Here is a 55873-nt window from a genome sequence, read left to right on the forward strand (position 1 = left end):
CAGGATTACTTTTTTTCCGGTGGTTACTGGTACCGCCCGCAAGGCCCGCGCTATGTGGTGGTGCGCCCGCCCTATGGCATTCGCGTGACGTACCTGCCCGACTATGCGCGGGAAGTCTGGATCGGCAGCGCGCTGTTCTTTCTGGCGGCAGGGGCCTACTACACCTACGAAGCCAACACCCAGCAGTACGTGGTGGTCGAGCCACCTGCCGGCGTGCCGGTTGCGGACCCGCAGCAGAGCGGCAATGGCTATGACGTGCTGGCCTACCCGGTCAACGGCCAGTCGCCGCAGCAGATCGACCAGGACCGTTACGACTGCTATCGCTGGGCGGTGCAGCAGAGCGGCTTCGATCCTGCGAGCGTGACCTATCAGCCGGCCCCGCAAGTGGTCCAGGCCTACCGCCAGGCCCAGGGCAACTGCTTGAGCTCACGGGGCTATCAGGTGACCTACTGAGCCCTGGCTGCCTTCACCACTTCCTGCGGGTCGGCGTGCACCAGCACTTCGGCCCGTGGATAGGCCTTCTGGATGGCATCGGCGGCCTGGTCGCTGATGCCATGGGCCACCGAAAGGGTCAGTTCCCCGGGTAATTCCAGGTGCAGTTGGACAAACCAGTGGCTGCCGGAAATCCGTGTGCGCAGGTCATGGGCTCCCAGTACTCCCGGCACACTACACGCCAGCTCCAGCATGTGCTGGCTGACGTCCGGTGGCAGCTCCTGGTCCATCAGCACCGAGAAGCTCTCCCGGGCGATCTGGATCGCGCTCCAGAGAATGTAGACGGCAATCCCCAGGCCGAACCAGGCGTCCACCTGATGCAGGCCGAACGCCGCCAGCACCAGGGCCAGCAGGATGCTGCCGTTGAGCATCAGGTCGGAGCGGTAGTGCAGGGAGTCGGCGCGCACTGCATTGGAGCCGGTCGCCCGGATCACCCGGTGCTGCAGGAGCAGCAGGGCAATGGTCAGCGCCAGCGACAGGACGATCACCCCGATGCTCAGCCAGGGCGCGCCTACCGGTTCCGGATGTTGCAGGCGTTGCGCCGCCTGGAAGGCAATCAGAACCGCGCTGCCGGCGATGAACAATGCCTGGGCCATGCCCGCCAGGGACTCGGCCTTGCCGTGGCCATAGCGGTGGTCGTCGTCTGCCGGGCGCAGGGCGTAATGCACTGCCAGCAGGTTGAGCAGCGAGGTGAAACCGTCCAGTACCGAGTCGGTGAGCCCGGCGAGCATGCTCACCGAGCCGCTGAGCCACCAGGCGACAGCCTTGGTCACGATCAGTATGCCCGCCACGGTGACCGAGGCGCGGGTGGCCAGGCGCAGGAGGCGGGCGTGTTCCGAGTTGGCGGTCATTGATGGCGGGTTCCTGGGTAAAAGTGATCAGGCAGCAGGTTGCAGGCCGTACAGCGCCAGTTGCTGCACGCTGCCCTTGTGCTGGATCAGGCGTGGGTCATCCAGGGGGAAACTGCCCCCCAGTTCGCTTTCCAGGATGGCCTGCAGCTTGCGGTTGTCGACTTTACCGTCGGCGCCGATGGCCTGTTGCAGTTTTTCCGGCGCGATCTGCGCGGTCTTGCCCGGCTCCAGGTAGATGGCCCCGGTGGCGAAGTCGACGCCGAAGGCGATCAGCCCTGGGATCACGTAGAACAGCAGGCCAACGGCATCCAGCACAGCCACCAGGGGATCGATCTTGCCGTCGATCTGGCCGCGCCGGTCGGGGAAGAAGATCGAGCCGCAGGCGGTGAGTTGGGTCAGCAGGGTGGCCACCAGAACGCCGCCGATGACACGGTGGGAAATACGCATGGAAATCTCCTAGCAAGCACGAAAGCAACGAGGGATGAAGCGGGGTGTTGAGTCTTGTCGATCAGCACTCAGACCATGATTAACCCCAGGCAGTTCGCCGTTATACTCGCGCCTCTGTTTTGGAGCCAGCATGAATTCTTTGCCAATTGATGAAGTTTTGCCTGCACTGCGTACCGCCCTGGCGACACGCCATGAAGCGGTGCTCGAAGCCCCGCCCGGTGCCGGCAAGACGACCCGCGTGCCCCTGGCGCTCCTGGACCAGGATTGGCTGGCCGGACAGACCATCCTCATGCTCGAACCCCGGCGCCTGGCCGCCCGGGCCGCCGCCGAGCGCCTGGCCAGCGAGCTGGGAGAGAAAGTCGGCGAGACCGTGGGTTATCGCATCCGCCTGGACAGCAAGGTCGGCCCGCGTACCCGCATCGAGGTGGTCACCGAAGGCATCCTCACCCGGCGCCTGCAGGATGACCCGGCCCTGGAAGGCGTCGGCCTGCTGATCTTCGATGAATTCCACGAACGCAGCCTGGACGCCGATCTGGCGCTGGCCCTGAGCCTCAGTGGCCGCGAGCTGTTTCGTGACGAGCAGCCACTGAAGATCCTGCTGATGTCGGCGACGCTGGAAGGCGAGCGCCTGTCGACCCTGCTCGGCGATGCGCCGATCCTGCGCAGTGAAGGGCGCATGTACCCGGTGACCCAGCGCTGGGGCCGACCCTTCCAGCCCGGTGAATTCATCGAGCCAAGGGTGGTGCAGACCGTGCTCGAGGCCCTCAACGATGAAAGCGGCAGCCTGCTGGTGTTCCTCCCCGGCCAGGCGGAGATCCGCCGGGTGCACCAGCAGTTGGCCGAAGCCCTGGGCGAGCGCAGTGAGATCCTGCTCTGCCCGTTGCATGGCGAGCTGGACCTGGCAGCCCAGCGCGCAGCTATCGACCCGGCGCCGTCGGGCAAGCGCAAAGTGGTGCTGGCCACCAATATTGCCGAAACCAGCCTGACCATCGATGGCGTGCGGGTGGTGGTGGATGCCGGGCTGGCGCGGGTGCCGCGTTTCGATCCCGGCAGCGGCATGACCCGCCTCGATACCCAGCGTATCTCCCGGGCCAGCGCCACCCAGCGCGCCGGGCGTGCCGGGCGTCTGGAGCCCGGCGTGTGCTACCGCTTGTGGTCGGCCGATCAACAGGAGCAACTGGCCGCCTATGCCAGTGCGGAAATCCTCCAGGCGGACCTGGCCGGATTGGCCCTGCAACTGGCGCGCTGGGGCGTGACGCCAAATCAACTGGTATGGCTGGACGCTCCCCCCAGTGCCGCTTATGCCCAGGCCCAGGACTTGCTGGTGCGCCTGGGGGCGTTGAATGACGATGGCAGCCTGACCCGCCACGGCCAGGCGATGGCCGAGTTGCCGGCTCACCCGCGCATCGCCCATCTGCTGCTACGCGGCCAGTCCCTGGGGTTGGCGCCGATGGCTTGCGATGTCGCGGCGCTGCTGGGGGAGCGGGATATCCTGCGCGGCGCCGGCGCCGACCTGCACAGCCGCCTGGTGCTGCTTGGCGGAGAAGAACGTGCCGCTCGCGGAGCCCAGGGCGGGGTGCAGCGTGCCCGACAACTGGCGCGCCAGTATCGGGGCTATCTGCGCGGGCAGCCCGAGGCTGCGGTGGCCGACCCCGAGCACCCGCGCTGGCTCGGCGCCCTGTTGGCCCTGGCCTATCCCGACCGGGTGGCCCAGCAGCGGCGCCCCGGCGGCGCCGAATACCGCCTGGCCAACGGCCGCGCGGCGCTGTTCAGCGAAACTGACAGCCTGATGAAGCAACCCTGGCTGGTGATCGCCGACCTGGGCAGCCGCCAGGGGCAGCGCGAGGAACGCATCTACCTGGCGGCGGATTTCGATCCGATGTTGTTCGATTCGGTACTGGCGGAGCAGGTGCGGCAAGTCGATCAGCTGGATTGGGACGAGCGCGAAGGCGTGCTGCGGGCCGAACGCCAGCGCAAGGTCGGCGAACTGGTGCTCAGTCGCGAACCGCTGAGCGGGCTGGATGAGTCCGCCCGCACCCTGGCCCTGGTCAATCTGGTCCGGCGCAAAGGCCTGGAGCTGTTGCCCTGGACTCCGGAGCTGCGCCAGTGGCAGGCCCGGGTAGCGTTGTTGCGTCAGCTGGACCTGGAGGCCACGGGCACCAGCCAATGGCCGGATGTCAGTGACGGGGCCTTGCTCAAGGGGCTGGAGCAGTGGTTGCAGCCCTACCTGGGCAAGGTCTCGCGGCTCAGCCACTTCGCCAACCTGGAACTGGCCGGAATTATCCACAACCTGCTGCCCTGGCCACTGCCTCAGCGCCTGGATGAGCTGGCCCCCCATCACCTGACGGTGCCTTCCGGGTCGTCGATTTGCCTGGACTACAGCGAGCATCCACCCATCCTGGCGGTACGCCTGCAGGAGCTGTTCGGCCTGACGCAAACACCGCGCATTGCCGGTGGCCGCCAGGTGGTCAAGTTGCACCTGTTGTCTCCGGCGCGACGTCCGGTACAGGTCACCCAGGATCTGGCGAACTTCTGGCGCAGCACCTACGCCGAGGTGAAAAAGGACCTCAAGGGCCGTTATCCCAAGCACTACTGGCCGGATGACCCGCTGATCGCCGAAGCCACGGCGCGGGTCAAACCGCGCAAATAACCCGAACTCCCGTACTGCCCTGTAGCCGCTCTGGGGTTTATTGCGCCGGCAAGAGGAACCGGGCCAGCACCGGCAGGTGGTCGGAGATGCGCAAGGTGTCGTCCTGGCGCACCCGGGATTCGACTCGCTTGAGCCGCGGGCTGTAGAACAGGTAGTCCACCGTGCGATCCGGGCCGTCGAGGCTCGGGTCGTTGGGGTAGTGGGTCAGCCAATGCGCGCGGTCGACGCCGCTGGCCTGGGTGTTGCTGGGAATCATCGGGTATTTGTCCCACAGCAGGTGCAGCGGGCTGTCGGCACTGTAGGGCGCCCGTTGCACGTCGCTCAGTCGCTGGTACTGGCCCAGGGGCAACAGGTTGAAATCCCCGCCAATCAGCCAGGGCGTGCCGCGGCCTTCGAGTTTATCCAGGACTTTACCAATGGCTGCGACCTGCCTTGATTGCGTCTGGCCAGGCGTGCGAGCACGTTCCAGATGGGTATTGAGCACCGCCACCTGGCCGCCGTCGTTCAGGGGCAGGTAGCTCAGCAGCAGGGCCTCCCTGGGCTGGAACTGCCGGCCGATGAAGCCGTGTTCGGCTGTGGGCAGTTGCAGGCGTTCGGCGTGATCGATGCGATAGCGGCTGAGGGTGGCCAGTTGTCGGCCGACGCTGCCGAAGATATGCGGCGATGGTACGAAATCGGCTTTCCAGTCGTACGCCTGGGTGCTGCAGGGGTAGAGATCGGTGAGGCGTTCCTGCAGGAGTTTGAGCTGGTCCTGGTAGGCGCTGGCCTTGGCGCCGTTGTCCACTTCCTGCAGTAGCACCAGGTCCGGTTGTTCGTCGCGGATCACGCGAGCCACTTCGTCGAGGCTGAAGGCCATGTCCTCCAGGGTCGGCTGCTCGTCCTCGCCCTGTGCCTGGTCGTTCCAGAACACATAGCGCTTGCCCGCCAGGTACTGCAGGTTCCAGGTCATCACTTTCAGGGCCTGGCCCGGCACCAGCGGCGCGGCCTGGGCACTGCAACTGACAGCGAGGCTTTCCTTGGCCTCCGGGCGCCAGGTCAGGCTGTAGACCAGCCCGGCCAGCACCAGACCGATCAACAACAGGCTCAACAGGGTGATGCGAAGTAGACGGATCATCGGCTCGGCTTATGGCGTTGCAGGATGGCCCCGGAGCATAACCGAGAGCACGGCCGTCACCCAAGGGGCAGAGCGGCCGGGGGGAGGATTCAGCGCTTGTCCGGCTGCTCGCTGATCAGCATGAACAGGCGGAACAGCACCACGCTGGTGAACAGCTGCAGAAAGCTGTAGGCGCTATCGATGGCCAGGGACAGCAGCGGGTTCAGCGGTTCGGAATAGGCTGCTTCACTGGCACCCTTGAGCAGCCACAGCGGGGTCATTACCGCCAGGATGCACACCAGGATCCGCAGGAAGTGCCCACGGCTGAGGCGGAAACTTTCACTGATGGCCGCCAGCGGCGCCATGCCCTTGAGCACCAGCAGGTACTCGGCGAAAGCCAGTACCACCATCAGCCACAGCCCCGGCAGGAAATACAGCGACAACCCCAGCAGGATCAGCAGGGTGCTGACCGCCGTCAGCAGGGCAAAACGCGGCCACAGGGCCAGGGCCATGGCCAGCAGGTCCCGGGTACGTGGCGACTCGCCCCGGGTGCGGGCGTCGAGAAACAGGATCAGCGCACCGGTGTACAACGGATACACCAGAAGGCCCACCACCACGCTGTAGCCCGGGAAGGTGTCGGGGCCCAGGGCGCTGTTGACCCCTTGTTGCAGCAAGGCTTCGAGAATCACCAGCGGCAGGCACAGCTGGGCGATCTGCCCGAGGTTGCGCTGGAAGAAATACAGAGAGTCACGCAGTACATCTAACGGATTCATTCGATGAGATCGCAGTTGAAGAAGCGGTTGCACACTTTAACCGATGCAGGCCCCGCCCGAGCAAACGTAAACCTTGGGTAAAGACCATTGAAAGTCGTCGCACCAGCCCCATAACTGGTGCGTACCACCGCTCTGTCCGAGCGGCGGACCAGATTTCTACCGGCAATCTAAAGAGGTCGCCATGAACAACCAAGAGCAAACCCTGATCGATGGACTGTTTTCACGGTTGCAGCAAGCCGAAACGGATTCAGCCCCGCGCGACGCCCAGGCAGAGGCGCGGATCAAGGAGCATCTGACCCGCCAGCCTGCGGCCGGGTATTTCATGACCCAGGCGATCCTGGTGCAGGAGGCCGCACTCAAGAGCCTCAACGAGCAGAACCAGCAGCTGACCCAGCAAGTCCAGCAATTGCAGGCTGACCTGCAACAGGCCCGGGCCCAGGCCAGTGCTCCGGCACCGGCGGCCGGTGGCGGTTTCCTGTCGAGCATCTTCGGCGGTTCCCGCGAGCCACAGCCGGCACCGAGCCAGAGTGCACCGCCACCGTCGTCCGGTGGTGGCTGGCGTGAACCGGCGCGTTCTTCCTTTGGCGCCCCCGCGCAACAGAACTTCGGCGCGCCGCAGCAGAATTACGCCGCACCGCCACAGAACTATGCACCGCAGCAGGCACCGGCGGCGGGTAGCAGTTTCCTGGGCGGCGCCTTGAAAACTGCCGCCGGCGTTGCGGGCGGGGTCATGCTGGCCCAGGGCATCAGCAGCCTGTTCCACAACAACCAGCAGCCCCAGGAAATCGTCGAAGTCATCAAGGAAGAACCGGCGCCGGCCAGCGACAACAGCGGCTGGGGCAATGACGACCAGCGCCTGGCCAACAACGACTCCTGGGGCAACAACGACCAGGGTGGCTTCAGCAACGCCGACTACGACAACGACGACAGCTCGTTCTTCTCCGACGACGACTCCTTCGTCTGACCTGCGTCGGTCCGGGGCAGACACCTGCCCCGGACCGATTATTCGCGGAACAATCCCTGCGACTGGCATACTGGGCGACTTTTCGGGGCCTGAGGCCCGATCCAGCCCTTGCGCTGCTGCGCCATGAGGATTAGCGGTGAAGAAAATCGCTGTGTTCGCCGATGTCCAGAACCTCTACTACACCGTTCGTCAGGCCTATGGTTGCCACTTCAACTATGCGGCGCTGTGGGCGGATATCAGCAAGCAAGGGCAGATAGTCGAAGCCTATGCCTATGCCATCGACCGTGGTGACAGCAAGCAACAGCAGTTCCAGCAGATCCTGCGCAACCTGGGCTTCACGGTAAAACTCAAGCCCTATATCCAGCGCAGCGACGGCTCGGCCAAGGGCGACTGGGACGTGGGCATCACCATCGACATCATGGACGCTGCGGCCCATGTCGACGAAGTGGTGCTGGCTTCCGGCGACGGTGATTTCGACCTGCTGCTGGAGCGCATCATCCACAAGCACGGGGTCAGCGCGGTGGCCTATGGCGTGCCGGGGCTGACCGCCAATTCGCTGATTCGCGCGGCTACGCGCTATGTGCCGATCGAAGGCGCCTTGCTGCTTAAAAGCTGATCAATTTTCATACGGAGCAGGACAGGTTTGGAACGCATTGCCGTCATCGACTTTGAAACCACCGGGATCTCCCCGAGCAGCAGTTGCCGGGCCACGGAAATAGCCGTGGTGATCCTTGAGCAGGGGCGCATCGTCGAGCGTTACCAGAGCCTGATGAACGCCGGCGTGCGGGTGCCGGCGTTTATTGAGCAACTGACCGGCATCAGCAATGCCATGTTGCGCAGCGCACCCCCGGCAGAGCAGGTGATGAACGAGGTCAACGAGTTCGTCGGCATCACGCCGTTGCTGGCGCACAACGCGGCCTTCGACCAGAAGTTCTGGGATTTCGAGCTGGGCCGGATCAAGCGCACCCGCCTGCAGAACTTCGCCTGTTCGCTGCTGCTGGCCCGGCGCCTGATGCCGGCGGCTCCTAATCACAAGCTGGGCACCCTGACTTCATTCGCCGGCCTGCCGCACACCGGCCAGGCTCACCGGGCCATGGCCGATGCGGAAATGGCAGCCAACCTGGTGGCCCACCTGGCCGGCGAACTGAGGCACAAGCATGGCCTGCGCGAGCTGTCCCATGACTTCCTGTGCAAACTGCAGAAGGTTCCCGCGGCCAAAGTCCCCGAACACCTCAAGCGCCACCGCGGGTTCTGAGTCCCGAGGTTCATTTGCTTTCCAGTTGCCCCAGGGGCACGCGCCGTTCAATGGCACTGGAGAGCACGATGGAGGTCTTGCTGAAACCGAACTGGGCCACGCGGTTGATCAACTCCTCCAGCTCCGGCATCGATCCCACTGCGGCCTGCATGATCACGCAAGGGTCGCCGGTGACCCGGTGGCACTCGGTGAGCTGGGGAATCTTGATCAGTTCGTCATAGGCCTTCTGGTTGCCGTGCTGGGCCAGGCGCAGTTCGATCACGCACTGGATCGGCAAGCCGACCTTGGCCATGTCGACTTTGGCCTGGTAGCCGGTGATCACTCCGCTGGCCTCCAGCTTGGCCACGCGTTCGGCCACCGCCGGTGCCGAGAGATTCACCTTGCGTGCCAGCTCGGCGTAACTCGCCCGGCCATTTTCCAGCAGGCTGGCCAGGAGCATGCGGTCGTACTTGTCCATGGAAGGCTCTCGATCTATCCAGCTTTCGAAAGCACGGTATATAGCCCTTATCTCCATCTTTTGGAAAGTGTACGGGCGTTATAAACAGGTTTTGTAACTTAAGTTCCCTGGGCCGAGTTTCTAGAATAGACCTCCCCCTGCCTGCCTCAGAGCCGCCTCCCATGCCTGGCCAAAGCCGTTTTCCGCTGCCGTTGATAGCCGCCTTTTTTGCCCTCTATGTAATCTGGGGCTCGACGTACCTGGTGATTCGCATCGGTGTCGAATACTGGCCGCCACTGATGCTCGGCGGCATTCGCTTCATCATCGCCGGTAGCCTGATGTACGCCTTTCTGCGCTGGCGCGGGGTGCCGGCGCCGACCTGGGCGCAATGGAAGGCCGCAGGGATCATCGGTGTGCTGCTGTTGAGCTGTGGCAATGGCGCGGTAACGCTGGCCGAACACTCCGGGGTGACCTCCGGCGTCGCGGCGCTGGCGGTGGCCACGGTGCCTTTGTTCACCTTGCTCTGCGGGTATTTCTGGGGTGCACGCAACACGCGCCTGGAGTGGGCCGGGATCGTCCTCGGGATGATTGGCATCGGCATGCTCAACCTGGGGTCCAACCTGCAGTCGAGCCCGATGGGCGCCGCCTTGCTGCTGTTCGCTGCGGCGGCCTGGGCTTTCGGCTCGGTGTGGAGCAAGCATTTGCCGCTGCCCCAGGGCGCCATGGCCAGTGCCGCGGAAATGCTCGTCGGTGGCGTGGTACTGATGATCGGCAGTGCCCTGAGCGGTGAGCATCTGGACACCCTGCCTCCGATGGAAGGCTGGCTGGCCCTGGCCTACCTGGCCGGTTTCGGTTCGATCATCGCCTTCAACGCCTACATGTACCTGCTCAAGCACGTGCGCCCAGCCGCGGCCACCAGCTACGCCTATGTCAACCCGGCGGTGGCGGTGCTGCTGGGCATCGTCTTCGTCGGCGAAACCATTGGCATCGAGGAGGCCATGGCCATGCTGGTGATCATCAGTGCCGTAGTGCTGATCGGCCTGCCCCAATGGCGCAAGCCCAAGGCCGCGGCCCAGGAAGAGGCGGCCTGATCACTGTCCCGGTGGCAGGCCGGCCAGGCTCCGTTGGAGAAAGTCGCCGATGACCTGGCTCGCTTGCTGGTGAATCGCTTCGCGGCTGCGCTGGCTGCCGTCCCGGCAGATGATTTCATCCTCGGGGTTCTCTTCCCGGAGCAGGGCCGTGGCGCCTGGCTTGCAGATTTGCATGAAGCTGAAATGGCTGGCATCGGCGATCACCAGCAGGCTGGAGGTGGCCGACGGCAGGTGGGTTTCCAGGTAGCCCGACTCCTGCTCCACCGGCATGCTGGCAATATCGACTCCTGCTCCCAGGATCAGGGTTGGCGTCTGCACCGCTGACAAGCTTTGCGGGGTGAACCCACGGACCAGCCCCGGGTCCAGGGAGACGACCGCCTTGACTCGCGGGTCCCGCAGGTCGGTGCCCAGAGAGCCCTGGTTTTGCGGTGCAATCCCCAGCTCCGGAGCCAGCCCGCACAGACGCGGGTTGGGATGCAGCCGACATTCCTCAAGGAAGCGTTGCGGGCTATAGCGGGCGCCGGCCAATGCGGTGACCGTCCAGCCGCCCAGCGAATGGCCGATGGCGGCGATGCGCTGCGGGTCGACCGCGCCTGCCAGGGACTGGTCAGCGCTCAGTGCGTCTATGACCCGGCTCAGATCCCGGGGACGCTGCCAAAGCTTCGCCGCTTCTTCCGGACGCTGGTCGAAACTCGTGGTGCCCGGGTGGTCAGGGGCGGCGACCACATAACCCTGGCCGACCAGCGAAGTGACCAGCCAGCTGAGGTTGCGCCAGTTGCCGCGATAGCCGTGTGACAGGACCACCAAGGGATGGGCCGCAGGGGCAGGAGAGGCATCCTTGATGGTGGGCAGGCCCTGGAAGACCGGGTTCTCTGCCGATACCAGGAGCGGGCTGGCGGTTTCGGTGGGGTACCAGAGGGCGACATGCAGGGGGCGCTGTTTGCTTGCATCGGGCAGGGTTATTTCACGAAAACCGACGAGCTCGGCGGCGCAGGCCAGGGGAAGGAGCAGGGAGAGTGAAAGGCCCGCTAGCATCCGTGCGGACAGGGCAATCTTGGGCATTGAAGAACTCCATGGGCAAAACGTCAGTGGCCTGCCAATGGGCGCGCTGGGTGGAATCGAGCGGCGATCGACGGCAGTGGGTGGGCGACGACCGGGGCAGTCGCCGCCCACCCTTTTTAACCCACATTGCCGGGAAAGGGTGACCCAATTGTGCAGCTGGCGGTTACCCACTTTGCATCAGTTACAGGTACCGGCGTCGAGCCAGACCTTACCGGAACCATCTGGCCCGGTGAACGCCGGGTTGCCCGGCTCATTGCCCTTGACCCACCAGCGAGCGATGTAAAAGCGCCCGTTATGGCTGACTCGGTCCTTCGCCACATAGGTGCCCTGGGCCGACCATGGGCCCTGGCAAGCGGTACTTTCTGCCTTGACCGTCACGCTGTGCTCGCGAGTCACGCTGTGATGGCCGTTGCCCAGGCTCAGGGTGATGCGGTAGGTGACGTCTTGTGCTGTTTTGGGGGCGACGAACTTCATCGAGGTCCCGGCCGCCTGGAAGTCCACGCTCGGGTTCACATTCCAGCGGTAATTCAGCGGCAGGCCAGCAGGGTCGCTGGAACCTTTGGCGTCGAGCACCACCGTTGCTCCGGCTTTGGCCTGGCCCGGGCCGTCGATGCTGGCCAGTGGCGGCTTGACCGCCGGCTGTTCGCCTTCGCTGGCGCACGGACCCAGGTCACGCCAGACCTTGCCGGAGCCATCGGGCCCGGTGAAGGCCGGGGTGCCCGGTTCACTGCCCTGGGTCCACCAGCGCGCTTCGTATTGACGGCCTTTCCACTGCACCTGGTCCTTGGCTACATAGGTACCGCGAACCTGCCACTGGGGCTTGCAGCTGCCGCTGCCGGCCTTGCCCTTGATCAGCATTTCGTGGGTCTTGAGGGTGCTCTGCTTGCCGTTGCTCAGGCTCAGGGTGAAACGGTAGCGGGTGTCTTCAGCCAATTCTGGTGCGGTGAAGGCAATACGCGGACCGTCGTAGGTAAAGTCCAGCTTGGGCGAGGCTTCCCAGGCAAAGCTCAGGGCCGCGCCTTGTGGGTCGCTGGAGGCGGACGCATCCAGCACGATCTGTTCACCTGCATTGGCTTCAGTCTTGCCGCGGATCACGGCCACTGGCGGGGTGCCGGCATCCACAGGTTTGAGCGAGGTCACCTTGACCTGGTTGTCGGCGCTGAACTCACCGTCTGCCAGCAAGCTCCAGGGGCCATTGAAGCTGTGGCTGGAGTACACCTGGTAGCCCTTGATATTACCCGCCTGGCCCTGGTCCTGGCGTGGCAGGTAGCGCAACTGAGAGAAACTGTTATTGCTGCCCATGTCGATCACGATCTGGTGGGGATAACGGGCGTCGGCGGCCGAACTCCAGTAGGAGTTGGGGTTGTCATCGAGCACGTTCGAGCCCGAGGTGGTGCCGGATGCCACGCTGCTGGTTGAGTGGACACGCCAGCTGTTTCGAGGAAGGGGCTCGCCTTTGGCGCTGGCCAGCATCAGTTCGGCGATGCTGGCGTTGTTCTTGCCGTCCACCGAAGTGGTCGCCACGAGCTTCAGGTAGGTGCCTTGGGCCGTTTCCCGGGTGTGGCCGTAAGCGTTGCCTTGCAGGATCAGGTCTTCAGCCGCCATACCTTCGGTCCTGATAGCCAGGTACCAGCGGCCCGGCTTTGGATCCTTGGCCCCGAGACCGACTATCTGGCTGAGGGCCGAGCGGTAGTCGTAGCTGGTGGTGGTTGGTTGAGCGCCATACTTGAGCGACAACTGGACCTGGCCGCCCTTGTTGGTACTGGTGCCGGGCACCACGGTGAAGGCCAGGCGCTGGGTGCCTGCCGGTACATCCAGTGGGAAGTAGCGGGTCTGGCCTTTGGCCTGGTTGATCCGTTCTTCGAGAATCGTGATCAGGTTTTCACTGTCCAGCGGCACGACTGAGGGGGCGTAGGCGGAAATCTTCGCAGCGTTCTCGCGCCAGACCCGGGCCATGTTCGCCGTTCGAGCATCGCCCAGGGGCACGCCGAGGTGGTCCTTGAGGTCCGGGTTGGAGAAGTAGCCGACGTGGTTGCCGCAGAGGATGGTGCCGACCCGACCGTTGTTGTGGCCGAAGCGGTAGTTGTCGTTGCCGTCGTTGCAGTGGCTGCCGCCGATGTTGTGCGCCAGTTCGTGGCGGAAGGCGGCCGAGGCGCTGATGGCGTTGACCGAGTAGCGGCCGTTCACGTAGGCCCAGCCGGCGGCGGTGTCCACCCCGGGTGTGCCAACGGTGAATGCGGCGACCAGGTCCGGGCTGTATTTGCGCATGCCATCGGCGAACAGGTTTTTGACATCGGCCAGCACCGGGGTGGTGATCGGGTAGTCGTTGGCTATCACCTGGGTGCCGGCCAGGCGCACACGCACATTCTTGATCTGCGAGTTTTCCACGGCACGGTTGACCGAGGCGACCTGGGCCAGGGCGTAGGCCTCATGGTCACCGATGTAGTTTGCGGCTTTCTGGGTGAAGCCTGCCAGCAGATCGATGACGATCTCGCCCTGGGCGTTGCGGTGGGTCAGGTAGTTGCGCTGACCGCTCTGGGTCTCGATCAGGTTGGGTACGTCGTCGCCTTCGTTGGGCACGGAGTCGATATTGCGCGGGTCGAAGGAGTGCTGGTTGTTGAGGCGAATCAGCGACTGTTCGCCACTGGCGTTGCCGCGAATCATCAGGTTACTGTCAGGCATCAGGGCGATGAAGCTGCCGTCGCCACGGGCGGCGACAAACATTTCCTGTGCGGCGCTCTGGGAGCGGTTGTTGCTTTGCAGCGTGCCGACCATGACCTTGAGGCCCTTGAAACTGTCGTTCCGGTCCGGAATGAGGCTGCGCAGGCGCATGCCGATTTCCTGCTGCAGACGTTCGGTTCCCGCGTCGGCGATGTTGCGCTGGGCCGGATTGGCCATCAGCGCCTGGATATTGATGAAGGGGCCGTCGGCCGCGCTTTCGGCGCGTGGCAGGGCCGCATCGGCAGGTTCATCGGCGGCCTGTACCAGGCCCGTCATGGGTAGCAATACGACAGTTCCCAGGCTGGCCACACAAAGGCGGGTGGCACGGGACAGGGTGTTCAATCTGAAGGTCGGCATAACCATTCCTGGATATACACAGCGCGGCGCAAACCTGGCGAACAGGATCGTGAAAGCGTCCGCGCTGATGATGTGGATGAGGAGTTGTGCCGGCGGCGGGCATCATAGGCAGCGGCGCTGGTGCCGTATATTCGAAGCCTGGCTTTTAGTACCTGTCCTAGGGAACTTGCCCGTACGAAGGGCAAGAGCACTGTTGTGCCAGGGGCGTTTGCCGTGTGTCGGGTGCTGCCGGCGGAGGGTGCAGAAGGGCCGGCGAGTTGGCCAGAACGGCCGGGGAGACAGCGTGGTTGCAATAAAAAACGCCGGGCAATGCCCGGCGCGGTGGCTTCAGCCTGAACGGGTCACTCGAACCCGCTCAGCAGGACGAGGGCGAATAACACTGCCGCCAGGGCCAGGGAAAACAGCAGGCTGATTCCCGCCACTCGCCATAGTGAGAAGAAGCGCCCGTTGCCGGCCTTGTGCTCTATCACCTGGGGGCCGAACAGTTGGCGTGCGTAGGCGTTCATCCCGTAGATCGGCGGCAGGATGAACACCACCGCAGGGATACTTTCCGGAAGAAAAAAGCCTGCCACGCTCATGGCAATGAAAAGGCCGATGCCCATGGCCCAGACTTTGTTCACTTCGCTCTCGCGGCCCATGGCCTTGAGGTTCTGGCTGATGAAATAGGCGCCGGCCACGGAGGTGCCGATGAAGGTGCTCAGGCCAATGGCCGCCACGCTGTAGAGGTACAGGCTCTGATCGGTTGGCTTGCTGGCCAGGAGTTTGGCGGCAGGGGCCTGGAAGGGGTTTTGGTTGTCCATGCGCGGTGAGGCTCCTTGGGAAGGGCAAAGGGGCGGTTGAGTGCCAGCTCGGGTGTTGCGCCGCCCTTGTGCGCGACCCGTGGCAAACAGTGGGGCGAGCATACACTCACCGGGGCGGGCTTGGCAGGCCTGGGGCGGCCCGGGAGCGAGCCCCTGAATTAGGGTAAACTGCCGCCCATTGCGTCCCTGTGCTGACTTTTTCCTACGGTACCCCCATGACATTCGCCACTCTTGGCCTGATCGAACCCCTGCTGCGCGCCCTCGAAACCCTCGGCTACCAGACCCCGACCCCGGTGCAGGCGCAAGCCATTCCGGCAGTGCTGGGCGGGCGTGACCTGATGGCCGCGGCCCAGACCGGCACCGGCAAGACCGCCGGTTTCGCTCTGCCGCTGTTGCAGTTGCTGACCCTGGAAGGGCCGAAAGTCGATAGCAACTCGGTACGCGCGCTGATCCTGGTGCCGACCCGGGAACTGGCCGAGCAGGTCCACGAAAGCGTGCGCCAGTACGCCGAACACCTGCCGCTGCGCACCTATGCGGTGTACGGCGGGGTCAGCATCAACCCGCAAATGATGAAGCTGCGCAAAGGCGTGGACCTGCTGGTGGCGACTCCGGGGCGTCTGCTGGACCTGTTCCGTCAGAATGCGGTGAAGTTCAGCCAGTTGCAGACCCTGGTGCTGGATGAGGCCGATCGCATGCTCGACCTGGGATTCTCCGAAGAGCTCAAGAGCATCTACGCGGCCCTGCCGAAGAAACGCCAGACCCTGTTGTTCTCCGCCACCTTCTCCGACGCCATCCGCCAGCTGGCCGGGCAGATGCTCAACGATCCGCTGAGCATCGAGGTCAGCCCGCGCAACGTGGCTGCCAACACGGTCAAGCAATGGGTGGTGCCGGTGGACAAGAAGCGCAAGCCGGAGCTGTTCAGCCACCTGCTGCGCAAGAATCGCTGGAAGCAGGTGCTGGTGTTCGCCAAGACCCGCAACGGTGTGGATGCGCTGGTGGAGAAACTCCAGGGCCAGGGCGTGAATGCCGACGGCATCCATGGCGACAAGCCACAGGCCACGCGTCAGCGCGCCCTGGACCGGTTCAAGGCCAGTGAGATCCAGATCCTGGTGGCCACCGATGTGGCGGCCCGCGGCCTGGACATCGAAGACCTGCCCCTGGTGGTCAACTTCGACCTGCCGATCGTGGCCGAGGATTACATCCACCGCATCGGGCGTACCGGCCGTGCCGGTTCCACCGGCGAGGCGATTTCCCTGGTGTGCGCCGACGAGGTGAACCTGCTCTCGGCGATCGAGATGCTCACCCGCCAGACCCTCAAGCGCCATGAGGAACAGGATTTCGAACCCGAGCACCGGGTGCCGGAAACCGATGCCAGTGGCCAGGTGGTGAAAAAGCCGAAGAAGCCCAAGAAGCCGAAAACCTCCGGCGGTGGCGGCAAGCGCAACCTGGGCAAGTGGGTGGACAGTGGCGAAGTGGCTGAAGCTCCGGCGGTGAAACCGGTGCGCAAGGTGCCGGCTTTCAACACCGGGCCGCGCAAGCGCAAGCCTTGATCTGACATCGCGCCGGGCCCTTCGCCGGCAAGCCGGCTCCTACCCTTTCGTAGGCGCCGACTTGCCGGCGAAGCTGTTTATGGCTGGCGCCGCAACCACTTCAGCATCCCCAGCCCCGCCTGGCGCCCGCTGGCAAAGCAGGCGGTCAGCAGGTAGCCGCCGGTCGGCGCTTCCCAGTCGAGCATTTCCCCTGCGCAAAACACTCCAGGCAACTGCCGAAGCATCAGGTCGTCGTCCAGGGCTTCAAACATTACGCCGCCGGCGCTGCTGATGGCTTCGTCCAGTGGGCGAGGCTTGATCAGCGTCAGGGGCAGGGCCTTGATGGCTGCCGCCAGGAGCGCCGGGTCATTGAAGGCCGGGGCGGGTGTCAGTTCTCGCAGCAACGCCGCCTTTACCCCCTCGATCCCCAACTGGCTCTGCAAGTGCTTGGCCATGGACCGCGAGCCGCGTGGCTTGGAAAGGGCGGCCTGGACCTTGTCCAGGGGCTTGTTCGGTAGCAGGTCGATATGGATCGTCGCCTGCCCGTGCCGGTTGATGGATTCGCGAATCGGCGCCGACAAGGCATAGATCAGGCTGCCCTCGATGCCGCTGGCGGTGATCACGCATTCACCCAGCCGAGGCACATCGTCATTCAGGCCGATGGCCACGTTCTTCAGCGGCGCGCCGGCGAATTTGCTGCGCAGCAGCTCGCTCCAGGCGCTGACCTCAAAACCGCAATTGCTTGGTTGCAAGGGCGCAAGCTGCACACCGCGCTGTTCCAGCAGTGGCAGCCAAGCCCCGTCGGAACCCAGTCGTGCCCAACTGCCGCCGCCCAATGCCAGCAGGACCCCATCCGCCCGTACCGCACTTTCACCCTCGGCATGCCGGATGCGCAGGCTGCCGTCGGCATTCCAGCCCAGCCAGCGGTGCCGGGTGTGGATAACGACTCCGGCATCGCGCAGGCGCTTGAGCCAGGCGCGCAGCAGCGGCGCAGCCTTCATGTCGGTAGGAAACACCCGGCCGGAGCTGCCGACAAACGTCTGGATACCCAGCTCATGAATCCACTGGCACAGCGCCTCGGCGCCAAATTCCCGCAGCAACGGGGCGATGTGCGGTGCACGCTCGGCGTAGCGCGAGAGGAAGGCCGGATAGGCTTCGGAGTGGGTGATGTTCATGCCACCGACCCCAGCCAGGAGGAATTTTCGGCCCACCGATGGCATGCCGTCGTACAAGTCGACCTGAACCCCGGCCTGGCTCAGTACCTCGGCGGCCATCAGGCCGGCGGGGCCGCCGCCGATAATCGCGACGTGGTGGGGCGTGGAAGAGTGCGATGCAGTCATGGCAGAGGCGGGGCTGAGGAAATAGGCCGGGCATTCTACCCGAGGTGCAGGGGGCTTGCTGGGTCGATGATGCCTGGTCAAAAACTAGACAGCGGGCTGCGGGCCTTGTGTCCCGTGGGCTGGCTCGACTTTCGCGCAGGTTGTCCACAGGCGGCTCCACAGCGATTGGGGGTAAGCGCTACGGCGTCGCCGGAGGCCTGCTGCGCCCTGATCAAAAAACAGGCACCGCTCTGCAGGCCTTGCAGAGCAAGGGGCCTAGCGTCTTTCGCGCAGGTTATCCACAGGCGGCTCCACAGGGATTGGGGGTAAGACACTCACAACTGTATGACCATCTGATGTCACTGATCAAAAAACAGGCGATGGCCTTGAGGCCCCGTGGGACAAGGGCTGCAGAGGCTTTCTCCCAGCTTATCCACAAGCGGTTCCACAGTGGATGTGGGTAAGGCCTGCGGATGTCAGTAGCACCCTGACGATTCCCAGACCTTCTGGGCACTGTGGTGAAGAATGCCGTGGCGCCGGGCCAGGGCCTGGCGGTCCTTGCTGTAGCCACCGCCGATCACGCCGACCACCGGGATGTCGCGGCCCAGGCAATGGCGCATGACCCGTTCGTCGCGTTCGGCCACGCCGGCATCGGTGAGTTTGAGGTAGCCCAGGGCGTCGTCCTGATGCACGTCGACCCCGGCGTCGTACAACACCAGGTCCGGCTGGTACAGGGGCAGCAGGTAGTTGAGGGTGTCGTCCACCACGTTCAGGTAGTCGGCGTCGCCCATGCCCATGGGCAGCGGGATATCCCAGTCGCTCTGGGCCTTGCGCGCGGGGAAGTTCTTTTCACAGTGCAACGAGACGGTCACCGCGTCGGCGGTATGTTGCAGGATCCGCGCGGTGCCATCGCCCTGGTGCACATCGCAGTCGAATATCAGCACCCGGCCCACGCGTCCGCTTTCCAGCAGGTAATGGCTGATCACCGCCAGGTCGTTGAAAATGCAGAACCCCGCCGGGTAGTCATAGTGGGCGTGGTGGGTGCCGCCGGCCAAGTGGCAGGCCAGGCCGTGTTCCAGTGCCTGTTCGGCGGCCAGCAAGGAGCCGCCGACGGCACGCACCGTGCGCCGGGCCAAGGCTTCGCTCCAGGGCAGGCCAAGGCGCCGCTGGTCCTCCCGGGACAACTCGCCGCTCATGTAGCGTTCGATATAGGCCGGGTCGTGGGCCAGGGCGAGGATTTCTGCCGGGCACAGCTCGGGGCGCAGCAGGTCGGCGTCGCGGGTCAGGCCGCTGGCCACCAGGTGATCGCGCAGCAGGCGGAACTTGTCCATGGGAAAGCGGTGCTCCGGCGGGAACTCGGGGCTGTAGTCGTCGTGATAGATCAATGGCAATGGCATGGCATTTTCTTAGAGGAACCCGTGAAGGATCCTACCAGCGATGTAGACTTGCACCCACGTAAACGGAGGGCACTGATGGAGCCGATACTGCAACTCGAAAGCGCGCGCCTGCTGCTGCGTCAATGGCGCGACGATGATTTGCCGGCATTTGCGGCAATGTGTGCCGATCCACAGGTCATGCGCTACTTTCCGGCGCCCTTGAGCCGTCTGGAAAGCGCGGCGCTGATCGGCCGGGTGCGTGGGCATTTCGCCGAACATGGCTTCGGACTCTGGGCCCTGGAGCGTAAGGATAGCGGTGAGTTCATCGGTTTTACCGGTCTGGGCGTCGTGGGTTTCGAAGCGCCCTTCACGCCGGCGGTGGAGATCGGCTGGCGCCTGGCCCGGGAGCACTGGGGCCTGGGGTATGCCAGCGAAGCGGTCTGGACCGCCTTGCGTTGCGCTTTCGATCGCCTGGCCCTGGAAGAAGTCGTGGCCTTTACCACCCGCAACAACCTGCCGTCGCAGAAGGTGATGCAGGCCATTGGTATGCATCACGCTGCCGAGGATGACTTCGAACACCCGAACCTCGCTGGCGATCACCCGCTGCGCGAGCATGTGCTGTACCGCATTACCCGCGAACAATGGTTGGAAACCTTGCATGGATAGCAAGCGCGCACGTTTAGAATGTGCCGATGAGGTGCGACCCCAATTGATTTGACCGCCGCAGCCGAGATTGCGCGGTTTTGCTCTGTGTGAGGAGAGTCTGAATGAGTCATGTGCTGGATGATCTGGTCGATCTGTTGACCCTGGAAGCCATCGAAGAAAACCTGTTTCGCGGCCGCAGCCAGGACCTCGGTTTTCGCCAGCTGTTTGGCGGCCAGGTGCTCGGCCAGTCGTTGTCCGCGGCCAGTCAGACGGTGGAGGAGGCGCGCCATGTGCATTCCATGCACGGCTACTTCCTGCGCCCCGGGGATGCCGCGCTGCCGGTGGTCTACCAGGTGGACCGGGTGCGTGACGGCGGCAGCTTCAGCACCCGGCGAGTGACGGCGATCCAGAAGGGCAATCCGATCTTCACCTGCAGCGCCTCGTTCCAGTACGACGAACAGGGTTTCGAGCACCAGAACAGCATGCCCCAGGTGGTCGGGCCGGAAAACCTGCCATCGGAGCTGGAGATCACCACCCAGCGCGCCCACCTGATTCCCGAGCACATGCGCGAGAAGCTGCTGTGCCCCAAGCCGATCGAAGTGCGCCCGGTGACCGAGAAGGACCCCTATAACCCGCAGCCCATGGATCCGGTGAAGTACGTCTGGTTCCGCGCCGACGGCGCCCTGGCCGACAGCCCGGCGCTGCACAAGTACCTGCTGGCCTACGCTTCGGATTTCGGCCTGCTGACCACCTCGATGCTGCCCCACGGCAAGTCGGTGTGGCAGAAGGACATGCAGGTCGCCAGCCTCGACCACGCTCTGTGGTTTCACGCCGACCTGCGCGCTGACGACTGGCTGCTGTATGCCATGGACAGCCCCTGGGCCGGAAACTCCCGGGGCTTCTCCCGGGGCAGCGTGTTCAACCGTGCCGGGCAGTTGGTGGCCTCGGTGACTCAGGAAGGGTTGATCCGCCATCGCAAGGATTGGGCATGAGTCTTTCAGAGATAAAACATTGGGTGTTCGACATGGACGGCACCCTGACCATCGCTGTGCATGATTTCGCGGCGATCCGCGAGGCGCTGTCGATTCCTGCCGAGGATGACATCCTCACACACCTGGCGGCCTTGCCGGCGGACGAATCCGCGGCCAAGCATGCCTGGCTGCTGGAACACGAGCGCGACCTGGCCCAGGGTTCGCGCCCGGCGCCGGGTGCGGTGGAACTGGTGCGGGAACTGGCCGGGCGCGGTTATCGCCTGGGCATCCTCACCCGCAATGCGCGAGAGCTGGCCCATGTGACCCTGGAGGCCATCGGCCTGGCGGACTGCTTTGCCGAGGCCGACGTGCTGGGCCGCGACGAAGCACCGCCCAAGCCCCATCCGGGCGGTTTGCTGAAGCTGGCCGAAGCCTGGGATATCTCGCCGTCACGGATGGTCATGGTGGGGGACTACCGCTTCGACCTGGACTGCGGGCGGGCCGCCGGGACCCATACGGTGCTGGTCAACCTGCCGGACAACCCCTGGCCGGAGCTGACCGACTGGCATGCCCGGGATTGTGCGCAGTTGCGCGACCTGCTGTCGGCCTGAGGGCCCTGTTCGCCGGCAAGGCTCCCGTCGGAGCCTTGCCGGCGAAAGCGTCATTCCAGGCAGCGCCTTTCTTTACTTGAACACTGCCGCCTGCCCCTCGGGCGAGGTGAACATCCGGTCACCGTCATGCCCGACCCCGGGCACTTCCACCAGCCGTTGCAGCAAGCCTTGCGGATGACGCCGTACCAGGTAGTCGAAGTAGTTGTGCCCGCGAATCAACCGGTACGCGCCCTGGGTCTCGGCGGCGCAGCTCTTGTCCAGGGCGGGATGGTTGGGATCGGTGTCCTGCTGGCCCAGCAGGTAGGTGATGTCGCGCGTCACGTAGCCCTGTTCGAGCTGCGCCGGGGAATGGCCGCCGGCATAGGCCGGCAGCCGGTTCAGGCCGTACTTCCAGTCGTTGAAGCCCGGGCAACTGGCCGGTTCGAATGCCACCGGGCGCCATGCGTCGAAGTAGGCGTAGGACGACGGATTGGCGATCACGTAGCGCAGGCCGATCCCGGCCTTTTCCAGCTCGGGGTGGCTGCCGGTGCTCAGCGCATAGCGCTGCACCACCTGGGCGCCGCCGGAGTGACCGGCGATCACCACTTCCTTGAGTGCCGGAAAACGTTTGCGGTCTTCCAGGCGCTGGAGGATGGCATCGAGCACCGCATAGGAGCTGACGGCCTGCGGGCCCACTGAAGGCTCGCCGGCCATCCAGCCATTGCCCTTCCAGCGCAGTAGCGCGTCTGGCAATTGATGGCGGGCGATGTCGCTCTGGTTGAGAAACTGCGGGGCGATCACCAGGGTTGTTGTGCTTTGCCCGGCCTGCCCGGCAGCGCTTTGCCCACTGTGCAGATACGTCTGGGCGTTGCGCAGCCGGCCGTGAACGATGATCAGGGCCCGCTCTACGCCCGGCAGCGGCTGGCGCCAATCCTGGCTCAGGCCCAGCGCCAGTTGCCCGCCCTCCAGGGGCAGGCGTTGCGGGCTGATGACCTTGACCCCCTGTTCCGCCGCCTGGACGCCGCAGCCACCCAGGCACAGCAGCAGGACCAGCAAGCGGCGCATCTACAGGCTCCTGGCGCTGAAGGTATCGCACTGGCTGACCTGGCCCTGGCTGAAGCCGGTCTTGAACCAGCGCACTCGCTGCGCCGAGGTGCCGTGGGTGAAGGAGTCCGGCACCACCCGGCCCTGGCCTTGCTGCTGCAGGCGGTCGTCACCGATGGCATTGGCGGCGTTCAGGGCTTCTTCCACATCCCCGGGTTCCAGCCAGTTCAGGCGCTTCTGTGCGTGATAGGCCCAGACCCCGGCAAAGCAGTCGGCCTGCAGCTCCTGGCGTACCAGCAGGCCGCCATCGCCTTGCATCTGCTGGCCTTGCTGGCGCGCGGCCTGGATTTTTGCCGAGACCCCGAGCAGGGTCTGCACGTGGTGCCCGACTTCATGGGCAATCACGTAGGCCTGGGCGAAGTCGCCGGCGGCGGAAAAGCGCTGGGCCATCTCCCGGAAGAAGTCCATGTCCAGGTACACCTGGCGGTCGGCGGGGCAGTAGAAGGGCCCGCTGGCGGAAGTGGCCGCGCCACAGGCGGAATTGACCCGGCCCCGGAACAGGATCAGCTTGGGCGGCTGATACTGGCGGCCGGCTTGCTGGAAGATCTGGCCCCAGGTGTCTTCGGTGTCACCGAGGATGGCGCGGACAAACTCTGCCTGTTCGTCATTGGCCGGTGGTGCCTTGCGTGCCTGGGTGGTGGCCGGCGCTGAAGTCTGCCCGCTCTGCTGGCCCAGCAGTTGCCCGAGGATCTGCAGCGGATCCTGGCCGGTGGCCCAGCCGATGCCGACGATCAGTACGATCGCCGTCAGGCTCAAGCCCTTGCCTCCACCGAACCGCATGCCACCGCCACCGCCGGCGCTGCTGTCATCTCGCGCGTCCACGACGTTGTCGCTGCGCCGGCCTTTTTTCCAAAGCATGGGGGTGTCCTCGTTTTTTCTGCTGGTCAGTGTTGCTGGTGGCTCGAACCGGCGCCAGTCCGGTCGTCAGGGATTTTTCTGCACGCTACCATGGCCCGGTTACGGATCGATCCGATCCAGGTGCATTCGGGGCTCCCTATTGAACATCGATACCCGCATCAAATTCCGTCACTTGGTGTGTTTTCTTGAAATGGCCCGCCAGGGCAGCCTGGCCCGGGCGGCCGATGTCCTGGCGGTGAGCCAGCCGGCGATGTCGAAAACCCTCAAGGAACTGGAAGCGTTGCTGGAGACCCGGCTGTTTGCCAGGAGCAAGGCCGGCCTCAGCCTGACCGAGGCCGGGCGGGCCTTCCTGCGTTATGCCGGGCCTTCGGTGCAGGCCCTGCGGGAAGGTGTCAGCAGCCTGCGCGGCGGTGAGTACGCCGCCGGGCTGGTGCGCATCGGTGTGCTTTCCACGGTGGAAAGCCTGCTGCTGCCGGAGGTGATACGGCGCCTGCATCAGCGCCATTCTGCGCTGACCGTGAGTGTGCTGACCGGCCCCAGTGCTTACCTGCTGTCGCAATTGCGGGTCGGCGACCTGGACCTGGTGGTGGGGCGCATGACCGAGAGCCCGGAGATCCACGGCCTGAGCTTCGAGCACCTTTACAGCGAATCCATGACCCTGGTGGCCCGCCCGCAGCATCCACTGGCAACCGGCCCTCTGGACCGCGACGCGGTGAGCGCCTATCCCCTGGTGCTGCCCCTGGCCGGCACCAGCATTCGCAAGCACGCCGACAGCCTGTTCATCCAGTGCGGCATTGCTCCGTCGCAGCAGCGTCTGGAAACCCTCTCGGTGGCCCTGAGCCGACGCTACACCTTGTCCAGCGACGCGCTGTGGATCGCGCCGCTGGACGCCGTGCGCCTGGACCTGGCCAATGGTGAACTGCGGGAGCTGGACCTGGGCCTGCGCGAACCCGGTGGCTCGGTGGGGATTTCCAGCAATGCCAGCCTGCCCTTGTCCCTGGCGGCGCAATGGGCGGTGGAGGTGCTCCGGGAAGTGGGGCTGGCCTATCGCGAGGGCAGTTATCCATAACCATTTGGTTATTGATTGAGGGCGGCATTTCAATTTTCCCCGCTCCTGGTTTGTTTGAAACTGCGCCGGCTGCGCTCCATAAATCAAACAACAGGAGATCGACATGTCTGATGCAGACAGCAGTCGCTTCGTGATTCGCGACCGTAATTGGCACCCCAAGGCCCTGACCCCCGACTACAAGACCTCCGTCACTCGTTCCCCGCGCCAGGCGCTGGTGAGTATTCCACAATCGGTCAGTGAAACCACAGGCCCGGACTTTTCCCACCTGCGCACCGGGCGTTTCGACAACGACTTGCTGCTCAACTTCAACAACGGTGGCTTGCCCGTGGGCGAGCGGATCATCGTTTCCGGGCGGGTCTGCGATCAGTACGGCAAACCCATTCCCCATACCCTGGTGGAAATGTGGCAAGCCAACGCCGGCGGCCGCTACCGGCACAAGAACGACCGCTACCTGGCGCCCCTGGACCCGAACTTCGGTGGCGTCGGCCGGGCCCTCACCGACCGTGATGGCTACTACAGTTTCCGCACCATCAAGCCCGGCCCCTACCCGTGGCGCAACGGCCCCAATGACTGGCGCCCGGCGCATATCCATTTCTCCATCAGTGGCCCGTCGATCGCCACGCGCCTGATCACCCAGCTGTATTTCGAAGGCGACCCGCTGATCCCGCTGTGCCCGATCGTCAAGTCCATCGCCAACCCGGACGCGGTACAGAGCCTGATCGCGCGCCTGGACATGGGCGGCGCCAACCCCATGGATTGCCTGGCCTACCGCTTCGACATCGTGCTGCGCGGCCAGCGCAAGACCCACTTCGAGAACTGCTGAGGAGCCTGACATGCCTGTTCAACTGCTGCCTGAAACCCCCTCGCAAACGGCCGGCCCCTATGTGCATATCGGCCTGGCCCTGGCGGCCGCGGGAAACCCGCCGCGCCCCGAGGAAATCTGGAACCAGATGGCCAAGGCCGATGCGCCGGGTGAGCGGATCCTGCTGATCGGCCACGTCTACGATGGCAATGGCCACCTGGTGCGCGATTCATTCCTGGAGTTCTGGCAGGCCGACCACGCCGGGGTCTACGACCCGGTGTTCGATACGGAGAAACCGTTCAACTGCTTCGGTCGCACCGCCACCACCTTCGATGCCGGGGAATGGACACTCAACACGGTCAAGCCCGGGGTGGTGAACAACGCCGCCGGCGTGCCGATGGCGCCGCACATCAACCTGTCGCTGTTTGCCCGGGGGATCAATATCCACCTGCACACCCGGCTGTACTTTGCCGACGAGCCGGAGGCCAACGCCCAGTGTCCGGTGTTGAACCTGATCGAGCAGGCGCAACGTCGGGAAACCCTGCTGGCCCATCCTTGCGAGGTGAATGGCCAGCGCGCCTATCGCTTCGACATTCGCATCCAGGGTGAAGGCGAGACAGTGTTCTTCGATTTCTGAAGCATCGCCAAGCCAGGGATGGCCAGCGCTCGAGAATCCGCCCCCTGACGCCACGCTGCGGTGTCAGGGGGCGTTTCGTTTCAGTGGTCGAAGTGGTCCCACACCGGGGCGAAATCCGGGTTGACCTGACGCTGGTCCTTGGGCAGGGCGGCGATCAGCGCCCGGTCTGCATCGTCCAGGTGGATCTTCAGGGACTCCAGGTTGGCCAGCTGGTTGGCCCGGCTGCTGGCCTTGGGGATGGCTGCCACATTGTCCTGGTCGAGCAGCCACTTGAGGGCCACCTGGGTCGGCAGCACGCCGTGCTTGGCGGCGATCTGCTGGATTTCGGCCACCTCTGAGACCTTGTTGCGCGCCAGCGGGGTATAGGCGGTCAACACCATGTCGCGCTCGCGGGCGTAGTCCAGAAGGCCGCTCTGGCCCAGCAGCACGTGGTACTCCACCTGGATCGCCGACAGCGGAGCGCCCAGCCCTTCGATCACTCGGCGCAGCAGGGCCAGGGGAAAGTTGGCCACGCCAATGTGTTTCACCAGCCCCTGCTCCTTGAACGACACCAGGGTTTCGATGCTGCGTTCCAGTTCCCAGTCGCTGGTGGGCCAGTGAATGTGGAACAGGTCGATGTAGTCGGTTTGCAGGGCTTTCAGGCTGCGCTCCAGTGAGTGGCGCATGGCGGTGGGTTGCAACTGGTCCCACCAGACCTTGGTGGTGACGTGGATCTGCTCCCGGGGCACAGGAGTGTTGGCCAGGGCCTGGCCCACCGCTTCTTCGTTGTTGTAGGCCTGGGCGGTGTCGATATGCCGGTAACCCAGTTCCAGTGCCTGTTCCACGGCGCGGGTGCATTCCTGGTCGAGCATTGGCCAGGTGCCCAGGCCGAGCTTGGGCATGTGCAGGCCGCTGTGGGTTAGGACGGGGCAGTCAAGGGTATGAGGCATGGGCAATCTCCCTGTGGATAAAAGAGCACAGCCGGTTGAGGGGCGAGTGACGATCCGGGCTGCGGGGGTGTTGCTGAAGGTTGGACAGCATTGGTGGGCGGAAAATGCCCGGAAAATCGAGGTGGCGGGCAAGCCGTTATTTTGCATTTTATGGAAGTGAGTTCCAAAAAATATACGAGCTCGGCTACCCTGCTACAAGGCGCCGTGCCGGGTACAAGACTCGATCGGCGCCGATTCCGGGCGGTAATCGAACACCGCCGCCCGGTTCCCCAACTGGCCGCTTGTCTCTAGAATCGGCCAAATTTTGTCGGGACCCGACCATGGCTGGCAGTCAAATCGAACGCGTCTTCAGTGTTCTCGAACGTCTTACCGCTGATCCCCGTGGGCTGCCGCTGCAGACCCTGGCCGAGCAACTGGAGATTCCCAAAAGCGCCACCCACCGCTTGCTGGCGGAGCTGATCCGCCTGGGTTATGTGCGGCAGAACCCGGACAACCTGCGCTACCAGCTGTCCACGCGGCTGGTAGCCATGGGCTTTCGCTACCTGTCCGCCAGCGGCGCCGATATCGTTCAGCCAGTACTGGACCGCCTGGCGGTCGAATCCGGCGAGCTGGTGCGCCTGGGCGTGATCGAAGGCGAGCGCCAGACCTGGATCGCCAAGTCCCAGGGCGCCCGTTCCGGCTTGCGCTACGACCCGGACATGGGCCGTGAGGCACCGTTGTTCTATACCGCCTCCGGGCATGCCTGGCTGGCCACCCTGAGTGATGCCGAGGCCCTGTCCCTGGTGGAGCGCCAGGCGGCCGAGCCCCCGACGGACCTGGGGCCCAACGCTCCGCGCTCGAACATCGAACTGCTGGAGCGCCTGCGCCTGGCCCGGGAGCAGGGCTATGCCTGGGTCGAAGAAAGCTCCGCCGTGGGCACCTCGGCGATCGCCGCGGTGGTGCGCCATCCCATTGATGGCCGGGTCGTGGGCGTGCTCAGCGTTGCCGGGCCCAGCGCACGCCTGCCTCTGGCGCGGCTGCACGAACTGGCGCCACTGCTGTTGCAGTTTGCCGAGGAACTGTCGGCCGCCAGCCAGGCGTCCGAGTTGTTCAATTGAGATAACGCCGCGGGGCCTTGCTTGGCGATCTGCCGCTGGGCCGGTGGTGGCCTTGATACCGCCGCGTCTGTTGCACAGCCGTTCGCAGCCTGCGGCAGCGGCTACGCAGACCTCGACTCGGCACAAAGCTGTTCGATAATCGGACGGTATTTTTTATCCCTCTTGTGTGAAAGTGGAACTGAGTTCTAAATATTTGAAATTCAGTGTCCCTATAACAATCACAAGAGGATCTTCCATTGAGCACGCCACTGCGCATCGCCCTGATCGGCGTCGGCAATATGGGGCAGCAGCACTATCAGCACCTCAAGACTCTGGCCGAGGCCTGCCTCTGCGCGGTGGCCGATCCCGGCCCCCAGGCGGCGGCTGTCGCCGCACAATGGCAGGTGCCGCACTTTGCCGATCACCAGACCCTGCTCCGGGAAGTCCGCCCGGATGCGGTGATCGTTGCCAACCCTAACAACCTCCATGTCAGCACCGCCCAGGATTGCCTCGCCGCAGGCGTGCCGGTGCTGCTGGAAAAACCGGTGGGCGTGCATCTGGATGAAGTGCGCGAATTGGTAGCGGCCACGCGGACCACTGGGGTCCCGGTGCTGGTGGGGCATCATCGACGGCACAACCCATTGATCGCCCGCGCCCATGAACTGCTGCGCAGCGGCGCCCTGGGGCGCCTGACCAACGTCACCGCACTCTGGCAATTGCAGAAGCCCGAGCACTATTTCGACATTCCCTGGCGCCGCGAGCCCGGCGCCGGCATGTTGCTGACCAACCTGATCCACGACCTCGACCTGTTGCGGCACCTGTGCGGAGAAGTGCGACAGGTGCAGGCCATCACCAGCAACACCGTGCGTGGTTACGCCAATGAGGATTGTGCGGCGGTGCTGCTGCAGTTCGACAACGGCGCCCTGGGCAGCCTCACCGGTTCCGATGCGGTGGCGGCGCCCTGGAGCTGGGAGCTGGATTCCGGGGAGAACCCGGTGTATCCGCGCCAGGCCGATCAGCCTTGCTACCTGCTGGCCGGCACTCAGGGAGCCTTGAGCATTCCTCAGCTCAAGCGCTGGCACTACGCCGAAGCGGGCGCCGGTTGGCACCAGCCCTTGTTGATGCAGCAGGAAAGCTTCGTGCCGGATGAGGCGCTGCGCTTGCAACTGCAGCATTTCGTCAAGGTCGCCCGGGGCGAAGTCGCGCCCCTGGTCAGCGCCGCCGATGCCGCTCGTACCCTGGCCCTGATCGAAGCCATTCGCCAGGCCGCCGCCACGGGTCGCGCCTGCACCCCAACCCCCATTGAGTGAACAACTGATGAGTGAACGGATTTTTTCCCTGGCCAGCCTGACCGTGCTGGAGCTGTCTCCGCCAGAGATGGTGGAAGTGGCGGCCCGTGCCGGCTACAGCCATTTGGGCCTGCGGCTGGTGCCGGCAACCCCGGAGGAACATCACTTTCCGCTGGTGGCCGATACCGGCTTGCGTCGGCAAACCCGGGATCGCCTGCGCGATACCGGGGTGCGGGTGCTGGATGTGGAGATCCTGCGGCTCAAGCCGCAGACCCGGATCAGCGACTTCGAGGCGGTGCTGGCGGTGGGCGCCGAGTTTGCCGCCAGCGAGTTGCTGGTGGCGGGCAATGACCCGGATGAAGCCCGCATGACCGACAACTTTGCCGCCTTGTGTGATCTGGCGGCGCAGTATGGCTTGCACCCCCATCTGGAGTTCATGCCCTGGACCGATGCGCGCAACCTGGAGCAAGCCGTGCGCGTGGTGGAGAACGCCGCTCGCAGCAACGGCTGCGTGCTGGTGGACGCCTTTCACTTCGACCGCTCGGGATCGCGCCTGGAGGACCTGGCCAAGGTTGATCCGGCGCGCCTGCGTTATGCACAGTTGTGCGATGTCGCCGGGCCCTGTCCGGACGATATGCAGGAGATCCTGCGCCAGGCCCGCAACGAGCGGCGTTTTCCAGGGGAGGGCGACTGTGATCTGGCGGGGCTGCTCAAGTGCCTGCCGCCAGAACTGCCCCTGAGCCTGGAAATACCCACGGTGCAGTTGCTGGAGCAGGGTGTGAGTGCTTTGCAGCGAGCGCAGATGGCGCTGGATGCAACTCGCGCGCTGCTGGCCAGGATCTGAGTCGGCGGGAGGACTTTCGCCGGCAAGCCGGCTCCTACAAATACCCGGTAGGCGCTGGCGGACCGCGAAGCTGTGTTTTCAATCACCCCAAGGAATGCCCATGACCCGCAGCACGCCACTTTCCGGGATCAATCACCCCTTCAAGGGCATTCTGCTGATCGTCCTGGCGACCTTTCTGTTCGCCAGCCACGATGCCCTGTCCAAATACCTGTCGGGGTTCTTCCCGGTGATCATGGTGGTCTGGGCCCGTTACCTGATCCATACCTTGCTGATGGCCGGGATCTTCCTGCCGCAATCCGGCCTGCGGGTACTACGTAGCAAGCGACCGCTGCTGCAACTGCTGCGGGCTCTGTGTTTGCTGAGCACCAGCCTATTGTTCACCTCGGCGTTGCTGTTCATCCCCCTGGCCGAGGCCACGGCGGTCAACTTTCTCGCCCCGGTGCTGGTCACCGCATTGTCGGTGCCCTTGCTCGGCGAACAGGTGACGCGCGGCCAATGGCTGGCGGTGATCTGCGGGTTTGTCGGGGTGCTGATCATCGTGCATCCGGGCGGCGAGCTGTTCACGCCGGCGGTGTTGCTGCCGTTCTGTTCGGCGCTGTTCTTCTGTTTCTATCAACTGCTCACACGCAAGCTGGCCGAGCATGACAGCCCCACCACCAGCAACTTCTTTGCCGGGCTGTGCAACACCCTGGTGATGACGGCGCTGGTGCCGTTCTTCTGGCAGACCCCCGGGTTCCTCCATGGCTTGCTGATGCTGGCGCTGGGCGCCTGCGGCATGAGTGCCCACCTGTTCCTGACCCAGGCCTTTCGTCATGCGGCGCCGGCGCTGCTGGCGCCCTTCGGTTATTGCCAGATTGTCTTTGCCGGGTTGCTGGGCTGGTTGCTGTTCGGCCACGCGCCGTCGTTGATCACCCAGGTGGGCATCATCGTGATCTGCCTCAGCGGGCTGGCGGCGGCCTGGCAGCAACGCCGCCGCTGAGACGATTCAGAAACGCAAGCGTACCACCAGGTTCTGCAGGCCGGCCGCCAAGTGTGACAGCTCCTGGCTGGTGGCGTTGGTGCGGGTGGCTGCGTCGGCGCTTTCCAGGGACAGGTCGCGGATGTTCAGCAGGTTGCGGTCCACTTCACGGGCCACCTGGGCCTGTTCTTCCGAGGCACTGGCGATCACCAGGTTGCGCTCGTGGATCTGTTCCATGGCCCGGGTGATTTCCCCCAGGGCCAGCCCGGCCTGCTCGGCGATGGACAGGGTCTGGGCCACCCGCTGACTGTTGCCGTGCATGGACTGCACCACGCTGTCGGTGTCGCCCTGGACCCGGCCGATCATCTGTTCGATTTCCTGGGTCGACTGCTGGGTGCGATGGGCCAGGGCCCGCACTTCGTCTGCCACTACGGCAAAACCACGGCCGGCTTCCCCAGCCCGCGCGGCCTCGATGGCGGCGTTCAGGGCCAGCAGGTTGGTCTGTTCGGCAATGGCGCGGATCACGTCCAGCACCTTGCCGATTTCCCGTGACTGCTCGGCCAGGGTCTGCACTTGCTGCAGGGCGATGCCGACATCGCTGCTCATGGCCTGGATCGCGTCCAGGGTCTGGGTCACCCGGGCTTGCCCCTGGGTGGCCTGGGCGGTGGACTGGCGGGTGGTGTCGGAGGTGGACACTGCGTTGCGTGCCACTTCCTCGACGGCCGCGGTCATCTCATTGACGGCCGTGGCTGCTTGCTCGATTTCGTTGTGTTGCTGCTGCAGCCGGCTGGAGTCCTGATGGGTGCTCTGGCTCATCTGTTGCGCGGCGGCGGCCAGTTGGGTCGAGGTGCTGCTGATCAGTTGCAGGGTTTCACGCAGGCTGGCCTGCATCCTGGCCAGGGCCTTGAGCAGGCGCGCGGTTTCATCGCTGCCCTCGCTGTGGATGGGGTGGCCGAGATCGCCGGCGGCCACTTGCTCGGCCACGCTCACAGCCTGGCGGATGGGCACGACGATGCTGCGAATCAACAGCCAGGCCAGGCACAGGGTCAGCAGGGCGACGGCGATCAGGGCGCCGATCACCGTGATTTTTACTTGGGTGTAGAGCGCGTCTGCATGCTGGGCCGACTGGCTGACCTCCTCGGAAGTCAGGTTCATCAGCTCGGCGAACTGGTCGCCGGTCTGGGTCGAGTAATCCTGGATCTTGCCGTTGAGCAGCGCTGTCATCTCGCTGCTGCGGTTGTCCCGGGACAGGGCTTCGTACTGGGCCAAGGCCTGTTGGTAGCTCTTGACCGTGGCGAGGAATGCTTCGTATGGCACCCGATTGTGATCGCCCACCAGCGGCGCGAACCTGGCCAGGGCCTGGTCGAGCCAGGCTTGTACCTGATGCAGGCGGGCAATGGTGCTTTCCAGCACTTGCGGTTCACGGTTGAGGGCCATGCGCAGGCTCAGCACGCGGATGCTCAACACGTAGTCGCGCACTTCTCCCAGGTAGCGGGTGCTGGGCAGGGAAATGTTTTCGGTGTGTTGGCCGGTGGCGCGGACTTCGGCCACTTGCTTGAGGGCGAACAGCCCCTGCAGCAGGACCAGCAGGGCAATCACGCCGAAGCTGATCACGGCGCGTTGGGCGATGCTCAGGTTACCGAGCGTCATGGGACGATCTCCGAGTCTGGAAAAACAAAAGGGGGGGAGGGCGAGCCGATAAAAAAACGCAGGCCCGGAGTGGGCCTGCGTGAAAGGAGCATCAGTCTTCTACGCGGGGAATCTTGCGCGGGGCCATGAAGTACATCCAGGTCAGGGCAATGAAGTACATCGCCGGGATCAGGGTGAACAGCAGGGTGTAGTTGTTGTTGGTCACGGTCAGGATGTGGCCGACGATCTGGGTCATGAACATGCCGCCGATGGCCGCGCACATGCCGCCGAAGCCGAACACCGTGCTCATCATGTGCTTGGGCGTGTAGTCCATCACCAGGCTCCAGATGTTGGCGGTCCAGGCCTGGTGCGCGCCGATCCCCAGGGAGATGGCGAACACGGCCAGCCACAGGTTGGCGGTGCCGGCGGCCATGATCACGCCGATGATGCAGCAGGCGAACAGGAACATCGACAGCAGCCGCGCCTTGATCGGGTTCATGCCGCGCCCGATCAGGAACGAAGAGAGGATGCCGCCGCCGACGCTGCCGAAGTCGGCGGTCAGGTAGATGATGATCAGCGGGATGCCCATCTGGGTCACGTTGATGCCCAGGTTGTACTGCTGGTTGAGGAACGGCGGCAGCCAGTACAGGTAGAACCAGAACACCGGCGCTGTCATCGCGTAGGCCAGGGCGAAGGCCCAGGTGCCGCGCATGCGCAGGATGCGGCTGAAGGGCACGCGGGTTTCTTCCGGCTCCACCTGTTGCTGGATGTAGGCCAGCTCGGAGGCTTTGACGCTTGGATGATCTTCAGGGTTGAAGTACTTCAGGCCCCAGAACAGCAGCCAGATGCCACCCAGCGCGGCCATGCACAGGAACGCGGCCTGCCAGCCCCAGGCGTGGAGGATCAGCGGCAGCAGCATGGGCGTGAACATTGCGCCGACGTTGGTCCCGGCGTTGAAGATCCCGGTGGCCACGGCCCGTTCGCCGGCCGGGAACCACAGCCGCGTGGTCTTCACGCAGGCCGGGTAGTTGGCGGCTTCGGTGAGCCCGAGAATGAACCGGCAGACCATGAAGCCCGCCGCCGAAGTGGCCAGGCCGTGGGCGCCGGTGGCCAGGCTCCACAACAGCACGGCGAAGAAGAACACCCGCTTCACCCCAACCCGGTCGATCAGGCGGCCCTGGAGCACGAAGCCCACGGCGTAGCCGACCTGGAACCAGAAGTTGATGTTGGCGTAGTCCATCGCCGTCCAGTTCATTTCCTTGGCCAGGATCGGCTGCATCACGCCCAGTGCGGCGCGATCTATGTAGTTCAGGGTGGTGGCGAAGAACACCAGGGCGAGCATGCCCCAGCGGGTCTTGCCGACCGCCATGGCGCCGCGGATCTTGTCGCCGATGCCGCCGGCAACGCTGAGGCTCGGGGCGATGCGAGAGCTTTGGGAAGGAGTCATGTGGGCCATCCGTTCAGTGACTGGCGAGCCGGGGCTCGTCGGAACTCAAGGGCGCGTGATCAACCGTCGGCGGGGGCATGGCAGCCCGGGAACCTGCGGGTTGATCGGCTGGGGCGGCGCGTCGCTGCGGCAGATGCCGGGCAGGTGAGCGCCATCGGGTCGGCTGCAGCTCAGGGCTGTAGCGCGGCGTATTCCAGGGTGCCGGTTGAGGCCGTTGGCGGTATCAGCCAAAGGGATGTGCAGCAGTGAAGGGCGTTGAGTGCAAGCATGAGGGTGTACCCGATTTTTGAAATTTTTATGGTGTGTTCTGGGTCTGGGTGATTGAAGCCGGGGGTTTGGGGCCGGCTCAACGTGCTATCGATGGTGCGCAGTGGCTGAAAAATCGTCAATTCGCCAATCTGTATTTTGTTCGATAATCGAACACAAAACTAACTGGTTCGTACACTTTAACAAGGCCTGTGGAATAATCCGCAACATCCAATAAAAAGCCGCGGTCCCCCTGTGCCCGACTGGCCGTCCTTACCCGGGAGTCGAATCATGCAGCGTTCCATTGCCACCGTGTCCCTGAGCGGTACCCTGCCGGAAAAACTCGAAGCCATCGCCGCCGCCGGGTTCGACGGCGTGGAGATCTTCGAGAACGACCTGCTCTACTACGACGGCAGCCCTCGGGAAATCAAGCAGATGTGCGCCGACCTGGGCATTGCCATCACCCTGTTCCAGCCATTCCGGGATTTCGAGGGCTGTCGTCGCGACCGTCTGCCGCGCAACCTGGAGCGCGCCGAGCGCAAGTTCGACCTGATGCAGGAGCTGGGCACCGACCTGGTGCTGGTGTGCAGCAACGCCTCGGCGGACAGCCTGGGGGACCGGCAGATCCTCATCGACGACCTGCACCTGCTGGCCGAGCGGGCCGGTGCTCGGGGCCTGCGCATCGGCTACGAAGCCCTTGCCTGGGGCCGTCACGTGAATACTTATCAACAGGTCTGGGACATCGTGCGCAGCGCCGATCACCCAAGCCTCGGGGTGTTGCTGGACAGCTTCCACACCCTGTCGCTCAAGGGCGACCCGGCGGCGATTGCCGAGATTCCGGGGGACAAGATCTTCTTCGTGCAGATGGCCGATGCGCCGATCCTGGCCATGGATGTGCTGGAGTGGAGCCGGCATTTCCGCTGCTTCCCCGGCCAGGGCGAATTCGACCTGCCGGGTTTTCTGGCGCCGATCATCAAGAGCGGCTACACCGGGCCGCTGTCCCTGGAGATCTTCAACGACGGCTTTCGCGCCGCGCCGCCGCGGGCCAACGCAGCCGATGGCTTGCGCTCGCTGCTGTACCTGGAAGAGAAGACCCGCGAGCGCCTGCTGCAGGAAGGCCAGCCGGTGGCGAACATCGACACCCTGTTCGCGCCGCCTGCGGTGCAGGCCTATGGCGGCACCGAGTTTCTCGAGTTCGCCGTGGACGAGGCCCTGGGCGCCAAGCTCGGCGGCTGGCTGGAGCGCCTGGGGTTCGCCAGGGCCGGGCAGCATCGCTCCAAGAGCGTCAGCCTGATGCGCCAAGGGGATATCAACCTGATCCTCAACTCCGAGCCCTATTCCTTCGCCCACAGTTTCTTCGAGGCCCACGGCCCTTCGGTGTGTGCCACGGCAATCCGGGTCAAGGACAGCGCCAAGGCCCTGGAGCGGGCGGTGGCCTACAAGGGCCAGCCCTATCGCGGCCTGGTTGGCCCCAATGAGCTGGAGCTGGCGGCGGTGCGCGAGCCCGATGGCAGCCTGATCTACCTGGTGGATCAGCAGCAGGGCGGCCAGCACCTGTACGACACCGATTTCAATATGCACAGCGGCGTGGTGGCCAAGGGCGGCCTCAAGCGCATCGACCACATGGCCATGGCCCTGCCGGCGGACAGCCTGGACAGCTGGGTGCTGTTCTACAAGAGCCTGCTGGACTTCGAGGCCGACGACGAAGTGGTGCTGCCCGACCCCTACGGCCTGGTGAAAAGCCGCGCCCTGCGCAGCCGTTGCAGCTCGATCCGCCTGCCGCTGAACATCTCGGAAAATCGCAATACTGCGATCTCCCATGCTTTGTCCAGCTATCGCGGTTGCGGGGTGCACCACATCGCTTTCGATTGCGACGACATCTTTGCCGAAGTCAGCCGGGCCAAGGAGGCTGGCGTGCCGCTGCTGGACATCCCGCTCAACTACTACGACGACCTGGCGGCACGCTTTGATTTCGACGACGATTTTCTCAGCGAACTGGCCTACTACAACGTCCTCTACGACCGCGATGCCCAGGGCGGCGAGCTGTTTCACGTCTACACCGAGCCCTTCGAAGGGCGCTTCTTCTTCGAGATCATCCAGCGCAAGAACGGCTATGCCGGCTACGGTGCGGCCAACGTCGCGGTGCGCCTGGCGGCCATGGCCAAATCACGCAGCGGTGCCGTGCGCCAGGCCAAGTTGTAGAAGATTGTTAACGACGGCGGTAACGGCCGCCGTCGCGCTTTCTTTCGCAGGGTGACGCGGCCCATAATCGCCCGCGTGTGCAGTGATGGCCGTGAGCCCAGAATGACAATGACCAGTGAACGCTCGATTGCGCCCGATGAGCCTGCTCTCGAACCGCGCAAGAGTCGCAAGAACAACCCGGAAAAGACCCGCGAGAACATCCTTCAAGAAGCCATTGTCGAGTTCGTCCAGCAGGGCTTGTCCGGCGCGCGAGTGGATGCGATCGCCGAACGCATCCATACCTCCAAGCGCATGATCTATTACTACTTCGGCAGCAAGGAGCAGCTGTACGTCGAGGTGCTGGAGAAGCTCTACGGCGATATCCGCAGCACCGAGAGCCGCCTGCACCTGGCAGAGCTGGCGCCGCAGGAAGCGATTCGCCGGCTGGTGGAGTTCACCTTCGATCACCACGACCGCAACGTCGATTTCGTGCGTATCGTCAGCATCGAGAACATCCACAAGGCCGAGTACGTGAAGCAGTCCGGCGTGATCAAGGCCATGAACAACACCATTCTCCATGCCCTGGGCGAGATCCTCGAGCGCGGCGCGCGCGAAGGCGTGTTCCGCGGCGGCCTGGATCCGCTGGACGTGCATTTGCTGATCAGCTCGTTCTGTTTCTACCGGGTCTCGAACCGCCACACCTTTGGCGAGATCTTCCAGATCGACCTGCCGGATGAAGGCATCAAGCAACGCCACCGGGAGATGATCTGCGAGTCGGTGCTGCGCTACCTGCAGGCCTGATCCCACTCTTTGTAGGCGCTGGCTTGGCAGGCGCTGGCTTGCCAGCGAAAGCGCCCGTAAGATCGCCATCGCCACCAAGGCTTCTGCAACCTGCACCACGACAAGGAAGGCACCATGGGCAACCCCGTTCCAACCCTGAAAATAATCCTGATCCTGATGATCGTGGTCGACACGTTCTGGTTCGGCGAGCGCCTGCTGTCCCTCACCGGGTTCAGCATGTTCGACTGGTTGCCGTCGTCGGTGATCAGCCTGGTGGGCATCCTCGGCAGCCTGCTGATGATTCTCTTCAATGTGCTGCTGATCGGCCTGCTCTCGCGCCTGCAGCTCAAATCCGACTAAGCAGGCTGTAGCCGCTGCCGCAGGCTCGCCAGCGCCCTGAAGGCAGCAGCTGCTACCGAGCCCTGTCTCAGCCGTTCATGCTGTGAAAGTGCGCCAGCATGCGCTGCGGGTCCGCGCGTTGGCCGCTGAACAGCTCGAACGCCTTGACCGCCTGGAACACCGCCATGGTGCCGCCGTCCAGGGTCCTGCAACCCAGGGCCCGGGCGTTGCGCAGCAGTTCGGTTTCCAGGGGAAAGTAGACGATCTCGGCAACCCACAACTGCGCTCGCAGCAGTTCCACCGGCACCGGCATGCCCGGCAGCTTGGCCATGCCCATGGGCGTGGTGTTCACCAGCCCGTCGGCGCTGTGCAGGGCACTCGACAGATCACCGCCTGCCCGGGCCCGGGCGCTGCCGAAATGCTGGTTGAGGTTGTCCGCCAGGCTTTGCGCCCGCTGCGGCTCCACGTCAAAAATGTTCAGTTGCTCCACGCCTTCACTCAGCAGGGCGTGAGCCACTGCGGCCCCGGCACCGCCGGCGCCCATCTGCACCACCTGGCGCCTTGCCACGTCCGGCAGGCCGCGGCGAAAGCCCTCGGCAAAACCCAGGCAGTCGGTATTGTGGCCGACTCGTTTGCCATCCTTGAGCACCACGGTGTTCACCGCACCGATGCCCTGGGCTTCCGGGGACAGTTCGTCGAGTAGCGGCAGGATGCTCTGCTTGCAGGGAAAGGTGATGTTCAGGCCGGTGAAGCTCATCTGCTCGGCGGCGCGCAACAGTTCAGGCAGGGCGCTGCTGTCCAGGCCCAGTTGATCCAGGTCGATCAAGCGGTACAGGTAGCGCAAATGCTGGGCATCGCCCTCTTGTTCGTGCAGGGCCGGGGTGCGGGAGGCCTGGATGCCGGCGCCAATCAGCCCGGCCAGAACGCTGGCTTGCCGGCTCATGCGCCTTGCTCCTTGAACCGCTGGCTGAAGTGTTCCAGCGCCAGGCGATAGCCATGGCTGCCAAAGCCGCACATCACCGCCTGTGCGATGGCGGAAACGAAGGAGTGATGACGAAACGGTTCGCGCGCGTGGACGTTGGACAGGTGCACTTCGATCACCGGCAGCTCGCTGGCCACCAGGGCGTCACGGATTGCCACCGAGGTGTGGGTCCAGGCGGCCGGGTTGATCAGGATGCCGGCGCAGCGACCACGCGCCCCGTGGATCCAGTCGAGCAACTCGCCTTCATGGTTGGTCTGGCGAAACTCCACAGCGAGGCCGAACTCCTCGGCGGCGCGGCCGCACAGGGCGGAAATGTCAGCCAGGGTTTCGTGGCCGTAAGTGGCCGGCTCGCGGGTGCCGAGCAGGTTCAGGTTCGGGCCGTTTAGCACCAGAACGATAGGACGCATGGGGTAAATCTCCGTTGTTATTGTCGGCCTCGGGAGAGCGTACGAGGCGTTGAAAGGTAAATTGTACTAACTGGTTAATTTGGTCAATTGGCGGTAGATGCACAACGGGGGGAGGGCGGATTAAGTGTTCGGTAATCGAACGGCAGCGTAGGGCTCGCAGGTGCAAGGCTGCCGCCAATGAGTGCTTATATCAATTGAAAATCATTCTCGACTGGCCGTAAGATGCCCGGCAATTTCCTTCATGTTCCAGGGAGTCGGTTTGTCGGACGTGGATCTCAAGGGACTGTTTCTCAAGCATGCCGCTGCCTTGCGTGGGTACCTGGCGCGCAAGATACGGGACCCGCAGTTGGCCGCTGATCTGGTGCAGGAGAGTTTCCTGCGGCTGGCCGAGCACACGCGCGGCGAGCGTATCGACAATTCCCAGGGCTATCTCTACCGCACGGCGAACAATCTGCTGATCGACCATGTACGTCAGGAGGCGCGGCGCAAGACCGAGACCGTGCCCCATGAAGTGCTGGCCGACATCGAGGATGAGGCGGCCGGGCTGGAGGCTCAGGCGATGGCGCAGCAACAGCGCAAGGCACTGAAACAGGCGATCATGGAACTGCCCCCGCGGACCCAGGAAATCTTTCGCCTCAACCGTATCGAAGGCATGACCCACGCCGAGGTGGCCCGGCACCTGAATATTTCCGACAGCTCGGTGCAAAAGCACCTGTCCCGGGCGCTGGCCTATGTGATGCAGCGTTTGCAGGCTACCGACGGTCGGCCAGTCGACGAGTGAGTTACGGTAAAAGTCGGGGTCAGACGTCACTGCTTATATATAACGAGAAATCGAGATTCACACGTGAATAGCCAGGGTCCGCAAGAGCGCAGTATCACCGAGGCCGCCGCCGACTGGGCGGTGCGTTTGCACGCGGGAGGCCTGAGCGCCACCGAGCAGGCGCAGCTTGCCCAATGGCAGGCCGCCGACCCGCGTCATCCCCAGGCTCTGGTGTTTGCCCGGCAGACCTGGGAGGCCCTGGGCGAGTTGCGCCTGGACCCCGAACTGGCGGCCACTGCCCCACCACGGCGCCAGGCGGCGCGGCCTGCGGCGACAATACCGCGCCCGCGCCGTCGACGCCGGCTGGTGCGGGCCGCCAGCGTGGCGATGCTGGTACTGGCGGTGGCCCTGGGCTGGCTGCAAGGGCCGCAGGCGCTGCTGTACCTGCAGGCCGACTATCTCACCGGCAAGGGTGAGGTGCGCACCGTACAACTGGCCGATGGCAGCCAGGTCGAGCTGGATTCGGGCAGCGCCATTCGCCTGGACTACAGCGGCGACAAGCGCCAGGTTCAATTGCTGGCCGGCTCCGCGGTGTTTGACGTGGCGCCCATGGCCGGCGAGGAAAAACGACCTTTTATCGTGCGGAGTGCCGGCGGCCAGACCCGCGCCCTGGGCACCCGTTTCGTGGTCGGGCGCGAGAGCGCTCAACAAGCCTGGGTCGGCGTGTTGCAGCACAGTGTCGCGGTGAGCCTGGATGCCCCGGCGCAACGCGGGGCCTCCGAGCGGGTGCTGCAAGAGGGGCAGAGCGTGCGCTATGACCCGCAGGCGGGGGTGGTGGCGCTTGATGGGCTCGACCTGCAGCGGGCCACCAGTTGGCGGCGCGGCGTCCTGGTGTTCGACCGCCAGCCCCTGGGCCTGGTGGTGGAGCGCCTCAATCGCTATCGGCCCGGGCGGGTGGTGCTGACCAACAGTGCCCTGGCCCAGCGTCAGGTCAGCGGTGTCTTCCGTCTGGACATGCTCGATGCAGCCCTGGTTACCCTGACCCAGGAATTGCAGGTGCAGCGTTTCGACCTGGCCGGCGTCAGCCTGATTTACTGAGGCCTGCGGGCCTTTTTCCACCCTTGTGCAAAATAATTCAAAAAAACCTTACTGAGTTTTCCTGCCTGGCACGTCTAGCTAATTGAGATGCATTCGCATAAACAAAAATAGCCAGCGCAGGAACAAGGGACATGAGGGTAGGCAGTTGCACTGGAATTCACGCAGCAAGTCGTTTGGCCCTGGCCATTCACTTGGGCGTCGCAGGGCTGTTGGCAGGAGGCGGTTTGCTGCACGCGGCAGAGCCTGTGGGTGCAGCCCTACAGAGTGCCCAGCAGCAACGCGAGATGGATTTCGATATCCCCGCCCAGGCCCTCGGCAGTGCGGTGCTGGTGTTTGCCGAGCAGGCCGGGGTGCAGGTGCTGTTCGACAGCCTGCGCCTGCATGGCTTGCACAGCTCGTCGCTCAAGGGCCGCTACAGCGCCGAGGAGGGCCTGGCGCGGTTGCTGGGCAATGCGCCGGTGCAGTACCGCTTCACCGGCGAGCGCCAAGTGACCCTGAACCGGGTGGAAACCGGCCGTGACGGCGCCCTGGCCCTTGCGCCCACCACCATCTCCGGCAACCTCGAAGGCCGCCAGAGCGACTGGGTGTATAACGCGCCACGTTCGGTGAGCGTGGTCGGCCGCGAGCAGCTCGATCGCAACCCGCCCCGGCACGCGGCCGACATGCTGGAGGAAACCTCCGGTGTGTATTCGGCAGTCAGCCAGCAGGACCCGGGCCTGTCCGTGAATATCCGCGGCCTCCAGGACTATGGCCGGGTCAACATGTCGGTGGACGGCATGCGCCAGAACTACCAGCAGAGCGGCCACCAGCAGCGCAACGGCACCCTCTACGTCGACCCCGAGCTGCTCTCCGAGGTGGTGGTGGAGAAGGGCGCCACTTCGACCATGGGCGGCGCCGGGGTGATTGGCGGGGTCGCCAATTTTCGCACCGTCGAAGCCCGTGACCTGCTCAAGCCCGGCCAGGAAATCGGTGGCCGGATCCGCGTGACCAGCGGCCTGGGTGGCCGCAGCAACGGTACCCATTTCATCGGCAGCACCGCCTTCGCCATCGGCACCGAGGTCTGGGACATGCTGCTGGCCGCCAGTGAACGGCACCTGGGGGACTACAACCCGGGGACCAAGGGCGGCATTGGCGAGCTGCGTACCGGCAGTTGGATGGACCCGTCGATCAATGACCGGGTGAAGAATTCCAAGGTGGCCTATTCCGCTTCCGTGATGCGTTCGCGCCTGGCCAAGCTGGGGCTCAACCTACCCCAGGACCAGCGTCTGCAACTGAGCTACCTGACCACCCAGGTGTCCTACGACGACGCCAACATGATGAACGTCGAGAACAAGCAACAGCTCTGGGAAAAGCTCGGCAGCAGCGATGTGCGCTCGCAGAACTTCGGCCTCGACTACAGCTACACCCCGGACAACCCGCTGATCGACTTCAAGGCCAAGCTCTACTACGTCGACAACAGCAACGACCAGAGCACCCTGACCCGGCGCAGCAGCCCCGGCTACTCGATCACCTACCAGACCGACACCTATGGCGCTCAGGCGCAGAACACCTCGACCTTCGCGCTCGGCGAGCTGGCCACGCTGAAGGCCAACTACGGCCTGGAATTCTTCTATGACAAGGTCCGCCCCGACTCCAGCCAGCCGGTGCCCAAAGGATCGGCGGTCAGCGCTTCGCCCGCGGCCAGCATGACCCCCGAGGGCGATCGTGCCCTGGGCAGTCTATTCACCCGCCTGGACTTCGACTACGACGGCTGGCTGAACCTCAACGCCGGTTTGCGCTACGACCGCTACCGCCTGCGGGGCGAGACCGGAATCAACACCCGCACCTTCGTGATCGGCAAGACGCCCCAGCAGATTTCGGTGCCGGTGGCCTATGACATCGACAACGAGGAAGGGCGCTTCTCGCCGACCTTCGGCCTGTCGGTCAAGCCGGGCGTCGAATGGCTGCAGTTGTTCGCCAGCTATGGCAAGGGCTGGCGGCCACCGGCGGTGACCGAAACCATGATCACCGGCCGGCCCCATGGCGGCGGCTCGGAGAGCACCTTCCCCAACCCCTTCCTCAAGCCGGAGCGCTCCAGCACCTGGGAAGCGGGGGTCAACGTCTTCAAGGAAAACCTCTGGTTCAACGATGACCGCCTGGGGATGAAGGTGGCGTACTTCGATACCCGGGTCGATGACTTCATCTATATGGCCATGGGTGTGCAGCCCCCTGGCTACGGCTCGCCCGGCATCGGCAACAGTGCCTATGTCAACGACCTCAGCAGCACCCGCTTCAAGGGCGTGGAGTACCAGCTGGACTATGACGCCGGTCGCGCCTACGGCCAGCTGAACTACACCCGCATGATCGGCGACAACGATTTCTGCACGAAAATCGCCTGGCTGGGGGGTGTGACCCAGCCGGTGAAGAATGGCAGTGGGCGTGGTGCGATCGTCACCGGCATGCGCCCCGATGATGCGGCCAACAATGCCAGTCGCTGCAATGCGGCGATCCTCGGTTCGGCCGAACACATGCCCATGGACCGCGGCACCCTGACCCTGGGCGCGCGCTTTTTCGACCGCAAGCTGGATATCGGCGCCCGGGCCCGCTACAGCGCCGGCTATTCGATCGCCGGCTCCGCCACCGGCACCGTGAGCCAGACCGGCGTCTACCCGGCCGACTGGAAGCCCTACACCGTCTACGACCTGTATGGCAGCTACCGGGCCACTGAAGAACTGACCCTGCGCCTGGCCATGGAAAACGTCACCGACCGCGCCTACCTGGTGCCCCTCGGCGATGTCCTGGCCTTCACCCTCGGCCGTGGCCGGACCTTGCAAGGCACCGTGGAGTATCAGTTCTGACCGCTTTTGCCCATTGATGGGCAAAACCGCAGCAGGCAGTGGCGTGCTGCGGACATGACCCCCCTAATGTATTGGAGTTTTGCATGAGCATTTCGATCTCTTACAGCGCTACCTACGGCGGTAATACTGTTGCGCAATACCTGACTGACTGGTCGGCCTACTTCGGCGACGTCAACCACCGCCCAGGCGAAGTGGTCGACGGCACCAACACCGGTGGCTTCAACCCGGGCCCGTTCGACGGTACCCAGTACGCCATCAAGAGCACCGCCAGTGACGCGGCCTTCGTCGCCGACGGCAACCTGCACTACACCCTGTTCAGCAACCCGAGCCACACCCTGTGGGGCTCGGTGGACACTATCTCCCTGGGCGACACCCTCGCCGGTGGTTCGGGCAGCAACTACAACCTGGTCAGCCAGGAAGTCAGCATCACCAACCTGGGCCTCAACAGCCTGAAGGAAGAAGGCCGTGCAGGCGAAGTGCACAAGGTGGTCTACGGCCTGATGAGTGGCGACAGCTCGGCGCTGGCCGGCGAGATCGATGCCCTGCTCAAGGCGATCGACCCAAGCCTGTCGGTGAACTCCACCTTCGACGACCTGGCCGCTGCTGGCGTTGCTCACGTCAATCCGGCTGCCGCAGCCGCTGCCGATGTTGGCCTGGTGGGTGTGCAGGACGTGGCCCAGGACTGGGCGCTGGCCGCCTGAGTGCAGGCCTGAGGCATAAAAAAGCGAATGCAGGATCGCTCCTCCATTCGCTGGCTTGACTCACCTCCGTCGCCCGAGTTTTCGAAGGCCAGGGCGGCGGCGGTGGCAAATTCTGGGGAGCGCCGTGGTGCCTGTCAACGCACCGGGCGCGCCTCTTGTCGTTCCGCTCTGCCCGAGCGGAAGGCCCTGTAACCCTACACTCTCCACAGGACACCTTGATGAGCAGGCCGAATCCACTTGCCGCTTCCGAGACGCTGGCGGCCTTGACGGCCTACAAGGGCGGCTTTTTCAACATCGGCCTGTTCTCGGCGGTGATCAACCTGCTGATGCTGGCCCCGGCCCTTTACATGCTGCAGGTCTACGACCGGGTGCTGGCCTCGGGCAATCAGATGACCCTGCTGATGCTGACGCTGATGATCCTCGGCCTGTTCGGCCTGATGGGGGCGTTGGAGTGGGTGCGCAGCCAGGTGGTGATCCACCTCGGTACCCAGATGGACATGCGCCTGAACCAGCGGGTGTATGACGCCGCTTTCGAAGCCCAGCTCAAGGGCAGCCCCCAGGCCGCCGGCCAGGCTTTGAACGACCTGACCGCGCTGCGCCAGTTCGCCACCGGCAATGCCTTGTTCGCGTTCTTCGATGCGCCCTGGTTTCCGGTATACCTGCTGGTGATCTTTCTCTTTCACCCCTGGCTCGGCCTGCTGGCCCTGGCCGGCGCGGTGCTGCTGGTGGCGCTGGCCTGGATCAACCAGCATATCTGCCAGGCACCCCTGGCCCAGGCCAGCCAGTTGTCGATCATCACCAGCCAGCAGGCCACCGCCAACCTGCGCAATGCCGACGCGATCGAAGCCATGGGCATGCTCGGCGCCCTGCGCGAGCGCTGGTTCATCGGCCACCAGGGCTTTCTCGCCCAGCAGAACCTGGCCAGCGAAAAGACCGCCACCATCAGCGCCTGGTCCAAGGGCGTGCGCATGGCCCTGCAGTCCCTGGTGCTGGGCCTGGGCGCCTGGCTGGCGGTGCAGGGCCAGATCACCCCGGGGATGATGATCGCCGGCTCGATCCTAATGGGCCGCGTGCTCAGCCCCATCGACCAGTTGATCGCGGTATGGAAGCAATGGAGCTCGGCGCGCCTGGCCTACGAGCGCCTGTCGCAGCTGTTGCAGGCCAACCCGCCACGGCCGGCGCGCATGAGCCTGCCGACGCCCAAGGGCAAGTTGAGCGTCGAACAGCTGAGTGCCTGTGCCCCTGGCAGCCGGCGCCCGGCCCTGAGCAACCTCGGTTTCACCCTGGAGGCCGGCCAGGTGCTGGGGGTGATCGGCCCTTCCGGTTGCGGCAAGTCCACCCTGGCCCGGCTGTTGGTCGGTGCCTGGATGCCCCTGACGGGAAAGGTGCGCCTGGATGGCGCAGACCTGGCTCAGTGGGACAGGCAGCAACTGGGTCCGCATATCGGTTACCTGCCCCAGGACATCCAGCTGTTCGCCGGCAGCATCGCCGAGAACATCGCGCGTTTTGCCCAGCTGGACTCGGATCAGGTCCTGCAGGCCGCACAAATGGCCGGGGTGCACGAACTGATCCTGCAATTGCCCCAGGGCTATGACACGCGCCTGGGCGAGGGCGGTGCCGGGTTGTCCGGCGGGCAGCGCCAGCGCATCGGCCTGGCGCGCGCGTTGTACGGTTTGCCGGCGCTGATCGTGCTCGATGAACCCAACTCCAACCTTGATGAAGCCGGCGAGCAGGCGCTGCTGCAGGCCATCAGCCAACTCAAGCAACGGCAGCGGACCCTGGTGCTGATCACTCATAAGCCCAACGTGCTGACCCTCACCGACCAACTGATGATCCTGCGCGAGGGCCAGTTGCAAGCCTTTGGCCCGACGGCACGGGTGCTGGAGGCGAACCAGAAGGCCAAGGCCGCGCCGCCGCCAGCTGTACCGGTGAGCAATCCGGTGACCAGTCTGAACATGAATTACCGCCTGGGCGTGGCCGGCGGCGAAGGGAAAAAAGCATGAAGGCGAGTGTATCCACAGGCTCTGTTGCGCCGGTCGCTGGGCCAGCCGCCAGCAATGTGTTGTCCCTGGACGACAGGAAGTATTCGCGGCTGGGCTGGCTCCTGGTGCTGGGAGGTTTTGCCGGGTTTATCGGCTGGGCCGCCCTGGCGCCGCTGGACAAGGGCGTGGCGGTGTCGGGCAAGGTCATGGTCTCGGGCCATCGCAAGACCGTGCAGCACCAGAGCGGCGGCATCGTCGAGCGGATCGAAGTCAAGGAAGGCGACCGGGTCAGCGCCGGGCAGGTGCTGCTTCGCCTCAACGAGACGCCGCTGCGCACCCAGATGCAGTCCCTGCGCAGCCAGTACCTGGGCTCGCTGGCCAGCGAAGCGCGGCTCAATGCCGAGCGCGACGGCGCCAGCGATATCGTCTTCGACCCGCAACTTCAGGCCCTGGCCAGCGAGCCGGACGTGGCCGCCAGCCTGGCGCTGCAACGGCAGCTGTTCAGCAGCCGGCGCCAGGCCCTGAGCATGGAGCAGCAGGGGATTGCCGAAACCATCGCCGGCTCCGAGGCGCAGTTGCGTGGCACCCGGGATTCCCAGGCCAGCAAGCTGGCGCAGCGCCGCGCCTTGAATGAACAGTTGCAGGGCCTGCGGGAACTGGCCCGGGACGGCTATATCCCGCGCAACCGGCTGCTGGACAGCGAGCGCCTGTACGCGCAGATCGACGGCTCGATCGCCGAGGACTTCGGCCGCATCGGCCAGTTGCAGCGGCAGATCCTCGAACTGCGCCTGCGCATCCGCCAGACCACCGAGGATTTCCAGAAAGACCTGCGTAGCCAGTTGGCCGATACCCGGATCCGTACCGAAGACCTGCGCAATCGCCTGGCGTCCGCCGAGTTCGAACTGGCCAACAGCCAGGTACGTGCCCCGGCCGCCGGGGTGGTGGTGGGGCTGGAGGTCTACACCGAGGGTGGGGTGATCAAGCCGGGCCAGCCGCTGATGGACATCGTGCCCCAGGATGAGCCGTTGCTGGTGGAGGCGCGGGTGCCGGTGCAACTGGTGGACAAGGTGCACCCGGGGCTGCCAGTGGAGCTGATGTTCTCGGCCTTCAACCAGAGCACCACGCCCAGGGTGCCGGGGGAGGTGACCCTGGTGTCCGCCGACCGGCAGGTGGACGAACGTACCGAAGAGCCTTACTACACCCTGCGGGCCACGGTCAGCGCCCAGGGCATGCAGCAGTTGCAGGGCTTGCAGATCCGCCCGGGCATGCCGGTGGAAGCCTTTGTCCGTACCGGCGAACGTTCGATGCTCAACTACCTGTTCAAGCCTCTGCTGGATCGGACTCACATGGCGTTGGTGGAAGAATGATTCGAGCCTGGTGCTACTACCTGCCCCTGCTGTGCCTGTTGAGCAGCACGTCGGTCCAGGCCCTGGGGTTGCTGGACGCCTATGACCTGGCCTTGCGCAATGACCCGACCTTCCAGGCGGCGATCAAGGAGCGCGATGCCGGGGAAGAGAACCGGGCCATTGGCCGTGCCGGGCTGCTGCCGAACCTGTCCTGGAGCTACAACAATTCGCGCAACCAGTCCGAAGTGACCCAGGAGACCGTTCGCGGTGATGTCACCAATGACCGGGACTACCGCAGCTACGCCTCGACCCTGACCCTGCAGCAACCGCTGCTGGACTACGAAGCCTATGCGCGCTACCGCCAGGGCTCGGCCCAGGCGCTGTTTTCCGACGAACGCTTTCGTGGCAAGAGCCAGGAACTGGCGGTACGCCTGCTCAGTGCCTACAGCCAGGCGCTGCTGGCCCAGGAGCGTATCGAACTGAGCCGGGCGCAGAAGCGTGCCTACGCCGAACGCTTGCAGCTCAACGAACGCCTGCTCAAGGGCGGCGAGGGCACCCGCACCGATGTGCTGGAGACCCAGGCCCGGCTGAGCCTGGCCCTGGCGCAGGAGATCGAGGCCCAGGACCAGCAGGATGCCGCCCTGCGCGAGCTGCAAGCCATAGTCGGCGAACCGTTGCAGATCGACGAACTGGATCCGCTGACCCGGCAGTTCCAGATCCAGCCGCTGCTGCCCAACCGCTTCGACAGCTGGCGTGACCTGGCCATGGCCAACAACCCGGACCTGGCGTCCCAGCAGCAGGCGCTGCGAGTGGCGGAGTACGAAGTGGAGCGCAAGCGCGCCGGGCACCTGCCCAAGGTGAGTTTGTATGCCAGCAGCCGTCAGACCAGTTCCGATTCGGAAAGCTCCTACAACCAGAAGTACGACACCAATACCGTGGGCATCCAGGTCAGCCTGCCGCTGTTTGCCGGTGGTTCGGTATCGGCCTCGACCCGCCAGGCGGCCAGCCAGCTGTCCCAGGCCCAGTTCGAACTGGATGCCAAGACCGCCACCACCCTCAACGAACTGCGCAAGCAGTTCAACCTCAACACCAGCGCCGCGGCCAAGGTCCGGGCCTATGAAATGGCCGTCAGCTCCGCCGAGGCCCTGGTGACCGCGACCCAGAAGAGCGTGCACGGCGGCGAGCGGGTCAACCTGGATGTACTGGACGCCGAGCAACAACTGTTCACCGCCCGCCGCGACCTGGCGGATGCCCGTCATGCCTACCTCTTGGCGCGGATCCAGCTCAAGTACTACGCCGGCCTGCTCAACGAACAGGACCTGCAGCAACTGGCCGGCTACTTCCGCCCCCTGGGCTGAACCCCATTGCCGTACCGCCCCCTGTAGGAGCTGGCTTGCCAGCGAAAGCGTCGGCCAGTTTGGCGCAAGGCTCAAGGGCCCCTTCGCCGGCAAGCCGGCTCCTACGGAGTGGGAGGGCGGCAGAATGCAAACAGCCGTCACGAGGACGGCTGTTGGCTATTGCACGGCAAATCAGCGGCGGGTCAGCAAAACCCCGGATTCCATATGGTGGGTCCAGGGGAACTGGTCGAACAGCGCGCAGCGGGTGATGCGGTGGCTGTCGTGCAACTGGGCGATGTTGGCCGCCAGAGTCTCCGGGTTGCAGGAGATGTACAGGATGTTGTCGAAGCGCCGGGTCAGTTCGCAGGTGTCCGGGTCCATGCCGGCCCGGGGCGGGTCGACGAACACGCTGCCGAATTCGTAGCTCTTGAGGTCCACGCCCTGCAGGCGGCGGAACGGCCGAACTTCGTTCAGGGCTTCGGTCAGCTCTTCGGCCGACAAGCGCACCAGGGTGACGTTATCCACAGCGTTTTCGCTGAGGTTGCTCAAGGCCGCATTCACCGAGGTCTTGCTGATCTCGGTGGCCAGCACCTTGCGCACCCGGGTGGCCAGGGGCAGGGTGAAGTTGCCGTTGCCGCAGTACAGCTCCAGCAGGTCGTCCTGGCGCTCGCCCAGGGCTTCATAGGCCCAGTTGAGCATCTTCTGGTTCACCGTGCCGTTGGGCTGGGTGAAGGCGCCTTCGGGCTGGCGGTAGCTGAAGGTACGCCCGCCGACTTCGAGCTTTTCCACTACGTAGTCCTGGCCGATGACCTCGCGCTTGCCCTTGGAACGGCCGATCACGCTGACCTTGAGGTCGGCGGCCAACTGGCTCGCGGCCTTGTGCCAGTGCTCGTCCAGCGGGCGGTGGTAGCACAGGGTGATCATCGCGTCGCCGGCCAGGGTGGTGAGGAACTCCACCTGGAACAGCTTGTGGCTCAGGGGCGCGCTGGCTTGCCAGGCGGCCTTGAGCCGGGGCATCAACTGGTTGATGCGCTGGCTGGCGATGGGGAACTCCTCGATGAGGATCGGTGTGCGCTTGTCGTCCTGGGAGAACATCGCGTAGTGCCGTTCCCCGGCCTCGCGCCACAGGCGGAACTCTGCCCGCAGGCGGAAGTTCTGCAGGGGCGAGTCGAAGACCTGAGGCTCGGGCGCATCGAAGGGGGCCAGCAGGTCGCGCAAGCGCGCGACCTTGTCATTCAACTGGGTGGTGTAGCTTGCGGCGTCAAAAGTCATGCGGGGTAACCGAGCTTGATCACGAACAGGATCGACAGGATCACCAGGGGCGCGTTCAGCTCACGGGCACGGCCCGACAGCAGCTTGATCACGGTCCAGGCGATGAAGCCGAAGGCGATGCCGTTGGCGATGGAATAGGTGAACGGCATGGCCAGGGCGGTGACGACCACGGGAGCGGCGACGGTGATGTCTTCCCAGTCGATTTCTGCCAGGCCCGAGGTCATCAGCACAGCGACGAACAGCAGGGCCGGTGCGGTGGCGAAGGCGGGCACGCTGGCTGCCAGTGGCGAGAAGAACAGCGCCAGCAGGAACATGATCGCCACCACGATGGCGGTCAGGCCGGTGCGGCCGCCGGCGCTCACGCCCGCCGCGGATTCGATGTAGCTGGTGGTGGTCGAGGTGCCCAGCAAGGAACCGGCCATGGCGGCGGTGCTGTCGGCGATCAGCGCCCGGCCCATTTTCGGCATGTGGCCGTCCTTGCCCATCAGCCCGGCGCGCTTGGCGACGCCGATCAGGGTGCCGGAGTTGTCGAACAGATCGACGAACAGGAAGGCGAAGATCACGCTGATCAGGCCGATATCCAGGGCGCCCTTGATGTCCAGTTGCAGGAAGGTCGGGGCCAGGGACGGTGGCATCGAGGTCACGCCGCCGAACGGGGTGACGCCCATGAGAATGGAGACGACGGTCACCGCGAGGATGCCGATCAGCACCGCGCCGCGCACTTTCAGGGCTTCCAGGGCCACGATCAGGGCAAAACCCAGGGCAGCGAGGATGGGGGCCGGTTTGCTCAGGTCGCCAAGGCCGACCAGGGTCGACTCGTTGCCCACGACGATCTGGGCGTTATGCAGGGCGATCAGCGCCAGGAACAGGCCGATACCGGCGGCAATGGCCGAGCGCAGGGGCAGGGGGATGCTGTTGATGATCCATTCGCGGATCTTGAAGATCGACAGTATGAAAAACAGCACCGCCGAGATGAATACCGCACCCAGGGCTACCTGCCAGGTGTGGCCCATGTGCAGGACCACGGTGTAGGTGAAGAAGGCGTTCAGGCCCATGCCCGGTGCCAGGGCGATCGGGTAGTTGGCGATCAGGCCCATGACGGTGGAACCGATGGCCGCCGCCAGGCAGGTGGCAACGAAGATCGCGCCCTTGTCCATGCCCGTCTCGCCGAGAATGCTCGGGTTGACGAAAAGGATGTAGGCCATGGCCAGGAAGGTGGTCACGCCCGCAAGAATCTCGGTGCGCACGTTGGTGTTGTGTGCCTTGAGTTGAAACAGCCTTTCCAGCATGTCTGCTCCCCGTGGCGCCGCCGGGCGCCGTGAATGTATCGACTCCAACAGCAAAGCACAGACTTTATAAGGTGCCTGCGGATTTGCTCTGGGTCGGAAAAAGCCGCGCATCATACCAGCAGCGTGGGCCAATGGCTGCGATCGTCGGCGATGTTTTGCCGCGCTGGCAAGTAGCGCATACTGCGCCCTGGTTTTAGGGGGGATTTATGCGCAGCACAGTGAAAATGACAGCCCTGGCATTGCTCGGCGCGACAGCCTGCTGGCTGGCGGCCCCGGCCATGGCGCGCTCGGCCCCGCCGTTGAGCCGGGTGGAGATTCTCAAGGTGCTGTCACCTTCCTGCGGCCTGGAGGATGTCTCCGACGGCCGTGAACGGACCCAGTGCGATCACAACGGCCCGAACATCAAGGTCTACGTGCTGGAGATCGGCTACGGCCGCGAGCCCCATGTGACCCTGGACGGCTTTGAGGTCGATGGCACCCGTTCGCCGGTGTGCGAGGACGGCTCCAGCTATGTGCCCTGCGGCAACTCGGGGACTACCGTCGGCTATGTCTATGTCTTCGACCTGGCGGACAAGCAGGAGGGCACCTTCAGCTTTCGCAACACCTCGCTCAACGCCCCGGGCAACAGCCTGGGCGCGCAGATCTACATCAAGTGACGGCGCCCTGAACGGCAGCCGGCAAAGCTGACTAAGCTCTAAAGACCTCCACGCGGAGTCATCCCCATGACCTTCAGAGCCCTGGTCACCCTTGCCGAAGGCATCGACGACCTGCAAAGCGTGACCCTGATCGACGTACTGCGCCGTGCCGAAGTCGAAGTGCTGGCCGCCAGCGTCGAAGGCCGGCGCATGCTCACCTGCGCCCGGGGCACCCGCTTGACCGCCGACGCCATGCTGGTGGACGTGCTGGCCCAACGCTTCGACCTGATCGTATTGCCCGGCGGCGCGGTGGGCGCCCAGCACCTGGCGGCCCATCAACCGCTGCAGCAACTGCTCAAGGATCAGGCCGCAGCGGGACGCCTGTTCGCCGGCATCGCCGAAGCCCCCGCCCTGGCCTTGCAATCCTTCGGCGTGCTGCGCCAAAGGCGCATGACCTGCCTGCCCAGCGCCAGCCATCATCTGCTGGGCTGCACCTTTGTCGACCAGCCGGTGGTGGTGGACGGTAACTGCATCACCGCCCAGGGCTCCGCCGCGGCCCTGGCGTTTGCCCTGGCCTTGGTGGAAGCGCTGTGCGGTCGCGGCAAGCGCGCCAAGGTGGCTGGAGAGCTGCTGGTTTAGGGCTCAGCCAACATGGGCCACGATGGGCTCGATCACCGGTTGCAGTTCCTGCTCGGTGTGCCAGATGTCGTAATCGGCCTGTACCGCCAGCCAGACCTTGGCCTTGCCGATTCCGGCGCGTTCCAGCCTGACCGCCAGTTCCGCGCGGATTGGCGCATGGCCGTTCAACACCTTGGACAGGTGCGGGCGGGCGTAGCCGATATGCCGCGCGAGCTCCGTCACGCTGATGCCCAGTTCGGGCAAGATATCCAGGCGCAGGGTGTCACCGGGGTGGGGCGGGTTGTGGATGGGCATGATCCTGCCTCCTGTTCAGTGGTAGTCCAGATAATCCACCAGCTCGATATCCGAACCTACGAAACGAAAGATCACTCGCCAGTTGCCGGACACCACCAGGGACCAGTAGCCAAGCAGGTCGCCCCTGAGCGGGTGCAGCCGCCAGCCCGGCAGATTGAGGTCTGCCGGTTCGCTGGCGTGATCCATGAACGACAGCTGGCGGGCCAACCGGCGTGCATGCTCGGCCCGTATTCCACGAGTCGATCCGGTTTCATAGAAGGCGCGCAGGCCTTTGTGCTGAAAGGACTTGATCATGGGGTGCGAGTGTAAGGCGATACCTTACACGCTTCGTAGCGGTTTTGTATTGCAGAGAATGATCAACAACCTGTTACGAGGCCCCCCACGGGGCGTTTCTCTGTCGCAGCTCGGTTCGGCAAGGAGTCGGGCACGGGGCTTGTGAACGGGTAACAAAGGCTAACCAGCCGCTTGTTGCACCGCCCGTCCCATCACCCCTATAGTTCGCGCCGTTGCTGCCAATTCAGCGGCCGGGTTTGGTCACCCGAAATTAGAAGGCGCACGCGCCACCCTGGTTTGCAGGCACTTTTTCGTGTCCGCACGCTTAATGGTGGGCTGTGCGCGGGACACCTTCGGGTGTGCCGGGTGCCTTCTTCCCGGTTGACCAACCTGTGCACAGTCCGCCACCCATCGTTTGGTCACGATTGGGGCGGTCATTCATAAAGAAGGATCTAATGATGAATACCCCGGAAACTGCTGCTCACTATGTGCCGCTTAAATCCAACATAAGCCGGCCAGGTGTGTTTTTTATCAACGCCAATGCCTCCCCTGAGGCGCTGCACGAAGCCGCCGAGCAACGCATGCGCACGGCTGCCAATCTGCTGGAAACCCTCTGCTGCCTGAATTTCAGCCACGGCGATGTGAAGGACATCCCGCACATCATCGACGTGCTCTATGTACTGACGCAGGATGGTTGCGACCTGCTGGAGGCGGCGAAATGGCGAGCCGCTGCTGAAGCTCAGCCCAGCCACTGAGGCTTGAACCTGGCCGCGCCAGCCCGGCGCGGCTTCAGGCCTTGGGTTGCTCGAGCCGTTCGATCATCCGATCGCGCTGGGCCAGGGTCGGGAACAGCTTGATCCAGACGCCGGTCACCAGCAGCGTGCCGACCCCGCCCAGCACCACCGCCGGCACCGTGCCGAACCAGTGGGCTGTCAGCCCGGATTCGAACTCCCCCAACTGATTCGAAGCGCCGATGAACAGGCCGTTCACCGCGCTGACCCGGCCGCGCATTTCGTCCGGGGTTTCCAGTTGCACGAAAGAGGCGCGGATCACCATGCTGATCATGTCCGCAGCCCCCAGCACCACCAGCACCGCCAGGGAAAACCAGAACGAGGTCGAGAGGCCGAAGGCGATGGTGGCCACGCCAAACACCCCGACCGCGGTGAACATCACCCGCCCGACCTTGCGCTCGACGCTAAAACGCGCCAGCCACAGGGACATCAGCAAGGCCCCCACCGCTGGCGCCGAACGCAGCAGCCCCAGGCCCCAGGGGCCGGTGAGCAGGATGTCCTTGGCGAACACCGGCAGCAGCGCGGTGGCGCCACCCAGCAATACCGCGAACAGGTCCAGGGAGATGGCGCCGAGGATGTCCGGGCGGCTGCGGATGAAGCGGATGCCCGCCAGCAGCGAATCGAGGGTGGCCTTGCCCTTGTTCAACGGGGTCTGCCGGGCCGGCAGGTTGAGCATCAGCACGCAGGCGATCAGGTACAGGACCACGGTGGGGCCGTAGACCCAGACGCTGCCGAAGGCGTACAGCAACCCGCCCAGGGCCGGGGCGACGATGGTCGCCGACTGCTGCGCCGATTGCGCGGCGGCCACCGCCCGGGGAAACAGCGCCGCGGGCACGATGCTCGGCAGCAGGGCCTGGGTGGTGGGCATTTCGAAGGAGCGGGCGCCGCCGAGCAGGAAGGCCAGGATGAAGATCATTTCCCGGGTGACGCTGTCGGTCAGGCTGCCGACGGCCAGGGCCAGGGCGATCAGGGCTTGCAGCGACTGGCAGATGGCCGCCACCCGACGCCGGTCGTAGCGGTCGGCCACATGCCCGGTGTGCAGCATGAACAGCACCCGCGGGGCGAATTCCACCAGCCCCACCAAGCCCAGGTCCAGCACATTGCCGGTCAGTTGGTAGAGGTTCCAGCCAATGGCCACGGTGAGCATCTGGAAGCCGCTGGCGGTAAAGATCCGGGCCAGCCAGAACGCGATGAACGGACGATGGTGACGGAGCAGCAGAGGGTCTTGGCTGGGCATCGGGCGGTAGATCTGAGCGGGAGTGCCACGAGATTATCACCAAGGTGTAACCAATAGTTGCGGCCCGGGGAAAATTCGTTAGCCGCGCATCTATCTTGTTTTTCGCTCGAACACCTGGTCGCGAACCCTGTAGCCGCTGCCGCAGGCTGCGAACGGCTCCGAAGGAGACGCCAGGATCTTGAATACGCCGCAGTTTCGACGGGAAGTTGCCAGCCAAGGCCCTACGTACCGAACGCGGCCCGGCCTTTCGCAGCTTCGCAGGCTCAGCAGCGGCTACAGGCGTTTTGTGTGGGAAAAAGCCGGGAAAACCCTGGGCTTGAGAGGGTGAGGCAAGCTGTCACGCGGCAAATAACCACAGAGTTGCATGGCGAAATTAGGACTAC

The 55873-nt window shown here is 64.5% G+C and carries 52 protein-coding genes and 1 pseudogene (1 of these 53 cut by a window edge); 30 read left to right on the plus strand and 23 right to left on the minus strand.

Features of this window, described 5'->3' with window-relative positions:
- Positions 1-453 carry the 3' portion of a DUF6515 family protein gene (locus M2395_RS29325; RefSeq protein WP_123431465.1) on the plus strand. 642 nt of this gene lie to the left of the window's left edge, so 453 of the gene's 1095 nt are visible here — the last part of the coding sequence; the start codon falls outside the window, past its left edge; its stop codon occupies positions 451-453.
- Here the strand turns inward: M2395_RS29325 and M2395_RS29330 are convergent.
- A complete protein-coding gene (locus M2395_RS29330) occupies positions 447-1343 on the minus strand; it encodes a cation diffusion facilitator family transporter (RefSeq protein ID WP_019093824.1) in 897 nt (298 codons plus the stop codon). The two genes, M2395_RS29325 and M2395_RS29330, sit on opposite strands and share 7 nt — an antisense overlap.
- A gap of 27 nt (positions 1344-1370) precedes the next feature.
- Positions 1371-1790 carry a hypothetical protein gene (locus tag M2395_RS29335; RefSeq protein WP_011063637.1) on the minus strand — a complete coding sequence of 140 codons (420 nt, stop codon included), beginning with the start codon at positions 1788-1790 and terminating at the stop codon, positions 1371-1373.
- Between the two features lie 130 nt (positions 1791-1920).
- On the opposite strand from M2395_RS29335, the gene hrpB reads away from it, so the two are divergent.
- Positions 1921-4440, plus strand: coding sequence for an ATP-dependent helicase HrpB (hrpB, locus tag M2395_RS29340; protein WP_123431466.1), 2520 nt, complete (start codon positions 1921-1923; stop codon positions 4438-4440).
- A 37-nt stretch (positions 4441-4477) separates the two neighbouring features.
- Here the strand turns inward: hrpB and M2395_RS29345 are convergent, their stop codons facing one another.
- Together M2395_RS29345 and M2395_RS29350 are read right to left on the minus strand one after the other, a co-directional pair.
- Positions 4478-5554 (minus strand): endonuclease/exonuclease/phosphatase family protein, encoded by a 1077-nt coding sequence (locus M2395_RS29345; protein ID WP_015637151.1) that lies wholly within the window; start codon positions 5552-5554, stop codon positions 4478-4480.
- 89 nt (positions 5555-5643) lie between these two features.
- Positions 5644-6306 (minus strand): YciC family protein, encoded by a 663-nt coding sequence (locus M2395_RS29350; RefSeq protein ID WP_011063634.1) that lies wholly within the window; start codon positions 6304-6306, stop codon positions 5644-5646.
- 181 nt (positions 6307-6487) lie between these two features.
- On the opposite strand from M2395_RS29350, the gene M2395_RS29355 reads away from it, so the two are divergent.
- The 3 genes from M2395_RS29355 (at position 6488) to M2395_RS29365 (ending at position 8525) form a co-directional block, all read left to right on the plus strand.
- Entirely contained in the window at positions 6488-7270 is a 783-nt protein-coding gene (locus M2395_RS29355) for a DUF2076 domain-containing protein (protein ID WP_053154073.1), read from the plus strand.
- A 136-nt stretch (positions 7271-7406) separates the two neighbouring features.
- The gene (locus M2395_RS29360; protein ID WP_011063632.1) at positions 7407-7886 is read left to right on the plus strand and encodes an NYN domain-containing protein; all 480 of its coding nucleotides are present in this window, start codon (positions 7407-7409) and stop codon (positions 7884-7886) included.
- Between the two features lie 27 nt (positions 7887-7913).
- A complete protein-coding gene (locus M2395_RS29365) occupies positions 7914-8525 on the plus strand; it encodes a PolC-type DNA polymerase III (protein WP_011063631.1) in 612 nt (203 codons plus the stop codon).
- A gap of 10 nt (positions 8526-8535) precedes the next feature.
- Here the strand turns inward: M2395_RS29365 and M2395_RS29370 are convergent, their stop codons facing one another.
- Complete coding sequence (locus M2395_RS29370) at positions 8536-8982, minus strand: Lrp/AsnC family transcriptional regulator (protein ID WP_011063630.1); 447 nt, start codon at positions 8980-8982, stop codon at positions 8536-8538.
- A 161-nt stretch (positions 8983-9143) separates the two neighbouring features.
- Between M2395_RS29370 and yedA the strand changes: the two genes are divergently transcribed.
- A complete protein-coding gene (yedA, locus tag M2395_RS29375) occupies positions 9144-10052 on the plus strand; it encodes a drug/metabolite exporter YedA (protein ID WP_011063629.1) in 909 nt (302 codons plus the stop codon).
- Here yedA and M2395_RS29380 read toward each other — a convergent pair whose 3' ends face one another.
- From M2395_RS29380 to M2395_RS29390, 3 genes are all read right to left on the minus strand, one after another.
- Positions 10053-11114 (minus strand): alpha/beta fold hydrolase, encoded by a 1062-nt coding sequence (locus tag M2395_RS29380; protein ID WP_185057810.1) that lies wholly within the window; start codon positions 11112-11114, stop codon positions 10053-10055.
- Between the two features lie 177 nt (positions 11115-11291).
- Entirely contained in the window at positions 11292-14192 is a 2901-nt protein-coding gene (locus tag M2395_RS29385; RefSeq protein ID WP_123431467.1) for a discoidin domain-containing protein, read from the minus strand.
- Positions 14193-14533: 341 nt separating this feature from the next.
- A complete protein-coding gene (locus M2395_RS29390) occupies positions 14534-14992 on the minus strand; it encodes a hypothetical protein (RefSeq protein WP_123431468.1) in 459 nt (152 codons plus the stop codon).
- Positions 14993-15207: 215 nt separating this feature from the next.
- Here M2395_RS29390 and M2395_RS29395 point away from each other — a divergent pair, with 215 nt between their 5' ends.
- Positions 15208-16542 carry a DEAD/DEAH box helicase gene (locus M2395_RS29395; protein WP_011063626.1) on the plus strand — a complete coding sequence of 445 codons (1335 nt, stop codon included), beginning with the start codon at positions 15208-15210 and terminating at the stop codon, positions 16540-16542.
- A gap of 77 nt (positions 16543-16619) precedes the next feature.
- On the opposite strand, the gene M2395_RS29400 is transcribed toward M2395_RS29395, so the two are convergent.
- Positions 16620-17861 carry a TIGR03862 family flavoprotein gene (locus tag M2395_RS29400; RefSeq protein WP_123431469.1) on the minus strand — a complete coding sequence of 414 codons (1242 nt, stop codon included), beginning with the start codon at positions 17859-17861 and terminating at the stop codon, positions 16620-16622.
- Between the two features lie 455 nt (positions 17862-18316).
- Positions 18317-19237, minus strand: coding sequence for a histone deacetylase (locus M2395_RS29405; RefSeq protein ID WP_053154063.1), 921 nt, complete (start codon positions 19235-19237; stop codon positions 18317-18319).
- A 75-nt stretch (positions 19238-19312) separates the two neighbouring features.
- On the opposite strand from M2395_RS29405, the gene M2395_RS29410 reads away from it, so the two are divergent.
- The 3 genes from M2395_RS29410 to M2395_RS29420 all read left to right on the plus strand — a co-directional run bounded on the left by M2395_RS29410 (position 19313) and on the right by M2395_RS29420 (position 21443).
- A complete protein-coding gene (locus tag M2395_RS29410; RefSeq protein WP_123431470.1) occupies positions 19313-19882 on the plus strand; it encodes a GNAT family N-acetyltransferase in 570 nt (189 codons plus the stop codon).
- A gap of 101 nt (positions 19883-19983) precedes the next feature.
- Positions 19984-20853: an acyl-CoA thioesterase II gene (gene tesB, locus M2395_RS29415; protein WP_011063621.1), complete on the plus strand. Its 870-nt coding sequence runs from the start codon at positions 19984-19986 to the stop codon at positions 20851-20853.
- On the plus strand, positions 20850-21443 hold the full coding sequence (locus M2395_RS29420) for an HAD family hydrolase (protein ID WP_019093834.1): 594 nt from the start codon (positions 20850-20852) through the stop codon (positions 21441-21443). The genes tesB and M2395_RS29420 overlap by 4 nt, the downstream gene beginning before the upstream one ends.
- Positions 21444-21515: 72 nt before the next feature.
- Here the strand turns inward: M2395_RS29420 and M2395_RS29425 are convergent, their stop codons facing one another.
- Both M2395_RS29425 and M2395_RS29430 read right to left on the minus strand, forming a co-directional pair.
- Entirely contained in the window at positions 21516-22487 is a 972-nt protein-coding gene (locus tag M2395_RS29425) for an alpha/beta hydrolase (RefSeq protein ID WP_123431471.1), read from the minus strand.
- Positions 22488-23384, minus strand: a complete 897-nt coding sequence (locus tag M2395_RS29430) for a neutral zinc metallopeptidase (RefSeq protein WP_011063618.1) — start codon at positions 23382-23384, stop codon at positions 22488-22490.
- A 139-nt stretch (positions 23385-23523) separates the two neighbouring features.
- On the opposite strand from M2395_RS29430, the gene pcaQ reads away from it, so the two are divergent.
- The 3 genes from pcaQ to pcaG all read left to right on the plus strand — a co-directional run bounded on the left by pcaQ (position 23524) and on the right by pcaG (position 25892).
- Positions 23524-24453 carry a pca operon transcription factor PcaQ gene (gene pcaQ, locus M2395_RS29435; RefSeq protein ID WP_077934826.1) on the plus strand — a complete coding sequence of 310 codons (930 nt, stop codon included), beginning with the start codon at positions 23524-23526 and terminating at the stop codon, positions 24451-24453.
- 103 nt (positions 24454-24556) lie between these two features.
- Positions 24557-25276 carry a protocatechuate 3,4-dioxygenase subunit beta gene (gene pcaH / locus M2395_RS29440; RefSeq protein WP_011063616.1) on the plus strand — a complete coding sequence of 240 codons (720 nt, stop codon included), beginning with the start codon at positions 24557-24559 and terminating at the stop codon, positions 25274-25276.
- A 10-nt stretch (positions 25277-25286) separates the two neighbouring features.
- Entirely contained in the window at positions 25287-25892 is a 606-nt protein-coding gene (gene pcaG / locus M2395_RS29445; protein ID WP_123431472.1) for a protocatechuate 3,4-dioxygenase subunit alpha, read from the plus strand.
- 80 nt (positions 25893-25972) lie between these two features.
- Here pcaG and M2395_RS29450 read toward each other — a convergent pair whose 3' ends face one another.
- The gene (locus M2395_RS29450; protein ID WP_123431473.1) at positions 25973-26821 is read right to left on the minus strand and encodes an aldo/keto reductase; all 849 of its coding nucleotides are present in this window, start codon (positions 26819-26821) and stop codon (positions 25973-25975) included.
- Positions 26822-27141: 320 nt separating this feature from the next.
- Here M2395_RS29450 and M2395_RS29455 point away from each other — a divergent pair, with 320 nt between their 5' ends.
- The 4 genes from M2395_RS29455 to M2395_RS29470 all read left to right on the plus strand — a co-directional run bounded on the left by M2395_RS29455 (position 27142) and on the right by M2395_RS29470 (position 31009).
- The gene (locus M2395_RS29455) at positions 27142-27918 is read left to right on the plus strand and encodes an IclR family transcriptional regulator (protein WP_011063613.1); all 777 of its coding nucleotides are present in this window, start codon (positions 27142-27144) and stop codon (positions 27916-27918) included.
- A gap of 236 nt (positions 27919-28154) precedes the next feature.
- Positions 28155-29207 (plus strand): Gfo/Idh/MocA family protein, encoded by a 1053-nt coding sequence (locus M2395_RS29460; protein ID WP_123431474.1) that lies wholly within the window; start codon positions 28155-28157, stop codon positions 29205-29207.
- Between the two features lie 7 nt (positions 29208-29214).
- Complete coding sequence (locus M2395_RS29465) at positions 29215-30030, plus strand: sugar phosphate isomerase/epimerase (protein ID WP_077934824.1); 816 nt, start codon at positions 29215-29217, stop codon at positions 30028-30030.
- 100 nt (positions 30031-30130) lie between these two features.
- Positions 30131-31009, plus strand: coding sequence for a DMT family transporter (locus tag M2395_RS29470; protein WP_077934823.1), 879 nt, complete (start codon positions 30131-30133; stop codon positions 31007-31009).
- A gap of 6 nt (positions 31010-31015) precedes the next feature.
- On the opposite strand, the gene M2395_RS31985 is transcribed toward M2395_RS29470, so the two are convergent.
- The 3 genes and pseudogenes from M2395_RS31985 to M2395_RS29480 all read right to left on the minus strand — a co-directional run bounded on the left by M2395_RS31985 (position 31016) and on the right by M2395_RS29480 (position 34064).
- Entirely contained in the window at positions 31016-31879 is an 864-nt protein-coding gene (locus M2395_RS31985) for a methyl-accepting chemotaxis protein (protein ID WP_370508980.1), read from the minus strand.
- Positions 31871-32638, minus strand: a pseudogene (locus M2395_RS31990) (MCP four helix bundle domain-containing protein); the annotation flags it as partial. The gene M2395_RS31985 and the pseudogene M2395_RS31990, both read right to left, overlap by 9 nt.
- 91 nt (positions 32639-32729) lie before the next feature.
- Complete coding sequence (locus M2395_RS29480; protein WP_011063608.1) at positions 32730-34064, minus strand: MFS transporter; 1335 nt, start codon at positions 34062-34064, stop codon at positions 32730-32732.
- Between the two features lie 537 nt (positions 34065-34601).
- Here M2395_RS29480 and quiC point away from each other — a divergent pair.
- The 3 genes from quiC to M2395_RS29495 all read left to right on the plus strand — a co-directional run bounded on the left by quiC (position 34602) and on the right by M2395_RS29495 (position 37631).
- Positions 34602-36512: a 3-dehydroshikimate dehydratase QuiC gene (gene quiC / locus M2395_RS29485; protein ID WP_123431475.1), complete on the plus strand. Its 1911-nt coding sequence runs from the start codon at positions 34602-34604 to the stop codon at positions 36510-36512.
- Between the two features lie 102 nt (positions 36513-36614).
- A complete protein-coding gene (locus tag M2395_RS29490) occupies positions 36615-37292 on the plus strand; it encodes a TetR/AcrR family transcriptional regulator (protein ID WP_011063606.1) in 678 nt (225 codons plus the stop codon).
- A gap of 114 nt (positions 37293-37406) precedes the next feature.
- Positions 37407-37631, plus strand: a complete 225-nt coding sequence (locus M2395_RS29495) for a hypothetical protein (RefSeq protein WP_015637127.1) — start codon at positions 37407-37409, stop codon at positions 37629-37631.
- A gap of 67 nt (positions 37632-37698) precedes the next feature.
- Here M2395_RS29495 and M2395_RS29500 read toward each other — a convergent pair whose 3' ends face one another.
- On the minus strand, positions 37699-38553 hold the full coding sequence (locus tag M2395_RS29500; protein WP_053160144.1) for a shikimate dehydrogenase: 855 nt from the start codon (positions 38551-38553) through the stop codon (positions 37699-37701).
- The gene (gene aroQ / locus M2395_RS29505; RefSeq protein WP_011063604.1) at positions 38550-38999 is read right to left on the minus strand and encodes a type II 3-dehydroquinate dehydratase; all 450 of its coding nucleotides are present in this window, start codon (positions 38997-38999) and stop codon (positions 38550-38552) included. Before aroQ ends, M2395_RS29500 begins: the two co-directional genes overlap by 4 nt.
- A gap of 259 nt (positions 39000-39258) precedes the next feature.
- Between aroQ and M2395_RS29510 the strand changes: the two genes are divergently transcribed.
- The 7 genes from M2395_RS29510 (at position 39259) to M2395_RS29540 (ending at position 49081) form a co-directional block, all read left to right on the plus strand.
- Positions 39259-39780, plus strand: coding sequence for an RNA polymerase sigma factor (locus tag M2395_RS29510; protein WP_011063603.1), 522 nt, complete (start codon positions 39259-39261; stop codon positions 39778-39780).
- Between the two features lie 63 nt (positions 39781-39843).
- Positions 39844-40857: a FecR family protein gene (locus M2395_RS29515; RefSeq protein ID WP_077934821.1), complete on the plus strand. Its 1014-nt coding sequence runs from the start codon at positions 39844-39846 to the stop codon at positions 40855-40857.
- A gap of 131 nt (positions 40858-40988) precedes the next feature.
- Entirely contained in the window at positions 40989-43694 is a 2706-nt protein-coding gene (locus tag M2395_RS29520) for a TonB-dependent receptor (protein WP_077934820.1), read from the plus strand.
- Between the two features lie 83 nt (positions 43695-43777).
- Positions 43778-44395, plus strand: a complete 618-nt coding sequence (locus tag M2395_RS29525) for a heme acquisition protein HasA (protein WP_123431476.1) — start codon at positions 43778-43780, stop codon at positions 44393-44395.
- A 218-nt stretch (positions 44396-44613) separates the two neighbouring features.
- Positions 44614-46398, plus strand: coding sequence for a type I secretion system permease/ATPase (locus tag M2395_RS29530; protein WP_015637122.1), 1785 nt, complete (start codon positions 44614-44616; stop codon positions 46396-46398).
- Positions 46395-47744, plus strand: coding sequence for an HlyD family type I secretion periplasmic adaptor subunit (locus M2395_RS29535; protein ID WP_123431477.1), 1350 nt, complete (start codon positions 46395-46397; stop codon positions 47742-47744). Before M2395_RS29530 ends, M2395_RS29535 begins: the two co-directional genes overlap by 4 nt.
- Positions 47741-49081, plus strand: coding sequence for a TolC family outer membrane protein (locus M2395_RS29540; protein WP_123431478.1), 1341 nt, complete (start codon positions 47741-47743; stop codon positions 49079-49081). Before M2395_RS29535 ends, M2395_RS29540 begins: the two co-directional genes overlap by 4 nt.
- A 171-nt stretch (positions 49082-49252) precedes the next feature.
- Here the strand turns inward: M2395_RS29540 and trmA are convergent, their stop codons facing one another.
- Positions 49253-50332: a tRNA (uridine(54)-C5)-methyltransferase TrmA gene (trmA, locus tag M2395_RS29545; protein WP_053154015.1), complete on the minus strand. Its 1080-nt coding sequence runs from the start codon at positions 50330-50332 to the stop codon at positions 49253-49255.
- Positions 50329-51621 (minus strand): NCS2 family permease, encoded by a 1293-nt coding sequence (locus M2395_RS29550; protein ID WP_077934816.1) that lies wholly within the window; start codon positions 51619-51621, stop codon positions 50329-50331. The genes trmA and M2395_RS29550 overlap by 4 nt, the downstream gene beginning before the upstream one ends.
- A 206-nt stretch (positions 51622-51827) precedes the next feature.
- On the opposite strand from M2395_RS29550, the gene M2395_RS29555 reads away from it, so the two are divergent.
- Entirely contained in the window at positions 51828-52277 is a 450-nt protein-coding gene (locus tag M2395_RS29555) for a DUF4879 domain-containing protein (RefSeq protein WP_077934815.1), read from the plus strand.
- A 66-nt stretch (positions 52278-52343) separates the two neighbouring features.
- A complete protein-coding gene (locus M2395_RS29560; RefSeq protein ID WP_077934814.1) occupies positions 52344-52895 on the plus strand; it encodes a DJ-1 family glyoxalase III in 552 nt (183 codons plus the stop codon).
- A gap of 3 nt (positions 52896-52898) precedes the next feature.
- On the opposite strand, the gene M2395_RS29565 is transcribed toward M2395_RS29560, so the two are convergent.
- Positions 52899-53189: a HigA family addiction module antitoxin gene (locus M2395_RS29565; RefSeq protein WP_072444991.1), complete on the minus strand. Its 291-nt coding sequence runs from the start codon at positions 53187-53189 to the stop codon at positions 52899-52901.
- A 15-nt stretch (positions 53190-53204) separates the two neighbouring features.
- On the minus strand, positions 53205-53483 hold the full coding sequence (locus tag M2395_RS29570; RefSeq protein WP_011063591.1) for a type II toxin-antitoxin system RelE/ParE family toxin: 279 nt from the start codon (positions 53481-53483) through the stop codon (positions 53205-53207).
- Between the two features lie 437 nt (positions 53484-53920).
- On the opposite strand from M2395_RS29570, the gene M2395_RS29575 reads away from it, so the two are divergent.
- Positions 53921-54217 (plus strand): hypothetical protein, encoded by a 297-nt coding sequence (locus M2395_RS29575; RefSeq protein WP_019096028.1) that lies wholly within the window; start codon positions 53921-53923, stop codon positions 54215-54217.
- A 34-nt stretch (positions 54218-54251) separates the two neighbouring features.
- On the opposite strand, the gene M2395_RS29580 is transcribed toward M2395_RS29575, so the two are convergent.
- Complete coding sequence (locus M2395_RS29580) at positions 54252-55490, minus strand: MFS transporter (protein WP_065363648.1); 1239 nt, start codon at positions 55488-55490, stop codon at positions 54252-54254.
- Between the last annotated feature and the right edge of the window lie 383 nt (positions 55491-55873).

It is taken from the genome of Pseudomonas sp. BIGb0176 (assembly GCF_024810175.1).
Lineage (GTDB): Bacteria > Pseudomonadota > Gammaproteobacteria > Pseudomonadales > Pseudomonadaceae > Aquipseudomonas > Aquipseudomonas protegens.

Excerpts from the sequence above, each read along its gene's own strand:
- M2395_RS29335 (WP_011063637.1), bottom strand. The coding sequence starts at position 1,790 with ATGCGTATTTCCCACCGTGTCATCGGCGGCGTTCTGGTGGCCACCCTG.
- M2395_RS29355 (WP_053154073.1), top strand. The coding sequence starts at position 6,488 with ATGAACAACCAAGAGCAAACCCTGATCGATGGACTGTTTTCACGGTTG.
- M2395_RS29560 (WP_077934814.1), top strand. The coding sequence starts at position 52,344 with ATGACCTTCAGAGCCCTGGTCACCCTTGCCGAAGGCATCGACGACCTG.
- M2395_RS29385 (WP_123431467.1), bottom strand. The coding sequence starts at position 14,192 with ATGCCGACCTTCAGATTGAACACCCTGTCCCGTGCCACCCGCCTTTGT.
- M2395_RS29500 (WP_053160144.1), bottom strand. The coding sequence starts at position 38,553 with ATGAGCCGGCAAGCCAGCGTTCTGGCCGGGCTGATTGGCGCCGGCATC.
- M2395_RS29470 (WP_077934823.1), top strand. The coding sequence starts at position 30,131 with ATGACCCGCAGCACGCCACTTTCCGGGATCAATCACCCCTTCAAGGGC.
- M2395_RS29370 (WP_011063630.1), bottom strand. The coding sequence starts at position 8,982 with ATGGACAAGTACGACCGCATGCTCCTGGCCAGCCTGCTGGAAAATGGC.
- M2395_RS29565 (WP_072444991.1), bottom strand. The coding sequence starts at position 53,189 with ATGCCCATCCACAACCCGCCCCACCCCGGTGACACCCTGCGCCTGGAT.
- M2395_RS29575 (WP_019096028.1), top strand. The coding sequence starts at position 53,921 with ATGAATACCCCGGAAACTGCTGCTCACTATGTGCCGCTTAAATCCAAC.
- M2395_RS29490 (WP_011063606.1), top strand. The coding sequence starts at position 36,615 with ATGACAATGACCAGTGAACGCTCGATTGCGCCCGATGAGCCTGCTCTC.
- M2395_RS29410 (WP_123431470.1), top strand. The coding sequence starts at position 19,313 with ATGGAGCCGATACTGCAACTCGAAAGCGCGCGCCTGCTGCTGCGTCAA.
- M2395_RS29430 (WP_011063618.1), bottom strand. The coding sequence starts at position 23,384 with ATGCTTTGGAAAAAAGGCCGGCGCAGCGACAACGTCGTGGACGCGCGA.
- M2395_RS29550 (WP_077934816.1), bottom strand. The coding sequence starts at position 51,621 with ATGCTGGAAAGGCTGTTTCAACTCAAGGCACACAACACCAACGTGCGC.
- M2395_RS29570 (WP_011063591.1), bottom strand. The coding sequence starts at position 53,483 with ATGATCAAGTCCTTTCAGCACAAAGGCCTGCGCGCCTTCTATGAAACC.
- pcaH (WP_011063616.1), top strand. The coding sequence starts at position 24,557 with ATGTCTGATGCAGACAGCAGTCGCTTCGTGATTCGCGACCGTAATTGG.
- tesB (WP_011063621.1), top strand. The coding sequence starts at position 19,984 with ATGAGTCATGTGCTGGATGATCTGGTCGATCTGTTGACCCTGGAAGCC.
- yedA (WP_011063629.1), top strand. The coding sequence starts at position 9,144 with ATGCCTGGCCAAAGCCGTTTTCCGCTGCCGTTGATAGCCGCCTTTTTT.
- quiC (WP_123431475.1), top strand. The coding sequence starts at position 34,602 with ATGCAGCGTTCCATTGCCACCGTGTCCCTGAGCGGTACCCTGCCGGAA.
- M2395_RS29420 (WP_019093834.1), top strand. The coding sequence starts at position 20,850 with ATGAGTCTTTCAGAGATAAAACATTGGGTGTTCGACATGGACGGCACC.
- hrpB (WP_123431466.1), top strand. The coding sequence starts at position 1,921 with ATGAATTCTTTGCCAATTGATGAAGTTTTGCCTGCACTGCGTACCGCC.
- M2395_RS29530 (WP_015637122.1), top strand. The coding sequence starts at position 44,614 with ATGAGCAGGCCGAATCCACTTGCCGCTTCCGAGACGCTGGCGGCCTTG.
- M2395_RS29405 (WP_053154063.1), bottom strand. The coding sequence starts at position 19,237 with ATGCCATTGCCATTGATCTATCACGACGACTACAGCCCCGAGTTCCCG.
- M2395_RS29395 (WP_011063626.1), top strand. The coding sequence starts at position 15,208 with ATGACATTCGCCACTCTTGGCCTGATCGAACCCCTGCTGCGCGCCCTC.
- pcaG (WP_123431472.1), top strand. The coding sequence starts at position 25,287 with ATGCCTGTTCAACTGCTGCCTGAAACCCCCTCGCAAACGGCCGGCCCC.
- M2395_RS29450 (WP_123431473.1), bottom strand. The coding sequence starts at position 26,821 with ATGCCTCATACCCTTGACTGCCCCGTCCTAACCCACAGCGGCCTGCAC.
- M2395_RS29520 (WP_077934820.1), top strand. The coding sequence starts at position 40,989 with ATGAGGGTAGGCAGTTGCACTGGAATTCACGCAGCAAGTCGTTTGGCC.
- M2395_RS29455 (WP_011063613.1), top strand. The coding sequence starts at position 27,142 with ATGGCTGGCAGTCAAATCGAACGCGTCTTCAGTGTTCTCGAACGTCTT.
- M2395_RS29345 (WP_015637151.1), bottom strand. The coding sequence starts at position 5,554 with ATGATCCGTCTACTTCGCATCACCCTGTTGAGCCTGTTGTTGATCGGT.
- M2395_RS29540 (WP_123431478.1), top strand. The coding sequence starts at position 47,741 with ATGATTCGAGCCTGGTGCTACTACCTGCCCCTGCTGTGCCTGTTGAGC.
- M2395_RS29555 (WP_077934815.1), top strand. The coding sequence starts at position 51,828 with ATGCGCAGCACAGTGAAAATGACAGCCCTGGCATTGCTCGGCGCGACA.
- M2395_RS29390 (WP_123431468.1), bottom strand. The coding sequence starts at position 14,992 with ATGGACAACCAAAACCCCTTCCAGGCCCCTGCCGCCAAACTCCTGGCC.
- M2395_RS29480 (WP_011063608.1), bottom strand. The coding sequence starts at position 34,064 with ATGACTCCTTCCCAAAGCTCTCGCATCGCCCCGAGCCTCAGCGTTGCC.
- M2395_RS29525 (WP_123431476.1), top strand. The coding sequence starts at position 43,778 with ATGAGCATTTCGATCTCTTACAGCGCTACCTACGGCGGTAATACTGTT.
- M2395_RS29495 (WP_015637127.1), top strand. The coding sequence starts at position 37,407 with ATGGGCAACCCCGTTCCAACCCTGAAAATAATCCTGATCCTGATGATC.
- M2395_RS31985 (WP_370508980.1), bottom strand. The coding sequence starts at position 31,879 with ATGCAGGCCAGCCTGCGTGAAACCCTGCAACTGATCAGCAGCACCTCG.
- aroQ (WP_011063604.1), bottom strand. The coding sequence starts at position 38,999 with ATGCGTCCTATCGTTCTGGTGCTAAACGGCCCGAACCTGAACCTGCTC.
- M2395_RS29465 (WP_077934824.1), top strand. The coding sequence starts at position 29,215 with ATGAGTGAACGGATTTTTTCCCTGGCCAGCCTGACCGTGCTGGAGCTG.
- M2395_RS29580 (WP_065363648.1), bottom strand. The coding sequence starts at position 55,490 with ATGCCCAGCCAAGACCCTCTGCTGCTCCGTCACCATCGTCCGTTCATC.
- M2395_RS29400 (WP_123431469.1), bottom strand. The coding sequence starts at position 17,861 with ATGACTGCATCGCACTCTTCCACGCCCCACCACGTCGCGATTATCGGC.
- M2395_RS29535 (WP_123431477.1), top strand. The coding sequence starts at position 46,395 with ATGAAGGCGAGTGTATCCACAGGCTCTGTTGCGCCGGTCGCTGGGCCA.
- M2395_RS29380 (WP_185057810.1), bottom strand. The coding sequence starts at position 11,114 with ATGCCCAAGATTGCCCTGTCCGCACGGATGCTAGCGGGCCTTTCACTC.
- trmA (WP_053154015.1), bottom strand. The coding sequence starts at position 50,332 with ATGACTTTTGACGCCGCAAGCTACACCACCCAGTTGAATGACAAGGTC.
- M2395_RS29350 (WP_011063634.1), bottom strand. The coding sequence starts at position 6,306 with ATGAATCCGTTAGATGTACTGCGTGACTCTCTGTATTTCTTCCAGCGC.
- M2395_RS29425 (WP_123431471.1), bottom strand. The coding sequence starts at position 22,487 with ATGCGCCGCTTGCTGGTCCTGCTGCTGTGCCTGGGTGGCTGCGGCGTC.
- M2395_RS29330 (WP_019093824.1), bottom strand. The coding sequence starts at position 1,343 with ATGACCGCCAACTCGGAACACGCCCGCCTCCTGCGCCTGGCCACCCGC.